The 56431-nt window shown below is 65.4% G+C and carries 51 protein-coding genes and 1 tRNA gene (2 of these 52 only partly in view); 23 read left to right on the top strand and 29 right to left on the bottom strand.

Translation table 11 applies throughout. The features are described 5' to 3' along the window. A protein-coding gene (locus C2R25_RS07300; protein ID WP_103728510.1) for an outer membrane protein assembly factor BamD crosses the window boundary here: on the bottom strand, window positions 1-546 show its 5' portion. 249 nt of this gene lie to the left of the window's left edge; the window shows 546 of its 795 coding nt (coding positions 1-546); the start codon lies at window positions 544-546; its stop codon lies beyond the left edge, outside the window. A gap of 204 nt (window positions 547-750) precedes the next feature. On the opposite strand from C2R25_RS07300, the gene C2R25_RS07295 reads away from it, so the two are divergent. After that, window positions 751-2523: a cation:proton antiporter gene (locus tag C2R25_RS07295; protein ID WP_103728509.1), complete on the top strand. Its 1773-nt coding sequence runs from the start codon at window positions 751-753 to the stop codon at window positions 2521-2523. Window positions 2524-2532: 9 nt separating this feature from the next. On the opposite strand, the gene C2R25_RS07290 is transcribed toward C2R25_RS07295, so the two are convergent. Next, complete coding sequence (locus C2R25_RS07290; protein WP_103728508.1) at window positions 2533-3009, bottom strand: Lrp/AsnC family transcriptional regulator; 477 nt, start codon at window positions 3007-3009, stop codon at window positions 2533-2535. Window positions 3010-3104: 95 nt separating this feature from the next. On the opposite strand from C2R25_RS07290, the gene C2R25_RS07285 reads away from it, so the two are divergent. Continuing rightward, entirely contained in the window at window positions 3105-4067 is a 963-nt protein-coding gene (locus C2R25_RS07285) for a DMT family transporter (protein WP_103728507.1), read from the top strand. A 25-nt stretch (window positions 4068-4092) separates the two neighbouring features. Here the strand turns inward: C2R25_RS07285 and alaS are convergent, their stop codons facing one another. The 6 genes from alaS to dapA all read right to left on the bottom strand — a co-directional run bounded on the left by alaS (window position 4093) and on the right by dapA (window position 12750). Further along, window positions 4093-6741: an alanine--tRNA ligase gene (alaS, locus tag C2R25_RS07280; RefSeq protein WP_103728637.1), complete on the bottom strand. Its 2649-nt coding sequence runs from the start codon at window positions 6739-6741 to the stop codon at window positions 4093-4095. A gap of 208 nt (window positions 6742-6949) precedes the next feature. Further along, the gene (recA, locus tag C2R25_RS07275; protein WP_103728506.1) at window positions 6950-8023 is read right to left on the bottom strand and encodes a recombinase RecA; all 1074 of its coding nucleotides are present in this window, start codon (window positions 8021-8023) and stop codon (window positions 6950-6952) included. A 111-nt stretch (window positions 8024-8134) separates the two neighbouring features. After that, a complete protein-coding gene (locus C2R25_RS07270; protein ID WP_103728505.1) occupies window positions 8135-10555 on the bottom strand; it encodes an ATP-binding protein in 2421 nt (806 codons plus the stop codon). Further along, a complete protein-coding gene (locus C2R25_RS07265) occupies window positions 10552-11139 on the bottom strand; it encodes a DUF2062 domain-containing protein (RefSeq protein ID WP_103728504.1) in 588 nt (195 codons plus the stop codon). Before C2R25_RS07265 ends, C2R25_RS07270 begins: the two co-directional genes overlap by 4 nt. A gap of 7 nt (window positions 11140-11146) precedes the next feature. Beyond that, window positions 11147-11629 (bottom strand): SsrA-binding protein SmpB, encoded by a 483-nt coding sequence (gene smpB, locus C2R25_RS07260; RefSeq protein ID WP_103728503.1) that lies wholly within the window; start codon window positions 11627-11629, stop codon window positions 11147-11149. 239 nt (window positions 11630-11868) lie between these two features. Continuing rightward, a complete protein-coding gene (gene dapA / locus C2R25_RS07255) occupies window positions 11869-12750 on the bottom strand; it encodes a 4-hydroxy-tetrahydrodipicolinate synthase (RefSeq protein ID WP_103728502.1) in 882 nt (293 codons plus the stop codon). Between the two features lie 101 nt (window positions 12751-12851). Between dapA and C2R25_RS07250 the strand changes: the two genes are divergently transcribed. The 4 genes from C2R25_RS07250 (at window position 12852) to C2R25_RS07235 (ending at window position 16681) form a co-directional block, all read left to right on the top strand. Further along, window positions 12852-14831 carry a lytic transglycosylase domain-containing protein gene (locus C2R25_RS07250; RefSeq protein ID WP_103728501.1) on the top strand — a complete coding sequence of 660 codons (1980 nt, stop codon included), beginning with the start codon at window positions 12852-12854 and terminating at the stop codon, window positions 14829-14831. Between the two features lie 64 nt (window positions 14832-14895). After that, complete coding sequence (greB, locus tag C2R25_RS07245; protein WP_103728500.1) at window positions 14896-15375, top strand: transcription elongation factor GreB; 480 nt, start codon at window positions 14896-14898, stop codon at window positions 15373-15375. Next, window positions 15372-16148, top strand: a complete 777-nt coding sequence (locus C2R25_RS07240; RefSeq protein ID WP_233203802.1) for a TSUP family transporter — start codon at window positions 15372-15374, stop codon at window positions 16146-16148. The genes greB and C2R25_RS07240 overlap by 4 nt, the downstream gene beginning before the upstream one ends. 62 nt (window positions 16149-16210) lie before the next feature. Next, window positions 16211-16681 carry a hypothetical protein gene (locus C2R25_RS07235; RefSeq protein ID WP_233203801.1) on the top strand — a complete coding sequence of 157 codons (471 nt, stop codon included), beginning with the start codon at window positions 16211-16213 and terminating at the stop codon, window positions 16679-16681. 58 nt (window positions 16682-16739) lie between these two features. Here C2R25_RS07235 and C2R25_RS07230 read toward each other — a convergent pair whose 3' ends face one another. After that, window positions 16740-17411, bottom strand: a complete 672-nt coding sequence (locus C2R25_RS07230) for an outer membrane protein (protein ID WP_103728497.1) — start codon at window positions 17409-17411, stop codon at window positions 16740-16742. A 295-nt stretch (window positions 17412-17706) separates the two neighbouring features. On the opposite strand from C2R25_RS07230, the gene rlmN reads away from it, so the two are divergent. Then, complete coding sequence (rlmN, locus tag C2R25_RS07225; RefSeq protein WP_103728636.1) at window positions 17707-19044, top strand: 23S rRNA (adenine(2503)-C(2))-methyltransferase RlmN; 1338 nt, start codon at window positions 17707-17709, stop codon at window positions 19042-19044. Window positions 19045-19167: 123 nt separating this feature from the next. Here rlmN and C2R25_RS07220 read toward each other — a convergent pair whose 3' ends face one another. The 4 genes from C2R25_RS07220 to C2R25_RS07205 all read right to left on the bottom strand — a co-directional run bounded on the left by C2R25_RS07220 (window position 19168) and on the right by C2R25_RS07205 (window position 25262). After that, the gene (locus tag C2R25_RS07220; protein ID WP_103728496.1) at window positions 19168-21660 is read right to left on the bottom strand and encodes a PAS domain-containing sensor histidine kinase; all 2493 of its coding nucleotides are present in this window, start codon (window positions 21658-21660) and stop codon (window positions 19168-19170) included. Between the two features lie 175 nt (window positions 21661-21835). Next, a complete protein-coding gene (locus C2R25_RS07215; RefSeq protein WP_103728495.1) occupies window positions 21836-23092 on the bottom strand; it encodes a DUF3526 domain-containing protein in 1257 nt (418 codons plus the stop codon). After that, a complete protein-coding gene (locus C2R25_RS07210) occupies window positions 23089-24528 on the bottom strand; it encodes a DUF3526 domain-containing protein (protein ID WP_103728494.1) in 1440 nt (479 codons plus the stop codon). Before C2R25_RS07210 ends, C2R25_RS07215 begins: the two co-directional genes overlap by 4 nt. Beyond that, window positions 24525-25262: an ABC transporter ATP-binding protein gene (locus C2R25_RS07205; RefSeq protein ID WP_103728493.1), complete on the bottom strand. Its 738-nt coding sequence runs from the start codon at window positions 25260-25262 to the stop codon at window positions 24525-24527. Before C2R25_RS07205 ends, C2R25_RS07210 begins: the two co-directional genes overlap by 4 nt. A 172-nt stretch (window positions 25263-25434) precedes the next feature. Between C2R25_RS07205 and C2R25_RS07200 the strand changes: the two genes are divergently transcribed. After that, the gene (locus C2R25_RS07200; RefSeq protein ID WP_103728492.1) at window positions 25435-27594 is read left to right on the top strand and encodes a TonB-dependent siderophore receptor; all 2160 of its coding nucleotides are present in this window, start codon (window positions 25435-25437) and stop codon (window positions 27592-27594) included. A gap of 18 nt (window positions 27595-27612) precedes the next feature. After that, the gene (locus C2R25_RS07195; RefSeq protein ID WP_103728491.1) at window positions 27613-29406 is read left to right on the top strand and encodes a M14 family metallopeptidase; all 1794 of its coding nucleotides are present in this window, start codon (window positions 27613-27615) and stop codon (window positions 29404-29406) included. 147 nt (window positions 29407-29553) lie between these two features. Here C2R25_RS07195 and C2R25_RS07190 read toward each other — a convergent pair whose 3' ends face one another. The 3 genes from C2R25_RS07190 to C2R25_RS07180 all read right to left on the bottom strand — a co-directional run bounded on the left by C2R25_RS07190 (window position 29554) and on the right by C2R25_RS07180 (window position 32097). Then, complete coding sequence (locus tag C2R25_RS07190) at window positions 29554-30363, bottom strand: LysR family transcriptional regulator (RefSeq protein WP_103728490.1); 810 nt, start codon at window positions 30361-30363, stop codon at window positions 29554-29556. 49 nt (window positions 30364-30412) lie between these two features. Then, the gene (gene apaG / locus C2R25_RS07185) at window positions 30413-30811 is read right to left on the bottom strand and encodes a Co2+/Mg2+ efflux protein ApaG (protein WP_103728489.1); all 399 of its coding nucleotides are present in this window, start codon (window positions 30809-30811) and stop codon (window positions 30413-30415) included. Between the two features lie 77 nt (window positions 30812-30888). Next, window positions 30889-32097, bottom strand: a complete 1209-nt coding sequence (locus C2R25_RS07180) for a PLP-dependent aspartate aminotransferase family protein (protein WP_103728488.1) — start codon at window positions 32095-32097, stop codon at window positions 30889-30891. Between the two features lie 84 nt (window positions 32098-32181). On the opposite strand from C2R25_RS07180, the gene C2R25_RS07175 reads away from it, so the two are divergent. Beyond that, window positions 32182-33462 carry a phospholipid carrier-dependent glycosyltransferase gene (locus tag C2R25_RS07175; protein ID WP_103728487.1) on the top strand — a complete coding sequence of 427 codons (1281 nt, stop codon included), beginning with the start codon at window positions 32182-32184 and terminating at the stop codon, window positions 33460-33462. A gap of 19 nt (window positions 33463-33481) precedes the next feature. On the opposite strand, the gene C2R25_RS07170 is transcribed toward C2R25_RS07175, so the two are convergent. The 7 genes from C2R25_RS07170 to C2R25_RS07140 all read right to left on the bottom strand — a co-directional run bounded on the left by C2R25_RS07170 (window position 33482) and on the right by C2R25_RS07140 (window position 38854). Continuing rightward, complete coding sequence (locus C2R25_RS07170; RefSeq protein WP_255400449.1) at window positions 33482-33973, bottom strand: DUF2238 domain-containing protein; 492 nt, start codon at window positions 33971-33973, stop codon at window positions 33482-33484. 116 nt (window positions 33974-34089) lie between these two features. After that, window positions 34090-35286 (bottom strand): glycosyltransferase family 2 protein, encoded by a 1197-nt coding sequence (locus C2R25_RS07165; protein WP_103728485.1) that lies wholly within the window; start codon window positions 35284-35286, stop codon window positions 34090-34092. A 58-nt stretch (window positions 35287-35344) separates the two neighbouring features. Next, window positions 35345-36388, bottom strand: coding sequence for a 3-isopropylmalate dehydrogenase (leuB, locus tag C2R25_RS07160; protein ID WP_103728484.1), 1044 nt, complete (start codon window positions 36386-36388; stop codon window positions 35345-35347). Window positions 36389-36399: 11 nt separating this feature from the next. Beyond that, on the bottom strand, window positions 36400-37005 hold the full coding sequence (locus C2R25_RS07155; protein WP_103728483.1) for a DNA repair protein RecO: 606 nt from the start codon (window positions 37003-37005) through the stop codon (window positions 36400-36402). Between the two features lie 94 nt (window positions 37006-37099). After that, a complete protein-coding gene (locus C2R25_RS07150; RefSeq protein ID WP_103728482.1) occupies window positions 37100-37354 on the bottom strand; it encodes an accessory factor UbiK family protein in 255 nt (84 codons plus the stop codon). 54 nt (window positions 37355-37408) lie between these two features. After that, window positions 37409-37963, bottom strand: a complete 555-nt coding sequence (locus C2R25_RS07145) for a TspO/MBR family protein (RefSeq protein WP_103728481.1) — start codon at window positions 37961-37963, stop codon at window positions 37409-37411. 102 nt (window positions 37964-38065) lie between these two features. Next, the gene (locus C2R25_RS07140) at window positions 38066-38854 is read right to left on the bottom strand and encodes a TlyA family RNA methyltransferase (RefSeq protein ID WP_103728635.1); all 789 of its coding nucleotides are present in this window, start codon (window positions 38852-38854) and stop codon (window positions 38066-38068) included. 49 nt (window positions 38855-38903) lie between these two features. Here C2R25_RS07140 and C2R25_RS07135 point away from each other — a divergent pair, with 49 nt between their 5' ends. The 4 genes from C2R25_RS07135 to C2R25_RS07120 all read left to right on the top strand — a co-directional run bounded on the left by C2R25_RS07135 (window position 38904) and on the right by C2R25_RS07120 (window position 42370). After that, a complete protein-coding gene (locus C2R25_RS07135) occupies window positions 38904-39485 on the top strand; it encodes a hypothetical protein (RefSeq protein WP_103728480.1) in 582 nt (193 codons plus the stop codon). A gap of 583 nt (window positions 39486-40068) precedes the next feature. After that, window positions 40069-41169, top strand: coding sequence for a branched-chain amino acid aminotransferase (locus C2R25_RS07130; RefSeq protein ID WP_103728479.1), 1101 nt, complete (start codon window positions 40069-40071; stop codon window positions 41167-41169). 182 nt (window positions 41170-41351) lie between these two features. Continuing rightward, on the top strand, window positions 41352-42197 hold the full coding sequence (gene yghU / locus C2R25_RS07125) for a glutathione-dependent disulfide-bond oxidoreductase (protein ID WP_103728478.1): 846 nt from the start codon (window positions 41352-41354) through the stop codon (window positions 42195-42197). A gap of 98 nt (window positions 42198-42295) precedes the next feature. Continuing rightward, window positions 42296-42370: transfer RNA gene (locus C2R25_RS07120), tRNA-Gln, on the top strand. Window positions 42371-42463: 93 nt separating this feature from the next. Here C2R25_RS07120 and C2R25_RS07115 read toward each other — a convergent pair. Both C2R25_RS07115 and C2R25_RS07110 read right to left on the bottom strand, forming a co-directional pair. Then, a complete protein-coding gene (locus tag C2R25_RS07115; RefSeq protein ID WP_103728477.1) occupies window positions 42464-43483 on the bottom strand; it encodes a Gfo/Idh/MocA family protein in 1020 nt (339 codons plus the stop codon). A 13-nt stretch (window positions 43484-43496) separates the two neighbouring features. Beyond that, entirely contained in the window at window positions 43497-44456 is a 960-nt protein-coding gene (locus C2R25_RS07110; protein ID WP_199183774.1) for a zinc-binding dehydrogenase, read from the bottom strand. A 69-nt stretch (window positions 44457-44525) separates the two neighbouring features. On the opposite strand from C2R25_RS07110, the gene C2R25_RS07105 reads away from it, so the two are divergent. After that, entirely contained in the window at window positions 44526-45032 is a 507-nt protein-coding gene (locus tag C2R25_RS07105; protein ID WP_233203799.1) for a DUF1003 domain-containing protein, read from the top strand. A gap of 20 nt (window positions 45033-45052) precedes the next feature. Here the strand turns inward: C2R25_RS07105 and C2R25_RS07100 are convergent, their stop codons facing one another. Genes C2R25_RS07100 through C2R25_RS07090 form a run of 3 tightly spaced genes read right to left on the bottom strand, consistent with a single transcriptional unit; the run spans window position 45053 to window position 47987 of the window. Next, the gene (locus C2R25_RS07100) at window positions 45053-46165 is read right to left on the bottom strand and encodes an inositol-3-phosphate synthase (protein WP_103728475.1); all 1113 of its coding nucleotides are present in this window, start codon (window positions 46163-46165) and stop codon (window positions 45053-45055) included. Then, entirely contained in the window at window positions 46165-47175 is a 1011-nt protein-coding gene (locus tag C2R25_RS07095; protein WP_103728474.1) for a glycosyl hydrolase, read from the bottom strand. The genes C2R25_RS07100 and C2R25_RS07095 overlap by 1 nt, the downstream gene beginning before the upstream one ends. Further along, window positions 47172-47987: a TIGR04290 family methyltransferase gene (locus C2R25_RS07090; RefSeq protein WP_103728473.1), complete on the bottom strand. Its 816-nt coding sequence runs from the start codon at window positions 47985-47987 to the stop codon at window positions 47172-47174. The genes C2R25_RS07095 and C2R25_RS07090 overlap by 4 nt, the downstream gene beginning before the upstream one ends. A 222-nt stretch (window positions 47988-48209) precedes the next feature. Here C2R25_RS07090 and C2R25_RS07085 point away from each other — a divergent pair, with 222 nt between their 5' ends. Together C2R25_RS07085 and C2R25_RS07080 are read left to right on the top strand one after the other, a co-directional pair. After that, window positions 48210-49106: a hypothetical protein gene (locus C2R25_RS07085; protein ID WP_103728472.1), complete on the top strand. Its 897-nt coding sequence runs from the start codon at window positions 48210-48212 to the stop codon at window positions 49104-49106. After that, window positions 49103-49546, top strand: coding sequence for a DUF6165 family protein (locus tag C2R25_RS07080; RefSeq protein ID WP_233203798.1), 444 nt, complete (start codon window positions 49103-49105; stop codon window positions 49544-49546). The genes C2R25_RS07085 and C2R25_RS07080 overlap by 4 nt, the downstream gene beginning before the upstream one ends. Here the strand turns inward: C2R25_RS07080 and C2R25_RS07075 are convergent. After that, complete coding sequence (locus C2R25_RS07075) at window positions 49518-50105, bottom strand: histidine phosphatase family protein (RefSeq protein WP_103728471.1); 588 nt, start codon at window positions 50103-50105, stop codon at window positions 49518-49520. The genes C2R25_RS07080 and C2R25_RS07075 overlap by 29 nt on opposite strands. Before the next feature lie 184 nt (window positions 50106-50289). Between C2R25_RS07075 and C2R25_RS07070 the strand changes: the two genes are divergently transcribed. The 6 genes in view from C2R25_RS07070 to C2R25_RS21290 are tightly spaced (each overlapping or abutting the next) and all read left to right on the top strand, a layout consistent with a single transcriptional unit that may run on beyond the window. Then, window positions 50290-51405: an NAD-dependent epimerase/dehydratase family protein gene (locus C2R25_RS07070; RefSeq protein WP_103728470.1), complete on the top strand. Its 1116-nt coding sequence runs from the start codon at window positions 50290-50292 to the stop codon at window positions 51403-51405. Then, window positions 51402-52487 carry an SDR family NAD(P)-dependent oxidoreductase gene (locus C2R25_RS07065; protein ID WP_103728469.1) on the top strand — a complete coding sequence of 362 codons (1086 nt, stop codon included), beginning with the start codon at window positions 51402-51404 and terminating at the stop codon, window positions 52485-52487. Before C2R25_RS07070 ends, C2R25_RS07065 begins: the two co-directional genes overlap by 4 nt. Next, window positions 52484-53602, top strand: a complete 1119-nt coding sequence (locus tag C2R25_RS07060; RefSeq protein ID WP_103728468.1) for a glycosyltransferase family 4 protein — start codon at window positions 52484-52486, stop codon at window positions 53600-53602. Before C2R25_RS07065 ends, C2R25_RS07060 begins: the two co-directional genes overlap by 4 nt. Further along, window positions 53599-54720, top strand: a complete 1122-nt coding sequence (locus tag C2R25_RS07055; RefSeq protein ID WP_103728467.1) for a glycosyltransferase — start codon at window positions 53599-53601, stop codon at window positions 54718-54720. The genes C2R25_RS07060 and C2R25_RS07055 overlap by 4 nt, the downstream gene beginning before the upstream one ends. After that, the gene (locus tag C2R25_RS07050) at window positions 54717-55802 is read left to right on the top strand and encodes a glycosyltransferase (protein WP_103728466.1); all 1086 of its coding nucleotides are present in this window, start codon (window positions 54717-54719) and stop codon (window positions 55800-55802) included. The genes C2R25_RS07055 and C2R25_RS07050 overlap by 4 nt, the downstream gene beginning before the upstream one ends. After that, a protein-coding gene (locus C2R25_RS21290; RefSeq protein ID WP_369825695.1) for a bifunctional glycosyltransferase/UDP-glucuronate decarboxylase crosses the window boundary here: on the top strand, window positions 55799-56431 show its start. 1467 nt of this gene lie beyond the right edge of the window; 633 of the gene's 2100 nt are visible here — the first part of the coding sequence; its start codon is at window positions 55799-55801; its stop codon lies off the right edge, out of view. Before C2R25_RS07050 ends, C2R25_RS21290 begins: the two co-directional genes overlap by 4 nt.

The following is a 56431-nucleotide window of genomic DNA, read 5'->3' as shown; positions in this document are numbered from 1 at the left end:
ACGACCAATGGTCATCTCCTTGCCCGCGAGGTGATCGTTCACAAGGTCGATCTTGAGCTGTGCGTCGCGCGCATACGTCGTGCCGGGGTAGCGACGCATCACGTCGGTGAGCGCCTGCTTGGCCTGCTCCGTCGCCTTCTGATCGCGGGTCACGTCGCTGATCTGTTCATAGTAGCAGATCGCGATGAGATAATATGCGTAGGGCGCATCCTTGTTGCCGGGATGGATCGACAGGAAGCGCTGCGCGGATTGGATAGCCTTGTTGTAGTCGCGTGCGGCGTAATAGCTGAACGCGCTCATCAGCTGGGCGCGGCGCGCCCACGGCGAATAGGGATGCTGACGCTCGACTTCGTCGAACAGCGCTGCCGCCTGTCGCGTGCGACCCGTGTTGAGGCGCTCCTGCGCAGCCGCGTAAAGCGTATCCACGTCACGTGCCACGTAAGCGGTGTCGCGGCTTTTGGCGCGTCCGCCGCATCCGGCAGTGAGAACGATCGCCCCTGCGGCGGCGATGAGAAAGGCGGTCTTGAGCGACGAGCGTGCGGTCATGGGACGGGTCTATAGCCAGCGCTTTGCTGAACGCCAAGTGAAGTTGCGCAGACCGGGAACAGCGAGCAGGGAAATGTCCCGAGTCTGTTCGTCCCTCCGACCCCGCTTCGCCCTCGGCGGGAAGGCGGCAGTCGAGGCGGGCAGATCAAAAAACCGGGAAACTTGCCGTTTCCTAGAAGGCGACGCTGCCCTAGTCTGCCAAGAATGTCCGGCAGCCACGACCTCTATTCTCCCGTCATGTCCGACGCCCTGGTGATCCTGGGTGCAGCGGGCATCGTCATCCCGGTTTTCAATCGTTTCCGCATCACGCCGGTCATCGGCTTCATCCTGGTGGGGCTTCTGGTGGGGCCGTTCGGCCTCGGTCGCCTGGTATTCGACCACCCCGGGCTTCACTACATCACCATCACCGATCCCGAAGGTCTGGAAATCTTCGCCGAGTTCGGCATCATCCTGCTTCTGTTTTCCATCGGCCTGGAACTGTCCTTCGCGCGCCTGTGGGACATGCGCCGGATGGTGTTCGGCCTCGGGTCGCTTGAACTCGTGGTCATTTCTGCGTCCCTGACCTTTATCCTTGCGGCGATCGGGCAGAGCTTTTCCGGTGCCCTGGCTCTGGGCCTTGCCCTTGCCCTCTCCTCGACCGCGCTGGTCCTCAAGATCACGGAGGCGACGACATCGGTTGGCAAGGCTGCGCTGGCCATGCTCCTGCTGGAGGACATCGCCCTCGTTCCGATCATCTTCCTTCTGGGCGCCCTCGGGCCGAGTGCGGGGGGCGGCGTGAACGCTCTGCTCGACACCCTGCTGTGGGGCACGATTGTCATCGTCGGCCTTCTGTTCTTCGGCCGCTATCTCCTGCCGCCGCTGTTCGCGCAGGCGGCCCGGACCAAGAGCCCTGAGCTTTTCCTAGCCGCGAGTCTGCTGGTCGTGATCGTCGCGTCTCTGGCAACGGCCGCAGCCGGACTTTCGCCGATCGTCGGCGCCCTTGTCGCGGGCCTGCTGATCGCTGAGACCGAGTATCACTCAGAGGTCGAACAGATTACCGAGCCCTTCAAGGGCCTTGCTCTCGGCGTGTTCCTCATCACCATCGGCATGAGCATCGACCTTGCCGTGGTGTGGGAGAATCTCGCCTCGATCGTCATCGCCACCGTGGCCGTGATCCTGCTCAAGGCTTTCGTCACCGGCGTCATGCTGCGCGTCATGGGGGCCCGTCGCGGCACCGCGATGGAGGCCGGCATTCTCATGTCGAGCCCATCGGAGACCACGCTGATCGTGCTCACGGCGGCCGCGACTGCGCAGCTGATCCAGCCGGGGACCGCGCAGTTCTGGCAGATCGTGACAGCGTTGGGCCTGATGGTGACCCCTCTGCTCGCCATGCTCGGCAAGGTCATGGCAAAGCGGGTCGACCGCGCCGAAACGCCTCACCGGCCGCCCGAAGACCAGACAAAGCCGCCCACGCTGATCGTGGGGTTTGGCCGCGTGGGTCATCTGGTGGCCGATATGCTGACGCGTCACGGCCGCCCCTATCTCGCGATCGACAGCGACGCCGATCTTGTCGCGCAGGGAAGACGGCTCGGTTACTCGGTGGCGTTCGGGAACGCTGGACGTGGAGACGCGCTCCTGCGCCTGGGAGCAGCCGATTCGGCAGCGGTCATCCTTACAATGGACGAGCCGGTTACCGCCCAGCGCATCGTGCGCAAATTGCGCATGCAGTTTCCGGACCTGCCGATCCTCGCCCGCGCCCGCGACGCCGACCACGCCGCGCAGCTCTACCGCGCAGGGGCGAGCTATGCGGTGCCGGAGACACTGGAAAGCTCACTCCAGCTGTCCGAAGCCGCGCTGGTTGAAACCGGCGTGGCCATGGGACCGGTCATCGCCTCCATTCACGAGAAGAGGGACGAGTTCCGCCAGATGATTATGGAGGAGGGTGGCCTGGCCGAGAAGCCGTCGCTGAAGACCGGGCAACTGCGCCAGTCCGCCTAAGTCCGCCCTTCACGGAACGAGCAGCTCGGCCCCGCTCTTCACGCGATCGAGCGCCACCAGTGTACGGAAGCTCGCGACCCATTCGTGGTCCGAGAACAGGCGGCGCGTCAGGGCTTCGTACGCCCGCATGTCCGCCGTGACGATGATCAGTACGAAGCTGGTGCCGCCGGTCGTATAGTAGCATTGCTGTACCTCCGGCGTCCCTCGGAACAGCGTCTTGGCGCGATCGATGCTGGCCGTGCGCTCATCGCGAAGGAAGACTTCCACAACCGCCGTCACGCCCAGCGACAGCGCCTCCGGATCCACGATCGCCACGTTGGCAGCAATGACACCGGATTTTTCCATCGCCGCGATACGGCGCTGCACCGCAGCGGCCGAAAGATTGACAGCTTCTGCGATCGTGCGCTGCGGCGTCTTGTTGTCGCGCTGCAGGATACGCAGAATGGCACGGTCGAAGGCATCGATATCGTCAGGTTTGCGCGGCATAACCGAGTGATTGTTGCAATCAGGGGGTAAATCAAGAGCGCAAAACCCGATCACATCCGTGTAATCGCTCGGTGTCCTTCCGGTGGAAAGCAGACATGGCCACTTCTGTCGAACATATTGGCGCCTCATCCTCCGCCGGTGCGACCGTTCGCGGCGTGCTGGCGGGAGCCGGCGCGGGGGCCTTGTGGGGGCTGGTCTTCCTTGCTCCCGAACTCGCGGCGGGGTTCGGGCCGCTGCAGCTCTCGATCGGGCGCTACCTGTGCTATGGTGCGGCGTCCGTTGCACTGATCGCGCCCCGGCTGCGCGCCGTCCTTGCAGCGCTGAAGCGGCGGGAATGGCTCAGTCTCGCCTGGCTCGCGCTCACCGGGAACATCGTCTACTACATCTTCCTTGCCGCCGCGGTGCAATCGGGAGGTGCCGCGCTCACCTCGCTGGTGATGGGCTTCCTTCCCGTGCTCGTCACCGTGATCGGCAGCCGAGACCACGGCGCCGTTCCACTCACCCGTTTGCTGCCTTCGCTTCTGCTCTGCGTGGCGGGCGGCGTCTGTATCGGGTGGCAGGCTCTCGCAGCGCCCTCGTCCGCCGCCACGGCGGATCGCCTTCTCGGCCTTGGTTACGCCGTCTGCGCGCTTGCATCGTGGACCACGTTCGCCGTCGCCAACGTGCGCTGCCTCTCCCGAACGCGGCTCTCCGTGCATGAGTGGAACCTGCTTACCGGTCTCCTCACCGGCGGCCTTGCCATGCTGCTCGTGCCTATATCGGTCTTCATGGATGACTGGAGCCGGCCGGCGGCCGAATGGCTGGTGCTGGCCGGCACCTCGACCGGCGTTGCCCTGCTGGCCTCCATCCTTGGCAACGCCTTGTGGAACCGAGCGAGCCGGCTGCTGCCCCTCACGCTGGTCGGGCAGATGATCCTGTTCGAAACGCTGTTCGCGCTGCTTTATGCCTTCGCTTGGGAAGGTCGCCTTCCGGCGGCGCTTGAGGTTGGCGCCTTCGGGCTGATTACGGCCGGGGTCGTCAGCTGCCTTTCAGCGCACCGACGCCCCTCGCTCGTCTGACGCGGGCTGCCTTTGCGGCGCCGCGTCAGCCGGCCAGCAACGCCTTCACCGATGCCAGAGCGTCAGCCGCCTTGCTGCCGTCCGGCCCGCCGCCCTGGGCCATGTCGGCGCGGCCGCCACCGCCCTTGCCGCCGAGCGTCTCGACCCCCTTGCGCACGAGATCGACAGCGCTGACCCGAGCGGTGAGATCGTCCGTGACGGCGGCGGCAACGCTCGCCTTGCCGTCGTTCACGGCGATGGCAACGGCCACGCCCGAGCCGAGCCGCTGCTTCGCCTGATCCAGCAGCCCACGCAGCTCCTTGGGATCCAGCCCCTGCAGGACCTGCCCTGAGAACTTGATACCGTTGACCTCTTCGTCAGCCGCCTCGGCCTGAGCCGAACCGCCACCGAGGGCCAGCGCCTTCTTGGCATCCGCCAATTCGCGTTCCAGCTTTCGGCGCTCGTCCAGCAAGGCGGCGACTCGTGCTTCCACCTCTTCAGGCGTCGTCCGCAGCAGGCCCGCCGCGTTCTTCAATGCGTTTTCGCGGCCAATGAGCCACTGCCGGGCCCCTTCGCCCGTCATCGCCTCGATACGCCGTACCCCTGAGGAGACCGCGCTCTCTGAAACGATGCGAAACAGGCCGATGTCACCCGTGGCGCGCACATGGGTGCCGCCGCAAAGCTCTACCGAGTATGTACGCTCACTCGAGCTGCGCCCCATGGAGAGCACACGAACCTCATCCCCATACTTCTCGCCGAAAAGAGCCATGGCACCCGCCGCGATCGCGTCGTCCGGGGTCATGAGCCGCGTAAGCACCTGCTCGTTCGCGCGGATTTCGGCGTTCACTTCCGCCTCGATCGCGGAGATGTCGTCTTCCGTCAGCGCCTTGGGATGTGAAAAGTCGAAGCGCAGGCGATCGGCGGCAACGAGCGAACCCTTCTGCGTCACATGGCCGCCAAGGCGGTTTCGCAGCGCCGCATGGAGCAGGTGCGTGGCCGAGTGGTTCGCGCGAACCGCATCGCGGCGCTCCACGTCGACGGCCAGATGAACTGCATCACCGACCTGGATGGTGCCCGATTCGACGATGCCGCTCATCGCATGAAGGCGCCCGAGCGGCTTTGAAGTATCCACGACCGCGATCCTGAGACCGTTGGCACCCAGGATCTCGCCCCGGTCGCCTTCCTGTCCACCGGATTCCCCATAGAAGGGCGTCTGGTTGGTCAGCACGACGACCTGTTCGCCCGCTTCGGCTGCCGCCACTTCCCTGCCGTCTTTCACAAGGGCCACCACCTGGCCTTCGCCGGTCGTGGACGTGTAGCCGGTGAACTCGCTCGCGCCTTCGCGCTCCGCGATGTCGAACCAGACTTCGCTGTCCGCGGCCTGGCCAGAGCCCTTCCACGCCGCGCGCGCGGCGGCCTTCTGCTGCGCCATGGCGGCGTCGAACCCGGCCTTGTCAACGCCGATCCCGCGCGAACGCAGCGCATCCTCGGTCAGGTCATAGGGAAAACCGTAGGTGTCATAGAGCTTGAAGGCCGTTTCACCCGGCAGCTCACCACCCTCGTTCATGTCGGCCGTCGCCTCGTCGAGCAGGCGCAGGCCGTTGGAAAGAGTGCGGCGGAATTGCACCTCCTCGCGCTCCAGCGTCTCCTCGATCAGCGGCTGCGCACGACCGAGTTCGGGATAGGCCTGGCCCATTTCGGCCACCAGTGCCGGCACCAGGCGATGCATCAGCGGATCCTTCGCGCCCAGCAGATGGGCGTGGCGCATGGCCCGGCGCATGATGCGACGAAGCACATAGCCGCGGCCTTCGTTCGAAGGCAGCACGCCGTCCGCCAGCAGGAAACTGGTGGAACGCAGGTGGTCGGCGATGACACGGTGGCTGGCCCGGCTCTCGCCTTGCGCGGCGACGCCGGTCAGGCTTTCGGACGCTGAAATCAGAGCCTTGAAAGTATCAATGTCGTAGTTGTCGTGCACGCCCTGCATGACGGCCGAAATGCGCTCGAGCCCCATGCCGGTGTCGATGGAGGGCTTGGGAAGATTGCCGACAATCTCCCCGGCCGCCTGCTCGAACTGCATGAACACGAGGTTCCAGATCTCGATGAAGCGGTCGCCGTCTTCCTCGGGCGAGCCGGGAGGGCCGCCCCAGATGTGATCTCCGTGATCGAAGAAGATCTCGGAGCACGGGCCACAAGGGCCTTCGTCACCCATGGCCCAGAAGTTGTCCTTGGTGGCGATCCGGATAATCTTGCTCTCCGGCAACCCCGCGATCTTCTTCCACAGATCGAACGCTTCATCGTCGGTGTGATAGACGGTGACGAGCAGCTTTTCGGCAGGAAGACCCCACTCCTTCGTGAGCAGAGTCCAGGCGTGTGTGATCGCCTGTTCCTTGAAATAGTCGCCGAATGAGAAGTTGCCCAGCATTTCAAAGAACGTGTGATGCCGCGCCGTGTACCCGACATTGTCCAAGTCGTTGTGCTTGCCGCCGGCACGTACGCACTTCTGCGAGGAGGTGGCGCGGGGAACCGCGCGGGTTTCCAGCCCTGTGAACACGTTCTTGAAGGGGACCATACCGGCGTTCACGAACATCAGCGTCGGATCGTTGTAAGGAACGAGCGGCGCGGACTGGACGGCCTCGTGACCATTGCTGGCGAAATAGTCGAGGAAGGACCGGCGGATTTCGTTGGTCGTGTGCATGTTCGGGCCGATAAGCCACCCGCGCGAGGTGGGCAAGCGCAAGTCTACGGTCAGACTGTTCGAAAATCGCGATGACACGTCCGGCCCGTGCTGCGTGGCACCTCCGTATGGTTCCACGCAGCACCCCAGCGGACTGCCCGGACGGCATATACAACAACGCCCCGGCATTTCTGCCGAGGCGTTGTCGTTTTCATATTTCCGCCCTTGATCAGGCGTCGTCTTCTTCCGAAGGCCCGACCATCATTTCTTCGGCCAGCCCGTCCGTCTTTGCCCGGATGGCCTTTTCGAGACGCTCGCACACGTCCGGATTGGACTTCAGGTAGGTCTTGGCATTTTCGCGACCTTGGCCAATGCGGATCGAGTCATAGCTGAACCAGGCGCCAGACTTCTCCACGATCCCGGCCTTGACGCCCAGGTCGAGGATTTCGCCGATCTTGGAGACACCTTCGCCATACATGATGTCGAATTCGACCTGCTTGAAAGGCGGAGCGACCTTGTTCTTGACGATCTTCACGCGTGTCGCGTTACCGACGACTTCATCCCGATCCTTGATCGCGCCAGTGCGACGGATGTCGAGACGGACGGAGGCATAGAACTTGAGCGCATTGCCACCCGTGGTCGTTTCCGGGTTGCCGTACATGACACCGATCTTCATGCGCAGCTGGTTGATGAAGATCACCATGCAGCGCGACCGGCTGATCGAACCTGTCAGCTTGCGAAGCGACTGGCTCATCAGCCGGGCCTGAAGGCCCACGTGGCTGTCGCCCATCTCGCCTTCGATTTCGGCCCGCGGCACGAGAGCGGCAACGGAGTCCACCACCAGCACGTCGATCGCGTTGGAGCGTACAAGAGTGTCGGTAATTTCCAGCGCCTGTTCACCGGTATCCGGCTGCGACACGATCAGTTCGTCGATGTTGACGCCGAGCTTCTTGGCGTAAACAGGATCCAGCGCGTGCTCCGCGTCAATGAACGCGGCGGTGCCGCCCGTCTTCTGCGCTTCGGCGATGCAGTGGAGCGCCAGCGTGGTCTTGCCCGAGCTTTCCGGCCCATAGATCTCGATTACGCGGCCACGCGGCAGGCCGCCAACGCCCAGCGCGATATCAAGGCCGAGCGAGCCAGTCGAGATTGCTTCGACCTGCATGGTTTCCTTCGAGCCCAGCTTCATCGCAGAGCCCTTGCCGAACGCCCGGTCAATCTGCGCGAGCGCTGCTTCGAGCGCTTTTTGACGGTCCATCGAGTCCTTGTCCTTGCCTTCCTGGATCAGCTTGAGCTGAGCAGCCATGTCACTTCCCTCTCTGCTACCGGCATGACCGGAAAGGTCAACGTCACGAGCTGCTATGTACTCGCTTCGTTCCGCGAGAACAAGAGGGGAACTTCGCGAAATTTCCGTTTTTTAATCGCCAGCCGTCTGCGCCAGAACTTCCCCGACTTTTTCGGAGAGCTGCTGCACCGAGAACGGTTTCGGCATGAACCAGGCGTTCGCGATGCCAATCTGCTTGCGAAGCTGCTCCTCCGCGTAGCCGGACATGAAAAGGACCGGAAGATCCGGCGCAAAGCGGCGTATCTCGCGCGCCATGGCGGGACCGTCCAGGCTGGGCATAACCACGTCCGAGACGACAAGATCAAACTGGCCGCCCTCCTCGACGAGTTCCAGCCCCTCCTCGCCATCGCGCGCGCAGGTGACCTGATAGCCCTGCCGGGTCAGTGCCCGCTCCGCTACGATACGAACGGGATCTTCATCTTCCACCAACAGGATCGAACCGCCGCCGGCCCATTTCCTTGTCGGCGGCTGCGGGGCGCTGGACGCCACCTCCGCGTCGCTGCCAGGGCCGCCGTGATGCACCGGCAGGTAGACGGTAAAGCGGGTTCCCCTGCCCTGTTCGCTTTCCGCGAAGATGAAGCCGCCGGACTGCTTTACGATGCCGTAGACAGTCGAAAGCCCCAGGCCCGTCCCCTTTCCCTGCTCCTTGGTGGTAAAGAACGGCTCGAATATCTTGCCCACGATCTCCGGCGGGATACCGCCGCCCGTATCCTCCACGATCAGCGCGGTATATTCCCCCGCCGGGACGATTTCCGAACGCATGGCCCGCACATCGGTAGTGGTGACCCTGCGGGTTGCGAGCGTAAGCCGTCCGGAACCGTCGCCGCGGCTCTGCATGGCATCGCGCGCGTTCACGCACAGGTTCACGATCACCTGCTCGAGCTGGGTCGGGTCCGCCCGGACCGGCCCGAGATCGCGATCATGCGTCACCGAAAGCTGGATCTTTTCACCGATGAGGCGGCGGAGCATCTGCGAGACCTCCGCCACCACGTCGGGCAACTGCAGGACTTCGGGCCGTAATGTCTGCTGGCGCGAAAACGCGAGCAACTGGCGGGTAAGCGATGCGGCGCGGTTCGAATTCGCGCGGATCTGCTGGATATCGTCGTAATCCGAATCGCCGGGCGTATGCCGCATCAACATGAGATCGCACGTCCCGAGGATCGCGGTCAGCACGTTGTTGAAGTCATGGGCAACGCCGCCTGCAAGCTGGCCCACCGCTTGCATCTTCGTTGCCTGGGCGACCTGCCGCTTCAGCCGCATCTCCTCCGACGTGTCGGTGAGGCCAAGAAGCACCGCCGCCTCCCCCAGGCCCCGAACGCCCGCGAGGCTGAGCGAGACGGGATCGTCCGCCTGCGTCGCAAGGCGGATGGCGAGATCTCCGGCTGCAGCAGGGCCCTGTGCAAAGCGCCGGATCGCCTCCGACAGCGCCCGCTTGTCTTCCTTGACCACGAGATCGGTCGGATAGGTGGGCGGTGCCTGCCCCTCCTGACCGGCGGCCCGCATGAATGCGGGATTAGCGAACAGCAGCCGGCCGTCCCGATCCGCCATGGCAAGGCCGAGCGGCAGCTGGCTCAGCAGCGCTTCAAGATGAGGGGCCGAACCCGTGCCGCCGCCGCCGGAGCCGATGCCGTGCGCCGCTTCGACAACAAGCATGAGCGAGGGGGTCGTGTTCGCGTCCGCTTCTTCGGCATTGTCCGGATCCACTACGGGTACGTGGTAGAGGACCAGCGCGCTGCCGCGACCGCCGTCGCGCGCCCAGCCGATCCTTTCGCCCTCCTCCTGGCTCAGCAGGTCGACAAAATCAGCTCCGGTCATGTCCGCCGCCGGATCGCCTGAAGCGCGCATGGCGAAGCCAGCGCTGGCGGTCCTGATCGTGCCGTCAGGATCGACAAGGGCAGCCGCTATACCTGCCTTCGAAAGCGCGCGGCCCAGCTTGCCGTCCAGATGGCTGACGAGTTCCTCCACAGGGTTGCTGACATCATCCGGCGTCAGCCGCCAGATCAGGAAATCGTCACCCCGACCGATCCGCCGGACATCGGCTCGCCAATGCACGCCATCCTCGTTCACGATCTCGGCAGTCCCGTGGCCGTCGCGCCATGCCCGGCGCGTGGTATCCGCCAGCCGTTCGAGCGAGGCGGGAACGACCGGCAGGCTCGGCGGCACGCTCCCGGAGCCAAACCAGCTCTCGAAGGCCGAGTTGGCGCACGTCAGGCGCCCGGCGCGATCGGTCACCACGATCGCCATGTCCGGGCGCTCTATTCCCGCGACGGTGACCGACCAGTCCGGCTGTGCGAACTCGACCTCCGGCTGCGGCGCCCTGCGGCGCGACAGAACCCAGGCGATGACGCCGAACACGGCGACGGAGGCGAGGAACATCCCCATGAGAACGGCATCGCCCGAGGCGATCCACACAAGCAGAGCACTGAGCACCAGCGCTCCAGCCACCACCACGACGTCCGCCCGGACGCCGCCATTCTCGCCCTCTGCCTTCATGCAGAGGTTTCCGTCTGGGCATCTCCCACGACGCGAGGCGGACGGTCACGCCGCGCCCGGTGCTTGTGGCCTATCCACCAGCGCCAGAACCAGAGTGCAAGGAAGTAGCTGACGAAAGCAGCGATAATCGACTGGATGAACAGACCGATGACGACAGCGGGAGCCGTGTCGGACAGCAGCCAGCCCCACCACTGCTCGAGCCCTGCGCCTTCCCTGACCATGGTGGTCACGGTCGCTATGTCGGCATGGTAGCCAAAGCTGTTTCCGATCGCCACGCCAAGGGGCAGGATGATCAGCAAGGTCGTGAAGGGATTGCTGATGAAGGTCACGGCCGCGGCAAGCGGGATGTTACCCCGGAACGGAACGCATAGAAGCGCCGCACCGATGATCTGCACACCGGGAATCAGGGCGAAGATGCCGATGAACATGCCCACGGCCATGCCGCGCGGCACCGATCTTCGGGTAAAGCGGAACAGTTCCTGCCGCTTGGCGAACGGCGCCGTGAGCCGGTTGCCCTCCATCTGCGCGTGCGTAGGCATCTGCCGGTGCAGCCACGCCGAGAGACGGTGGATGAAGGCGATCATTCGCCGCTTACCCGTGATCGCGCATGATGCGCGCCTGATCGCGCTTCCAGTCGCGGTCCTTGATCGTCTGGCGCTTGTCGGCAGCGTTCTTGCCCTTCGCCAGCGCGAGTTCCACCTTGGCCCGACCGCGACTGTTGAAGTAAATCGACAGGGGCACCAGCGTCATGCCCTTGCGCTCCACCGCGCCCTGCAGCCGGGAAATCTCCCGCTCGTGCAGCAGAAGCTTGCGGGGGCGCTTGGGGGTATGGTTGAACCGGTTGCCGTGGCTGAACTCCGGCACGTTGGCGTTGACCAGCCAGCATTCGCCGCCGCGAATTTCCGCGAACGATTCGACGATCGAGCCTTCCCCCGAGCGGAGAGACTTCACCTCGGTGCCGGTAAGCGCGATACCCGCCTCGAACTTGTCCTCAATGTGGTAGTCAAACCGGGCCTTGCGGTTCTCGGCGACTGTCTTGACCTTGTCGAATACGGAGTTCTGAGGGCGTGCCATATCAGCCGCATGTAGGGGCAGGCGCGACAAAAGAAAACGCCCCTTCGACAAGCCATAGCAACCAAAACCGTCGAGACGTCACCAAGCCGCGCCGCGCCGCGTCATGAGGGCTGAACGCAGCCGCGTGCATGCCCCCTCGGACCGGGCGCACTCGTGGAAGTCCACGCGCTCACCGCCGTTGCCGCCCTTCTGCAGCGAGTCCGCAAGCGCGAGGACGCCCCGGCCGTCCGAACGGCGCCTTAAAGCAGGCCGGCGTGAACCAGCGCTTCGTCGACGGCGGACCGCGCCTTTTCGCTGCAGGGCACCAGCGGCAGGCGAAGTTCGTTTTCGATCCAGTCATGGACTTGCGCCAGCGCGTACTTGCACGGGCCCGGCGAGCTGTCCTCGAACATAGCGTAGTGGAGCGGGTAGAGGCGATCGTTCAGCTCGCGTGCCTTCTCCAGATCGTTGGCGGCGCAGGCTGCCTGGAACTGGGCGCACAGTGCGGGCGCGACGTTCGCGGTCACCGAAATGCAGCCGACTCCGCCCGCCGCGTTGAACGGCAGCGCCAGTTCATCGTCCCCGCAGAGCTGCACGAAGTCCTTGCCGATTCCCATGCGGTGGTCGGTCACGCGCGACAGGTCGCCGCTGGCGTCCTTGATGCCGATGAACCGCCCCGGATAGCGGCGCGCCAGTTCGCAGACGGTTTCCGGCAGGAGGTCCGTCACCGTCCGGCCCGGGACGTTGTACAGCACGATCGGCAGGTCATTGTTCTCGGCCAGGTAGCTGAAGTGCGCGATCAGCCCCTCCTGGCTCGGGCGGTTGTAGTAGGGCGCGACCAGCAACGCCGCCGCCGCACCGCACTTCTTCGAAAAGTTCATGTGCAGCAGCGCGTTCATCGTGTCGTTGCTGCCGCAGCCCGCGATGATCGGGACGCGGCCGGCCGCCTGCTCGATGCACACTTCGATCACGCGGTGGTGCTCGGCGTTGGAGAGCGTCGAGTTCTCGCCCGTCGTGCCGCAGGGGACGAGCGCCGCAGAGCCCGATTCGATCTGCCATTCGACAAGGCGCCGGAAAGCCTGCTCATCGAACGCTCCGTCGCGAAACGGTGTGACAAGCGCGGGAATCGAGCCGGAGAACATGGACTTTACCTCTTAACGATGGTCAATGATCGTCCGGCAAGGGAACAAACCCCGCCTGCCGAGCGTCACGTTCAGCGCCTGATAAGGAGCCTCTTCCGAAAATGTCCAGCATGTTGCGCACCCCCCACCTGCTGCTGAGCATTTCTTTCGTCCTCTTCGCCTCGCCTGCCCTTGCGCAGTCCAGTATGCCGGACGGGCGGGAATGGGACGCCGCACGCGCTGCGGCCATGCAGTCGCACGACATGACCGTGCACCAGTCGATCGACCGCTGGAAGCAGCTTTCGAGCAACGATCGCCTTGGCTTCTCCGCCTACACGGGGTTTCTTCTCAGTTATCCCGGCTACCCCCAGCAGGACAGGCTCAGGGGCTATGCGGAAAAGGCGCTGCTGACGGAAAATCCCGCGCCGCAGACCATCGTGGGCTTCTTCGACCGCTTCGCGCCGCTCGGCAGCCAGGCCGCCGGGCGATACGCCGTGGCGCTGTCAAGCCTGCGGCGCGCGGACGCGGCCACCAACGCCGTCGCCGCCTGGCGCAAGGGCAGCCTCATCGCCTCGGACGAGGCGGCGCTACTGGGTCTCTATCGGAACCAGTTCACCCCGGCCGACCATGATGCCCGGATGGACGTGCTCCTCTGGCAGGGGGAGACCGCACAGGCCGAACGCCAGATTTCCTTCGTGTCTTCGGCTCGTCGGCCCGAGTTCATGGAACGGCTCACCTTGCTGCAGGGTTCGCCTCCGGGTACGCTGGGCCTGAGCCTGCCTCCTGCGATCGCGTCTGATCCCGGTTATGTGTACAACCGCGCGGTGCAGGCCCGGCGCTCGGGCAATGCGCCAGGCGCGATCACGCTCCTCGCAAATCGCCCGGCCCTCGCCCGCCCCGTACCCGAACCGCAGCTCTGGGTGCGGGAACTGCTCACCGCCGCCAGAGGCGCGGACGCGGCGAGCGCGGTGAAGATCGCCGCCTCTATCGACGACGCCTTCGCGCCCGGCACCGATGTCAGTCGCCAGCCTTACAGGGTGCGTGACGATTACACGTCCCTGGTTTGGCTCGGCGGCACCAAAGCCCTCTGGAGCCTGCGCAATCCACGGCAGGCGGCGCCCCTGTTCTACCGATACGGCGCGGCCGCCCAGACGCCGGGAACGCGCTCAAAGGGCTTCTACTGGGCGGGCCGGGCGCTGGCGATGGCGGGCGACACCGCCGGAGCGAACCGCTACTTCGAGATGGCCGCGCAGTATCCGCAGTACTTCTACGGGCAGCTTTCGCTTGAGCGGCTGGGGCGACCGATTCCGAACCTCGACACCCGCCCCACCGCCACTCCCACCACGGCGCAGCGCACGGCGTTCGCCTCGCTGCCGATCACACGGGCGGTGCGCGACGTCGCCCGTGACGCCGACTGGCGCACCGGCATCCAGTTCTACCGGGAGATCGCGGATCAGGCGCAGACGGCGGAAGACCATGTCCTCGTCGCCGACCTCGCCCGTCAGATCGGCCGCCGCGACCTGGCCGTCATCATGGGGCAGAGCGCCCATGCGGGAGGGTTCGACCAGTTCGGCAAGATTTCATTCCCGCTGGTGCCGACGCCGCCGGGCACGGACTGGACGATGGTCCATGCCATAGCGCGTCAGGAGAGCCAGTTCGCGCAGAACGCGCTCAGCCACGCCGGAGCGCGAGGGCTCATGCAGCTTATGCCCGGCACCGCCCGCGAGCAGGCGGGCAAGATGGGGCTGGCGTATGATGAGGGCTCGCTAATCAGCGATCCCAACTACAACATCCTGCTCGGCGACGGGTATTTCCGGCGGGTGAAGGATTACTTCGGCGGTGCCGTGCCGCTGGCTGTCGCCGCCTACAATGCCGGCCCGGGCAACGTGAACAAGTGGCTTCGCGCCAACGGGGATCCGCGTACCGGCGCTGTGGACTGGATCGACTGGATGGAACAGATCCCCATCTACGAGACCAAGAACTACGTCCAGCGCGTGCTGGAGAATGCGGTGGTCTACGAAACCATCTATCCCGAAAAAGCGGACTACAGAGGGGCAAACAAGCTGACGCGGTTGATGCCGGGGAAGCGCACCCCCGGCTGAGGCCTGCGCATAAGCGGCGAGGAGACGCTTGGCCCTTCGCCGCCGATTGCCTAGAGAGAGCGGCATGAAACCAGCCGGTCCTCCGATCACCCCTGCAGGCATGGCCAGCCTGCGCGCCCGTTACGATCATCTGCTCGGCAAGGAGCGGCCGGAGATCGTGGAGATCGTCTCCTGGGCCGCCGGCAACGGGGACCGATCGGAAAACGGCGACTATCTCTACGGTCGCAAGCGCATGCGCGAGATCGATCGCGAACTGGCTTTCCTCGCCCGGCGGATGAAAGCCTTGCGCGTCGTGGAACCGGCTGAACAGACCGATCGCAGCAAGGTGTTCTTCGGCGCAACGGTCGAGCTGGCCGATGAAGAGGACGAACGCCTCGTCATCACCCTTGTCGGCGACGACGAACAGGATGCTTCCACCGGACGCATCGGCTGGAGCGCGCCTCTCGCCCGGGCTCTTCGCGGTGCCGCCGTGGGCGACCTGCGGACGGTTCGCCTGCCCTCCGGTGAGAGGGAATGGGAGATCATGGCGGTCAGCTACCCGTGATCGAACTTTCCCTCGATGCCGTCGCCTTCCTTGTGGGCGTAGCCTTCCTTGCCGGTAACATAGACGCCATGGCCGGCGGCGGTGGGCTGCTGACGATCCCTGCCCTGATGGCTGCGGGGATCCCGCCTGTCTCCGCCCTTGCAACCAACAAGCTGCAAAGCACGATCGGCACCTCCTCGGCGTTCCTCACCTTCCACCGCGCGGGCCACGTGGACCTGAAGGGCTATGCCATCCCGGCGGCAGGTGCTTTCATCGGCTCCGTGGCGGGCGCGACCGCCGTGCAGTTCCTGAACCCGGCTGTCCTGTCCGCCTTCGTGCCGGTCCTGCTGGTGGCGATGGGGCTGTATTTTCTCCTTTCCCCGCCGATGAGCGACGTGGACCGCCACGCCCGGCTCGGGCGCATCGGCCTGACGCTGGTGACGACCGGGATAGGCTTCTATGATGGCTTCTTCGGCCCCGGCACCGGCTCGTTCTTCACCACGACGCTCGTGGCACTGGGAGGGCTGGGGCTGGTGCGCGCCATTGCCAACACGAAGTTCCTGAACCTGTCCACCAACATCGCCGGCCTGCTCGCCCTGATCGCCGGCGGCAAGGTCCTCTGGCTGCTGGGCGGCGCCATGGCCGTGGCCAACGTGGCGGGCAACATGACCGGCGCCCGGCTGGCGATCCGGTACGGCGGCAAAGGCGTTCGTCCGCTGCTGGTCATCATGTCGCTGGCGCTGACGATCAAGCTCCTGTCCGATCCGAACAACCCCGTCTGGTCCCTGTTCTAGACGCGCCCCGCAGCCTATACCCGCGCGCGATGCTACGTTCCGCCGTGTACTTGGCCCTGTCGATGGCCCTTCTCGCCCTCGGCGCGCCCCCGGCGCACGCCCGCGAAAGTCTTGGCCTTTACGGAGACTGGGGCGCGTTCCGGGACCCCCTTGTCCCACGCTGCTACGCCATCGCCCTGGCGCAGCCGAACCTGAAGAAGCGTGATTACCAGCCTTATGCCGCCATCGGCACCTGGCCCCGGCGCGGTGCCCGCAGCCAAGTCCACTTTCGCCTGTCGCGCCAGATGGCGGAAAACGCCAGGATCTACCTGCGTATCGGCCGCCAGCGCCTTCAGCTTACGGGTGGCGGCGGCGATGCCTGGGCACTTAACGCAGCCGACAACGCGACTATCGTGGCGGCCATGCGGGCATCATCCATCATGTCCGTCTCGACGCGAGATGCGCGCGGGCGCTCATTCACGGATCGATGGTCGCTGCCCGGTGCCGCTTCGGCGATGGATGCCGCCCTTATAGGCTGCGCCAAGCTGCGCTGAATGCAAGAAGGGCGGAGCCGAAGCCCCGCCCTCCCCTCGCCATGAGGCTGAAGTCGCGTCAGAAGCGCACGCCCACGCCAGCCATGACCTGGTGGCGGTCCAGGTCGAGATCGAAACGCTGGCCATCCGGGGAGTCGCCGGTGTAGTCGAGTTCGCCCTTCTCGTAGTTCGAGTAACGGTACTCGAGCTTTGCGAAGACGTTGTTGCTGATCGCCTGCTCCACGCCGGCGCCGATGCGCCAGCCATCCGCGTCGAGATCGCGATTGGTGTCCGTCGTACCGATGGCGTTGCGTACGTCGAACTTGGCGTTGGTGTAACCGCCCTTGGCATAGACCATCGTCTGCGGGCTCACGACGTAACCGACGCGGGCACCAACGTAGATGTCGCGGTTGGTCTTCACGTTGCCGACACCGAAACCTTCGAAGTCACCATCCTCGAAGCTGGTCTTCGCGGTCGACCAGGTCACTTCCGCCTCGGGGCCGATGACGAAGTTGTTCATGCGGAAGTCGTAACCCGCACCGACGCCATAGGCGAACCCATCGATCGACTGGTCGTTGTCCTCGTTGACGTCGTCATCGATGCTGCTTCCGGCTTTGCTGACGTCGTAACCTGCGAGAGCTTCGACGTGGAAGCCCGTGAAGGGCTCTGCCGGGCCGACGTTCTGCGCCATGGCCGGAGCGGCCACGGCCATCGCGGTGCCAGCAGCCAGGCAAACAAGGATCTTCTTCATGCAAGGTACTCCAATGAATCCGTCCCGTGAGGCAGTTGCATTTCTGCCCGTCGGGTAACCAGCCAGCGGATCGTTCCGCCTGGACTGGTCAAAAGCTTTTGAATGGCTTGGAGTTTCCTGAACCTCACACAACAAGATGACTGAGGCTTTTTCGCAACACTGCGGGACGGGGTGAGATGTGGGCGCGGTGCGCGGGAGGAACCGGGCCGCGACAGATGTGTTCGCGCGCGCCGCAGGTGCGGGCTCGTCACAGATCTTTCGTTTCGGCTCCGGATGCACTATATGCGCGCCGATCATGTCAGAAACGAACCTCTCCCCTGCCGGGGCGGACGCGGCTTCGACCGCTGCCGGCCTCATGCCGATCCCGGGCCATGTCGACCCGATGACCGTGCCGCGCCCGACGCTGGTCGAAGGCGTGACGCCGCGCGAAGATGGACGGACAGACCTCGTCGGCTTGCCACGGAAACGCATTGCCGAGTTGTTCGAGGGAGCGGGACTGGACGCGAAGGCGGCAAAGCTGCGCGCCAAGCAGGTCTTTCACTGGCTCTATCACCGCGGCGTGACCGAGTTCGACGCGATGACCGACATCGCCAAGACCATGCGCCCCTGGCTGGCGGAGCGCTTCGTCATCGGCCGCCCGACGATCGTGGAAGCGCAGCACTCCAGCGACGGCACGCGAAAGTGGCTGCTGCGCACCGCAGACGGCCATGATTTCGAGATGGTGTTCATCCCCGACGCCGACCGCGGAACCCTGTGCGTTTCGTCGCAGGTGGGCTGCACACTCAACTGCCGCTTCTGCCACACCGGCACCATGCGCCTGGTGCGGAACCTGACCGTGGGCGAGATCGTCGGGCAGGTCATGCTGGCGCGCGACGCACTGGGAGAATGGCCGAAGAACGCCGAGGACATCCGCCTCGCGACGATGGCCGGTCTCGACGACGACGAGGACGAAGGGTCCTACTCGGCCGATGGCCGCCTGCTCACCAACATCGTGATGATGGGCATGGGCGAGCCGCTCTACAACTTCGACAACGTGCGTGACGCGCTCGGGATCGTCATGGACGGCGATGGCCTCGCTTTGTCCAAGCGCCGCATCACGCTTTCCACCTCGGGGGTGATCCCGCAGATGGAGCGCTGCGGCCAGGAAATCGGCGTGAACCTTGCGGTTTCGCTCCACGCGGTGACCAAGGATGTGCGCGACGAGATCGTCCCGATCAACAAGAAGTACGGCATCGAAGATCTGCTGCAGGCCTGTGCCGACTACCCCGGCGCATCGAACGCCCGGCGTATCACCTTCGAATACGTGATGCTGAAGGACAAGAACGACAGCGACGAGGATGCGCGCGAACTCGTTCGCCTGCTGCGCAAGTACAAGCTGCCCGCCAAGGTCAACCTGATCCCGTTCAACCCTTGGCCGGGCGCCCCTTACGAATGCTCGACGCCGGACCGCATCCGCGCTTTCTCGAACATCGTCTTTGAGGGGGGCATCTCCGCCCCCGTCCGGACCCCGCGCGGCCGGGACATCGACGCGGCCTGCGGCCAGCTCAAGACGGCGGCGGAAAAGAAGAGCCGTGCCGAGCTGGACCGGCTTTACGCCGAAAAGGACGCGGCGCTGGCGGCCGAAGCGCAGTAAACGGATCCCGTCGCCCTGCACTCATGCGGGGCGGCGGGCTTGTGCCGCAAGGGCCGTTCCCGGCAATAACCCTCGGTCTTGTCGGCGCTGGCGGGCCGGCATTGGCCGCCGGAACGCTTCTGGTCAGGTCTCCAGAACCGACCTGATCTTCGTGGCCAGCTGTTCGATGGTGAACGGCTTTCCGATCAGTTCCACCCCGGGATCAATCACGCCGTTATGCACGACGGCGTCGCGGGTATACCCCGAGGTGTAGAGTATCTTGAGGTCCGGCCGCCGGCGGAGCGCTTCCTCGGCGAGCTTGCGACCGTTCATGTCGGGCATGACGATATCGGTGAAGAGCAGCGTGATTTCGGGATGGGAATCGACCAGCCTGAGAGCCGCGACCGCGCCTTCGGCTTCCAGCACGTGATAGCCCAGCTCATTCAGCGCATCGACGCTGAACCGGCGCACGGCCGCCTCGTCCTCTACAACCAGGATCACCTCCTGTTCCTCCCCCATGGGGAGAAGGCGGGCCGTGATCCCCTCAGCCGCGACATCCTCACCGATGAAGCGCGGAAGATAGATCTTCACGGTCGTGCCCACTCCAGGTTCGGAGTAGATCTTGACGTGACCGCCGGACTGCTTGACGAATCCGTAGACCTGGCTCAGCCCAAGCCCCGTCCCCCTGCCGACCTCCTTGGTCGTGAAGAAGGGGTCGAAGGCCTTGGCAATCACGTCTGCCGGCATGCCGGACCCGGTGTCGGACACCGCTATCAGCACATACTGACCGGCCGGAACCCCGAAGTTGGCGGCCGAATACCGATCGTCGAAAAAGGCGTTCTGGCTCTCAATCGTCAGTCGCCCACCCTCCGGCATTGCGTCTCGCGCGTTGACAGCCAGGTTGAGGACCACGTTCTCCAGCTGATTGCGGTCCGCATGCGTGCGCCACAGACCTGCGGCGAGCACGGTTTCGAGGCGAATATCCGTTCCCAGTGAGTGCGCCAGAAGCTCCGACATGCCGGGAACCAGCGTATTGATGTCGAGCACTTCGGGGTTGAGCGGCTGCTGGCGGGAAAAGGCGAGGAGCCGCTGGGTCAGCGAAGTGGCGCGGCTGGCGCCTTCGAGAGCGGCATCGACATACCGCCTGGCCCGCGCATCGTCTGCTCCCAGGCGCCGGTTCAGCAGATCCAGCGACCCGACGATGACGGCCAGCATGTTGTTGAAGTCATGCGCGATGCCGCCTGTCAGCTGGCCCACGGCTTCCATCTTCTGCGATTGGCGCAAAACCTCCTCGACCTGCTCACGCTCCGCGATGGCCTGGGCCACCCGCCGCTCGAGATGATGGTTGAGCTCCAGCAACTGCGCTTCGGAGCGCTTGCGCTCCGTCACGTCGATGGCGGTTCCGATGACTCTGAGGCACTGGCCGTCCTCGCTGAAAATTCCCCTCCCCTTGGCGGCCACCCAGCGGACCACACCGTCTTCCTTGCCGACGGTACGGTATTCGACATCGTACACGGCTCGGCGTTCGGGGTCGGCTGCAGCCGCGTAGCCCTGCAAGGTGGCTTCCAGATCATCGGCATGGATGCCGCTGTAGTAGTCGGCCATGGTCACCGGCACCTCGGGCGATATCCCGAACATTGCCTTGACGATCGGCGGCCAGATCAGGGCATCGTGGATCACATCGACGTCCCAGAAGCCGATCTCGGCCGCTTCCGTCGCCAGGCGCAGCCTCTCCTCGTTCATCGTGAGTTCGGCACGCGCGCGCTGACGCTCGGTCAGGTCCAGCATGGCGCCGATCATGCGTATGGCGTTGCCGGTGGCGTCGCGAATTATATGACCGCGGTCAAGGATGGTCGCGTATTGGCCACTGGCCCGGGCAAAGCGGTATTCATCCGACCAGTTGTCTGCACGACCGTCAATGGCCGCCTGGATGCTGTCGTGAACACGATCCCTGTCGGCAGGATGTATATGCTCGATCCACCATTCGCCCGTGGGCTCTACTCCGGAGAGCTTGTGGCCGTGCACCGTTTCAAGCGCTTCGTTCCAGGTCACATGATTGGTGGCGAAGTGCCAGTCCCAGATGGCGTCGTTGGTAGCCCGGCTGACCAGATGGTAACGCTCTTCGATCGCCGCCAGCGCGTTCTCCGCTTCCGTTCGCTGCTGGACCTCCTTGCGCAGGGTTGTCTGCGCCGTTGTTTCCGTCACGGTGTCGAGCATGCCGACCACCTCGCCGCCCTCATCCCGTATCGGGCTGTAGCAGAAGGTGAAGTAGGTTTGCTCCAGATAACCACGCCGGTCGATGATGAGCGGGAAATCCTCGATGTAGGTCGCCTTACCCGCGAACGCGTCCTCCACAATGGGCGAGATAGAGGCCCATGCCTCGCTCCACACGTCGCTGAAGGAACGCCCTAGAGCCTCCGGCTTCTCACCGAGGATTTCCAGGAATGCGTCGTTGGGAATTGTAATGAGCGACGGCCCCCAGACGATGCATTGGGGAAAACGGGAGGCGAGGATCAGATTGGCAGCCGTTTTCAGCGCCGCCGGCCAGTTTTCAGGATCCCCGATGGGGTTTCCTGTCCAGTCGAACCGCCGAATTGCCTCGGCCTGTACCCCGCCACCTTCCAGAAAACTCATCATGGTGCCTTGATAGCGAGATTGTCGGCGCTGACCAGCCAGCCCTTCCCCGCTGTCACATCCCTAACACTGTTTTGCCGCCACGCCTGAGTCAAAAGCCGCTTGGATGTGCCGAAACGGGATTTTTCGGCGAGGCGTAGAGCCGGACGCCACGCGGCCCCCGTGCCTGCCCGATCCGTTACGGCGCCGCGTCGAAGCGTGGGGCCCGCTCGAAATCCGCCTTTCCAAACGGCCGATCGCGGAACAGGTATCCGTAGTAGAACTCCCGCAGGCGGCGATGGAAGTGGCGGATAGCGTCGCGATAGGCGAGTTGAGCGGTAAGGTCCGTCCGCGCCATGCGCGTCAACAGCGCCTGTACGCCGACCGAAGGCAGCACCCAGCCCAGGGTTCGAGCGGCCTCGTCCCGGGTTTCAAGACCGTGCCGATAGGCGCGCACCTGCTTGGCGACACTCTCGTCGCCCACCTGATGGAAGGCGAAGTACCACTTGTAATGGAAAGCCGTTTCCAGCGGCGGCGAATCGGCCCATTGCGGATGACCGGCGTAGAACCGGCGCATGGTCTCCGCTCGCGGGATATCCCATGCGCGATTGACCGCCTCCCGCTGGGCAAGGGCGATCTCCGCTCCCTGGTTGACCGGGATGGCGCGGTTTATGGCCACGTGCCCAAGCGTCGGCAGCACGAGCACGAGCACCAGCCAGAGCCCTGCCAGGGTCGCCGCGTTGGCGACGCTGCTCCAGCGTAGCCGGCCGACGAGCGCGCAGAGGCCAACCCAGAACAGCAGGTATGCAAGGACCAGCAGCAGGACGATGAGGATCGCGCCCGGCGAAACGCCCGACATCGCCGCGGCTAGCGCGAATGGCAAGCCGATCGCGGCCGACAGCAAGCCGAGGCGCAGCAAGCTGCGGCGTCTCCACAAGGCCGCGCCCCCATAGGGGAGTGCCGCCAGGGTTCGCCAGCGACCGGCCTCCCGTTCGCCCGAAACCAGATCGTGGCACAGGGCGATGACGAAGAGCGGGGCAAGGAACACCAGCACGAAGGCGAAATCGAACCTGCCGGGCAGAGCCAGCTCGGGGTTGAAGGTGTCGCCATCGTAGATCTGCGCTTCGAGCCCCAGCGCCCGGACGCGCAGGATGTAGGGAGAGACGTCCCGCATGCCCAGGGCCGCGAAGGCAAGCGGCGACGGCGCGTTCCAGGTCGGGTGGAAGCTGTAGTAGGCGGCGCTGCCCGCGTCCTTCTCCCTGTCGACCCAGGCTGCGATGGCGCCGATGTCTTCGGCCTGCGCGGCCGGGATGGCAGCGATGGCAGCATGCTGGCGCGACACTTCGGCCATGCCTGCCCCCAGGGCCGCAACGGTCAGCACCGCCAGCAGGGCGAGCGCGATCATGGCGAGGCGCTGGCGCAGCAGCAGCCGGGCTTCATGCCTCCAGAGTGTCATTGGCGCTCTCCCAGGCGGCGGGTGGCGATGGCGAGAGAGGCCCCCGCGAAAACGAGCCAGCCGAGGATGACGGCAAGTCCCGGAAGCGAGCGGGCGGCGAGCGTCGCGCCGTCGGGTGCGCGATAAGCGAAGTCCGGCATTTCCTCCCAGTTTCCGGCGGCGACTCGCTTGCGGCGGTCAGCGCCTGCATCGCGGGCGGTATCGTCGGCATACGTGACGCCATCGGCCTGCAGGCGATTGAGCCGCTGGACGAGATCATAGCGGTAGGCTTCTGCCTGTTCGAGGAAGCCGCGATGAGCCGCGAAATCCGTTCCCGCCGCCGCCATCGAGAGGGAGCGCAAGGCGATGGCCGGGCTGATCACTCCCACCGCACTGACGATCCCGTTCTGAGCCCCCTGCGCCGCGTAACTTTCGCCGCTGTAGCGGTCGAACAGCGCGGAGGTGACTTTCTCACCCTCCACGGCGAGCAGACCCTTGTAGTTGACCGGCAGGTCTTCCACCCGCGTGACGCCGTAGCGCTGCAACACCGAGCGCTTGAAGGCAGCGAAGTGCGGATCATCCGGGTTGTGGGAATCGCCCATCTCTCGCAAGTCGCGTGCGATGGCCACTTCGGTCTGGAGCCGGTTCTGCAGGGGCACCGCAGCACTGGCGATATCGGTTGCGACGCGCGGCAGAAGGACGACGCTCACCGCCCAGATCGCCACAAGCGCGAGCAGCGCGTCGCGGCTGCGCCCGACCAGTGTGGAGACGAGCACGATGACGGTGACCCACAGCAGCAGCCATGCGCCATATCCGAGGACGATCGCCACCGTTGGCAGGATCGCCGCGCCCGAGGTGGCCGCCAGCGCGGCCAGTCCCAGGATCGCGGGCAGTGCCACCAGCAAGGCGACAGCGCCGAGCGCGCGCAGCTTGCCGCGCACGATCGCACCGCGCGTCGCGCCCTGCATCATCAGCACACGCAGGGTGCCCCGCTCCGTTTCACGCGCGATAGCGCCATAGCCGAGGAAGATCAGCAGCAGCGGCGCCACGGCCTGCAGCACGAAGGCGGGGGTCAACTGCCCGAAGCGGACCAACAGCGAACTCTGGTTTACGTCGCCGAAATTGGCTGTGTTCTGCCGATGGCCTTCAAGGAACATCGAATTGCCGGTGAAAGCGTCGACACCGGGGTCGAACGCCGCGAGCGCGCTCAGAGGGCGGAAGATGAAGGTGCCGTAATGCACCACGCGGTGCGGATGCCGGTCTGGCTGCGCGTCGAAGGCCCGTTCGGCCTCGTGCTGCTGGCGCGCGCGCAGATCCTCGATCCCCTTCTGGTGCGCCCAGGAACTCGCCACCGCGACCAGGGTCAGCAGCACCAGCAGCAGGCAAGCGATCACGGCGACACGGTTGCGGCGCATCAGCCGCAACTCGTCGCGCGCTATGAGCGAGGTCGGATTCATGCCGCCAGCCTCTGCGTGGCGACCGCAAAGCGGGCGTGGAGCGCACGCACGTCAAAGCGATCGGGGCCATGCGCCACCACGTCCTCGACGATGCGCCCGCTCTCGAGGAAACAGATCCTATCGGCGATGTCGGCCGCGCTGAGCAGATCGTGCGTCACCATCAGAACCGCGGTGCCCCGTTCGCGCACGGAGAGGACAAGCGCGTTGAAATCGGCCGTGGCGCGCGGATCAAGGCCGGAGGTCGGCTCATCGAGCAGCAGCACCGGCACCTCGCGCAGCAGGGCCACGGCGATGGCGACCTTCTGGCGCATGCCCTTGGAAAAGGCACCCAGCCGCTGCCCCCAGGCGCGCTCCTGCAGGCCGGCGGCGGCGAAGGCCTCGACGATGGCCGCGCGATCCTGCTTTCCGCCGGAGAGGGCCAGCAGGTACTGCGCGTTCTCAACGGCCGTCAGATGTTCATAGAGCGCGACGTTTTCCGGCAGATAGGCGATCTGGCGGCGAGCCGCGTCGGGAGCTACGCCAGGATCGACGCCGCAGACCGAGACGGCGCCCGCGTGTGCCTTCACGAACCCCAGCAACGTCGAGAGCGTAGTGGATTTCCCCGCCCCGTTGCCGCCCAGCAGAGCCGTTACGCTGCCCTCAGGCGCAGAAAGGGAAAGGCCATCCAGGACGCGGTGGTCGCCGTAGGTCACGGCAAGGTTCTCAATCAGGATCGGCGGCGCCGTTTCAACCATGATGTTTCCCGAATATTGCTGATATTTTCAGGGCTTCTGCAGATTGCCCACCTCCTGCCGCATTAGTTGTGATGATGCAACATATCATTGACGAGCCACCGCTGTCCTGACAAAAGCCGCCTCGAACGAGGAGGCACAGCGCACCCCGTCATACATTCGTCGTGGGGATCTCATGCGTCATTTTGCCAAGGACCGCCGGCTGCTGGCCGGAACTCTGCCGTTCGCCATTGTGCTGGCGCCTGTAGGTCAGGCGTTTGCAGAGGAGGCAGAACGTGATGGCGAGGAACGCAACGCCGCCATCACGGTCACCGGAGTGCGCCAGGCCTACCGCGGCAACTTCGCGGTTTCGGAGATCCCTCAGTCGATCGCCGAGATCGATGCCGAGACGCTCGAGCAGAACACCATCCAGCGGCTGACTGACGCGCTCGACCTCAACGCATCGGTGGTGCGGCAGAACACGCTCGGCGGGCTGTGGGACTCCTTCGCAATCCGGGGCTTTGCAGGGGACGAGAACATGCCCAGCGGCTATCTCGTCAATGGCTTCAACGGCGGACGCGGGTTTGGCGGGCAGCGCGACGTGGCCGGGATCGAGCGGGTCGAAGTGCTGAAGGGTCCCGCTGCCGCGCTGGTCGGACGGGGCGAACCGGGCGGCACGATCAACCTCATCACCAAGCAGGCCGAACTGGGTCGCACCTTCGGTACGGCTGCCGTACAGTACGGCAGCTGGGACCGGGTGCGCGGCGAGGCTGACGTCAACGTCGCGGTGACAGGCGAGCTCACCCTACGGCTGATCGGCTATGCCGAGGACGGCAACACCTTCCGCGATCACATCCAGCAGTCGCGCTGGGGCTTCCTGCCTTCGGTCGGGCTCGCGCTCGGGCCCGACACGCGCCTGACGTATGACTTCGAGAAGACGCGCGTGGCCGTGCCTTTCGATCGCGGCATCGTCGTGCTGAACGGCAATTTCGATACTGTGCCGCGCTCGCGCTTTCTTGGCGAGCCGGGCGATGGCGACACCGTAGCCCGCGCCGAAGGACACCAGCTGCGCCTGCAGCACGAGTTCAGCGATCGCTGGAGCCTGCTCGTCGGCGGCAGCATCCGCGACACGCTGCTCACCGGCTCCTCCTCCGATGCAGAGACGGTGCCCTCGCGCCAGGCGCTCTATACCGACGGCCGTTCGCTCTCCCGCCAGCGCCGGTCGCGTCGCTACGATGCGAACCACAAGGTCGTGCGCGCCGAGCTTGCCGGAGAGTTCGCAACCGGATCCCTGCGCCACCGCGTGCTGATCGGTGCCGATCACGACGAGTTCACGTACGACAACTACTTCACACGCTACCGTCCGCCGACGCTGATTTCGAACCCGACCGAACAGCAGGGCAATGTCATCGACATTCTCGATCCCGTCTACGGCCGCTTTCCCCTGCCGGCCACCTCCGTCACGACCGACCGCACTGACCGCCAGCGTGCGACCGGCGCCTACGTGCAGGACCAGATCGAGATCACCGACCGGCTGCAGGTCCGCATCGGAGGCCGCTACGACCGGGTCACGCTGGAGACCGACAACCGGCTGACCGGAGTGGACAGCCGCCGCACCCGGAGCCGCTTCAGCCCGCAGGCCGGTATCGTCTACAGGCTGAGCGATCCGCTGACCGTCTACGCCGCCTATGGGCAGGGCTTCCGCGCCAACGTGGGCACTGACGTGAACGGGGTGATCTTCGACCCTGAGACAAGCGAATCGATCGAGGCGGGGCTGAAGCTTACCCTGCTTGGCGGTGCGCTCAACGGAACGCTTTCGGTGTTCCAGCTCACCAAGGCGAACGTTCTGGCGACCGACGCCAACAACCCCGGCTACTCGCTCGCCATCGGCAAGGCGCGGAGCCGCGGCGTCGAATTCGATCTAAACGGCCGCCTTCCCGGCGGCCTGGACGTGCTGCTAAGCTACGCCTACGTCGATGCGGAAGCGCGTTCGAGCATGCTTGATCCGAACTATTCCTTCCAGATCAGCCCCGGCGATCCGCTGATCAACATCCCCCGGCACAACCTCAACATGCAGGTCGCCAAGACGTTCGCCGTCGGCAAGCGGGAGGCGCAGCTCGGCGCAGGCATGCACTACGTCGCGAAGCGGTCGGGCGAGACGGGCACCGATTTCATGCTGCCCTCGCACACACTGTTCCGCCTGTTCGGCAGGGTCGAGGTGATGGAGCATATCGACCTGTTCGCCTCTGTGACCAACCTCTTCGACGAACACTGGTACGCCAACAGCTACTCACCGCTGTGGGTGCAGCCCGGCACGCCGCGCACCGGCACCGTGGGCCTGCGCGCCCGGTTCTGACCGCAGGAGAACACATCGATGCTGAAGTTCGCCACGATCGCCACCACTCTTGCCATGACCACAGCGGCGGTCGCGGCGGAGCCGGTGCCACCGACCGTGCTGCCGCCGGCGCTGGCGTGGTCGGGTGCGAGTGAAAAGCTCGTTGCTCCTGCGGGCGATCCATGGATCACCCCCGCCGAAGCCGCCGGGTTCCGCACGACGCCGCGCTTTGACGAGATGCGCAGCTGGCTGGAGCACCTCGACAAGGCCTCGCCGCTGATCAGCGTAGCGAGCTTCGGCAAGACCGGCGAGGGTCGCGATCTGCTGATGGTGCGTGCCAGCAAGGGCAGTGCCGGCAAGCCTGTCGTCCTCGTGCAGGCGGGCATTCACTCGGGCGAGATCGACGGCAAGGACGCGGGCCTCATGCTGCTGCGCGACATCGCCATGCGCGGAAAGCAGGACCTGCTCGACAGGGTTGATCTTGTTTTCGTGCCGATCCTCAACATCGACGGGCACGAGCGGGCAAGCCCCTGGAACTTCCTCCACGTGCGCGGGCCAGACGCCAAAGGCACTGAGGGCAACGCGCGCGACATCAATCTCAACCGTGACTACTCGAAGCTCGACACGCCCGAAGTGCGCGCCATCGTCGCTCTGCTGCAGCGGCTGGATCCCGTGCTTTACATAGACTGCCACGTCAGCGGCGGCTTCGACATGCAGTACGACGTCACGTATACCTACGCTGGCTGGGGCAAGTACGCACGCCACCGTGCCACGGCGCTCTGGCTGGAGCAGCGCTTCGGCCCCACCGTGAAGGCGGCGTTGACCCGCGCCGGGCACGAGCCGATCATCTATCCCAGCCCGCTCGACACCCGCGATCCGCAGAAGGGCATTCGCTACAGCCCGGAGGGGCCGCGCTATTCGACCGGCTATGGCGACTTCATCGGCGTGCCCACCGTGCTGGTCGAGAACCACATGCTGAAGCCTTACTGCCAACGCGTGCTCGGAACCTACGTGCTGCTGGAAGCGGCTCTCGAGCTGGCGGCGCAGGACGCCGATCGGATAGCGGAGGCAAAGGCGATCGACCGCGCCGAGCGGCCCGTGCAACTGCTCACGCGGTGGACGCCTGCGAAGCAGCCGATCGGTTGGGTCGACAGGTTCAAGGGCGTTGCCTTCGACACGTACAGGTCCCCTGCCACCGGACGGATGGAGCAGCGGTGGACCGGTAAGCGGATAACCTTCCGCATGCCGATCATCGGGCAGGATCCTGTCGAATCGGTTCGCCTGCCCGTGGCGTGGCTGGTTCCCGCCGCCCAGAGGGAAGTCATCGAGAAGTTGCGCCTTCACGGCATCGGTTTCGAAGCCCTGGCTAGCGACCGAACCCTGCCGGTGGACACGGTGCATCTCCAGGACGTGAAGCTGGCGAAAGCGCATGATGGGCGCATTCCCGTCGAAGCGCGCTTCACGCACGAACAGGCTGAAACGATGGTCCGGGCAGGCACTGTGCGGGTTCCGGCCGATCAGCCGCTGGGGCTGCTTGCGGCCGCTCTGCTGGAGCCTGAAAGCCAGGACAGCTTCCTCGCCTGGGGGCTTTTCCCCGAAGTGCTCTCACCCCCCGCCGGAACCGAGGACTTCGTCATGGCGCCGATCCTTGATGCACTGCTACAATCCAATCCGCAGGTTCGCCTTACCTTTGAGAGCAAGCTTGCAGCCGACGCCGCCTTCGCGAGCGATCCCGAAGCACGGATGGCGTGGCTGGCCGAGCGCCTGCCGCATCGCGACCCGTTCAGCCACGTCTACCCTGTCCTGCGGGAATTGCCGCAGGCTGGCGGATGAGTTCCTGCTGCGCCCGGGACGAGCGCCGTGCCACGTCCGGAATCCGCCTTGGCGGCGGAGATGAGCGCCGCGCGTTCAGCTGCAACGTGAGTCCCAGCTTCGCCAGGACTGAGCGGCCGACGGCTGTGCCGCCGCAGTACCGTCGGCTCACTGCCCTCCGGCGGTGAGCGCTGCCACGAGTTCCTTGACTTTCTTCTGCCGCCACTGCGGCACAGGCGCCACCAGCCAGTATCCGCGCCGGCAGGCGATGGGGCTCCCGATCATCTCCGCCCGGTCGTCGCCCGCAAGGCTTGCGGCGAGAAGTGCTGGAACGCGCGCGCGGCCCATGCCGGCAAGCGCCGCAGCAATCGCCTGCCCCGCATCCCCCACCATGACTTCGGCTTTTCCGTCGTCACCGCCCTGCTCCTCCTTGCCTGCCGGCTCCGGATCACCGGGCCAGCCGATCCAGTCGCCCCGGCCCACTTCGACCCACGCCGCAGCCCCCAGCGCGACCCCCTCCAGATCGCCAGGCCCATCGGTCCAGCGCACGGCAAGATCAAGGTTCGCTTCGGTGAAGTCCGTGCGTTCGCCATCGACGATGACGTAGCGCACCTGCGGGTTTTGAGCCCGGAACACGGCGAGGCGGGGGGCCAGCCACGCCGCGAAGAACTCCCGCGGGCAGGCGATGGTATAGACGTGGCTGGACTGGCCCGCCTGCATCGCCTGGACCGCATCCTCGAAGTGAAGAAAGCCGGTACGCAGCGCCGCGAGCCCGGAACCGGCCTCCTCGGTGAGTTCAAGGCCCTTGCTGGTGCGGCGGAACAGCACGACGCCGAGCAGGTCTTCGAGGGCGCGGATCTGCTGTCCGACCGCAGCGGGCGTCACAGCCAGTTCGTCAGCAGCCCGGGTGAACGAGAGATGCCGCGCGGCAGCATCGAATACGCGCAGCGCGTTGAGGGGCAGATGAGTGCGCTTCATGACGCTTCCCTATGCGCCGGCCGTTGCACAGGCAAGCGTCAGGGCGCGGTCAGCCCGCCGTGGCAGGGGCCGCCAGCGGGAAGAATGGTATCTGTGCGATGAACTCGGACCCGTCGGCCCGGCGGAAGGTGTAGTAGCCTTCCATCGATCCCTGTGGGGTGGAGAGCGGACATCCTGAAACGTAGTCATGGCTGCGGCCGGGTTCGAGCACCGGCTGTTCACCGACCACCCCGTCTCCCTCGACCACATCGACCTTGCCGTTGGCGTCGGTGATACGCCAGTGCCGGTTCATGAGCTGAACCGTACCGTCCGTGTCGTTCTCGATGCGGATATGGTAGACCCAGAACCACTTCCCTGCTTCGATGCGCGATTGCTCGGGCAGGAAGCTGACGGCCACCCGTACAGTGAGGCTGTCAGTGATGGCGGTGTGCTGGAAAAGTTCCTTCATGACACGGATAGCCTAACGACGGTTTCGTCAGGCTACAACCGTGCAGCAAGGGACAGGTTCCGGGTTCCGACCTTAACTCAGAGCCCTGCCTTGCTCAAGGCCTGGTCCATGTCCTCCATGAGGTCGCCGATGTCCTCAAGGCCGACGTTGATGCGCAACATGCCTTCGCCGATACCCATCGCCTCGCGCGCCTCGGCTCCCATGTTGTGGTGGGTGGTGGAGGCCGGGTGGCACATCAGCGAACGCGAGTCCCCGATGTTGTTCGAGATATCGATGAGCTGCAGCGCGTCGAGCAGGGCGTGGGCCTGCTCCCGCCCACCATCGAGAACGAAGGAGAAGATCGGCCCGCACGCGTCCATCTGCTTCATCGCCAGTTCCTGCGCCGGGTGGCTGTCCAGCCAGGGATGCAGAATCTTCGGCACGCGCTTCTCGATGAACTTGCCCAGCGCCAGAGCGTTCTCGCTCTGCTTCTTCGCGCGCAGGTCGAGCGTCTCCAGCCCCTTGAGCACGACCCACGCGTTGAACGGCGAAAGGTTCGGTCCGGTGTTGCGCTGGAAGGGCAACAGCTTGTCGTTGACGAATTCCTCCGAGCCACAGACTGCGCCGGCAAGGACCCGGCCCTGCCCGTCCATCAGCTTTGTCGCTGAATAGGCGACGACATCGATGCCGAACTCCATCGGCCGCTGCAGCGCCGGGGAACAGAAGGCGTTGTCAACCACGGTCGTGATTCCGTGGGCCTTGGCGATCTCTGCGATAGCCGCAAGATCGGCCACGTCCATCGTCGGGTTCGCCGGGGTTTCGAAGAAGAACACCTTGGTGTTCGGACGGATCGCCGCCTCCCACTGTGCGGTATCCGATGCATCGACCACCGTCACCTCCACGCCGAAACGGGGAAGCAGGTGATCGCCCAGCCAGCGGCACGAACCGAAAGCCGCGCGCGCGGTGACCATGTGGTCTCCCGCCGAGAGCTGGCACAGGAGCGCTGCGGTCATCGCCGCCATACCGGACGCTTGCGTGCGGCAGGCTTCGGCCCCTTCCAGAAGAGCGATGCGCTCCTCCAGCATGGCCACGGTCGGATTCTGCAGGCGCGAGTAGGTCATACCGTCCTGCTCACCCGCAAAACGGGCCGCGACGGTCGCCGCGTCATCATAGCTGTAGCCGGACGTCAGGAAGAGCGCCTCGCTGGTCTCACCCATTTCCGAGCGCCAAGTGCCTCCGCGGATCGCGCGGGTTGCGGGACGCCAGTTGCGGGTCTGGCTGCGGTCCTGTCCGGTCGTGCGTTTCATGGCCCATGCCTCTAGGAGCGCACGGTTGATAGCGCAAGCCGATGCGCTTGCCCTGCGGCTGCGAGCCGCTTATCCGCCGATCCGATGTCTCTCTTTCGTCAAGATCGCGATCCGCTCGGCTGGTGCCTGCTAGTCGTTGCGGCTTTCCAGGCGCTTGTTCTGTGGCGGCTCGGCACGCCGACGCGATACTACTTCGACGAGATCCACTACGTTCCCGCCGCGCTGAAGCTGCTGGAACTCATCCCGGCGAACCGGGAACATCCGCTGTTCGGCAAGGAGGTGATCGCCGCGCTCATTCACCTGCTCGGGGACCGGCCGCTGGCATGGAGGCTCGGACCGGCGCTGTTCGGCGGACTGGGTCTGCTCGCCTTCTCCCGCCTCGTCTGGCTTGTGTCGCTGCGGCGCCGCGCGACGATCCTGGCAACGATCCTGCTTGCCACCAACTTCATGTGGTTCGTTCAGAGCCGCATCGCCATGCTCGACATGATCTCGGCCGGCCTTTGCATGGTCGGGCTGTGGCAGTTTGCCGCCGCCTGGCGCGCGCGACGCACCGGCATCGCCCGCCTGCATCTGTTCGGCAGCGGACTGGCGCTCGGCCTGTCCCTCGGCGCCAAATGGAGCGGCGCACCGGCGCTTGCGGTCCCCGGCCTCGCCTTCCTTGTCATGCGCGTCGCGGAGACCGGCCCTGCCTTCATCGGCAAGCGCGGCGCGGGCCCGATCAAGGGTGTCAGCCTCGTCGAGGCGGTGCTCTGGCTCGGTCTGCTCCCGCTCGCCGTCTACTGGGCCACGTATATCCCGGCGATGTTCTACCCTCACCATGCCATCGCGCCGCTCGGCGTCGTCGAACAGCATGAGCTCATGGTGCGCCTGCAGGACAGCGTGAAGAAGCCGCACCCCTACAAGACCTACTGGTATCAGTGGGTCCTCAACCTCCGCGGCATCTGGTATCTGTTCGAGAACGTGGACGGCGCGCACCGTGGCATCGTCATGATCGGAAATCCGCTGGCGATGCTGGCGGGGCTGGCAGCGTTCTTCTGGGGGCTCTGGGCCGCCGCTTTCCGGCGCCGGCGCGACGTCCTGTTCTTCGCTGTCCTCTATGCGCTCTGCGTCGCGATGTGGATCTTCAACGGCAAGCCGGTGCAGTTCTACTATCACTACCTGCTGCCGGGCGCCTTCCTGATGGCGATCCTTGCGCTGGCGCTCGACGCGCTGTGGGACCGCCGCGATCGCTGGCGGCTCGTGCCGCGGGGAGTCTTCGGGTTGTCTCTGGCGCTGTTCGTGCTGTTCTACCCGATCATCTCCGGATGGCCGCTGCCGTTCAAGGATGCCTACAACTTCTGGATGTGGCTGCCCACCTGGCGCTGATGGGCCGTCGGTCGTGGTCTCAACGGCGGCGGAGGCGCAGAACCAGCGCTGCGAATAGCGCGCCCAGCGCTGCCAACGCCATGTCCTTCTGCGGATCCCACACGTCGCCCTGCTGTCCATTGTAAGCCAACGCATCCGGCCCCGCCATGAACACCGTCAGCAGCCACTCGAAAACTTCGTAGACTGCGCTGGCCGCCAAAACGAACTCGACCGCGATGTACGTCGCAAGGCCGCGTGAGAGCCCTTTGTGACGCGACAATCCTTCGGAGGCGGGATAAATCAGGCACGCGCCGAAGCTGAAATGGACCAGCCGGTCCCATGCGTTCCGCTCCAGCCCCAGCACCTCTGCGGGGGACGGCACGCCCAACGCGCGGGCCCAGTCCTCGTAAGGGACAAAGGAGTAGATGTAGCGCCCGCCGAGCGTGTGCAGCCACAGGAACACGCAGACGCAGAGCACCGCACCGGTCGGCATGGACCAGCGCCGCAGCGCGAGCCATAGCCCCGCGACCACCGCCAGCGTCGGCAGGTTCTGCAGCGGGGCGAGGCGGGGATACGGCGCGTCGACCAGGCTCAGCAGCGCCGCTGCGGCCGTGAAGCCAAGCAGCGCCGCCTGAGCACGCGGCAGGGTCAGTACTTGCCCCAGACGAACTTGGACGAGAGCGCGAAGTTGAAGACCGAGGCGAGCAACACGCCGGTCACAACGGCGAGCACATCATGCACGCCGATGGTCTTCAGCACCGCGGCAGAGCCGATGTTCGTGAGCAGGCCCAGCGAGCAGGTCAGCGCGAACTGCGCCCAGCCACGCATCAGCGGCCCGAAGCCGCGCAGGCGTTTGTCGGAGTACGTCAGTTCGTTGTTCAGTACGAAGTTGAACGTCATCGCGACGAGTGCGGCGATGGTGTTCGAGATGTTGAAGGTCGTGCTTTCCGACCAGTTGCCGTAGACGAAGCGCTCTCCGAAGACGATGTGGAGCATGATCCACAACACCGCCAGCTGCACCACAACGCCCATGGCACCCACGGTGCCGAACAGCGCGAAGCGGGTCGGGATGATCCGGCCCAGCCACTTGTCGTAAAGACCCACGAGGAATTCGAACACGACGGTCTGGTCCAACTTGCTTTCGCCTTCCGCGCGGGCGGCGAAGTTGAGGGGGAATTCCTTGACGCGCAGCGGCGTTTCCACCGTCGCCAGGATATCGAGCAGAATCTTGAAGCCCACGCCTGAAAGACGATGCGCGTCGGCTCGCAGGGTCCGCGCACGCAGCATGAAGAACCCGCTCATAGGGTCCGTCAGTTCAACGCCGGTCACCTTGTTGGCGATACGGTTGGCAAGACCGGAAGCCTTGACGCGGTCGGGGCGGCCCCAGGCGTCCGTGCTTGCACCTTCGGCAAAGCGGGACGCGTAAGCCAGGTCGTATTCGCCCGAAGTGATGGCCTGCAGCATCTGCGGAAGCAATTCGGGATCGTGCTGGTGATCGGCGTCCATCACCGCAACAACCGGCGCGGCGGTCGCGCACATGCCCTCGATCGCCGCGCTGGCAAGGCCGCGGCGGCCGATCCGCTGAATGCAGCGTACGCGGGGGTCGACCAACGACAGGCGGCGGGCTTCGTCCGCCGTACCGTCCGGGCTGTTGTCATCCACGTAGATGGCTTCCCACGCGACACCGGCCAACGCCTTGTCGAGTCGCGCGACCATCGTCGCGATGTTCTTGCGCTCGTTGTATGTCGGCAGAACCACCGCCAGCTCGAGCGGCTTCGCAGGCGGCGAAACGGCTTCAGCGGCGGCTTCGGCAGCCTGCGCGAGATCGGAACTCGAAATGTTCATTAGCCCTGTTTTTATGTCTGAATCGTCAAGAAACGATTATTGCGTACCGGCGCAACCTTTACAGGCGCGCGAGGACCGCGTCACCGATTTCCTTCGTGCCCGCTGATCCGCCAAGATCGCCGCCCTTGATGCCATCGGCGAGAGTCGCGGCGACAGCCGCTTCGATCCGCGCCGCCTGCTCCTCGAGGCCGAAGGAGTGGCGCAGCAGCATCGCCGCCGAAAGGATGGTGGCCATGGGGTTGGCGAGCGCCTTGCCGGCGATGTCCGGCGCCGAACCGTGGATCGGCTCATAGAGGCCGAACTTGCCTTCCGCCAGGCTTGCGGAAGCGAGCAGGCCGATGGAGCCCACGCACATGCTCGCCTGATCGCTGAGGATGTCACCGAAGAGATTGCCGGTGACGATCACGTCGAAGGCGCCGGGATTCTTCACCAGCTGCATCGCCGCGTTGTCGACGTACATGTGAGTCAGTTCGACGTCGGGGTATTCCTTCGACACCTCGATCATCACGTCGCGCCACAGCTGCGAGGTTTCGAGCACGTTGGCCTTATCGACGGAGCACAGGCGACCGGAACGGCCCTGCGCCGCCTTGAAACCGGCATGTGCGATGCGGCGCACTTCGTCCTCGGCGTAGGACATCATGTCCCAGCCCTGGCGGCGGCCGTCTTCCAGCGTGCGCGTGCCCTTCTCGCCGAAGTACACATCGCCGTTAAGCTCGCGCACGATGAGCAGGTCGATCTTGCCCGACACTTCCGGGCGCAAGGTCGACAGGTCCTCAAGGCCTTTGAACACCGTGGCGGGCCGCAGGTTTGCGAAGAGGCCGAGCTCCTTGCGCAGGCCGAGAACCGCCTGCTCCGGGCGGAGCGCGCGCTCCAGATGGTCGAGCGAAAAATCACCCACCGCGCCGAACAGGATCGCATCCGCCGAGCGCGCGATATCCAGCGTCGCTTCCGGCAGCGGGTGGCCGTGCCTGCGGTACGCGGCCCCGCCGACGTCGCCTTCGACGAGTTCCATCCCTTCGATTTCAAGCGCCTGGAGAACGCGCACAGCCTGTTCCGTGACCTCGGGACCGATTCCGTCTCCGGCAAAAACAGCAATGCGCATAGTCGTACCCCTCAGCTTCCGATCCGGCCCAGCCGCTCGCGCAGCAGGACGCGCGCCGCCATAACGTCTCTTCTGCGATCGGCAAGCGCGTAGCGCGCCAATTCGCGCCCCACACGATCGAACGCCTCGAGAAGAGCGCCCCAGTCTCCGTCAGGCGGACGGGCGACGCGGGCGCCGTAGCCGAGTTCGCGCAGCACGAGCACTTCGTACCGCAGCAGGCCCATCGCCCAGCCGCGCGCGGAAGGGGCGACGCAGACGGCCTGGAGCAGGCCTGACAAAGCCTCGAACAGCGCCGGAAAGGCCTGTCGCTCCGGCAGCACCGACGCGGCGAGCGCCGTGCTCCAGCTGATGGCCGCTGCCGGAAGAGGCTCGGCAAGCCAGGGCGCACGGCTCTGCAGAAGCTCCACGCGCGCAAAGGGAAGCTGCGTGTCCGACCTGGAGCGCAGCTCGGCATCAACGGTATTGCCCGGGATCAGGACAGGACGAAGCAGGCGTCCCCTGCCCCCCGCGACATAGGCGCCCACCAGCCCGTGCTCCGCCGTGAGAAGCCGGGCGACGACGGCAGCCTCTCCATGCGGCAGGGCGGCACAGACAATGGCGGGAGCGCGAAAGTGCATGGCGCCTGGTGTTAAGGCTCAGCGCCATGGAGCAAACGCGGGGAAAACATTCGCTCCTCAAGACGACGCGAGATCAGCGCCGGTCCAGAGCCGCTCAGAGCGGCGGAGTCAGCTTGGCTTCGAGCGCTTCGATACGAGCCCTCAGCGCTTCCGATTCGGCCCGCGCCGTCGCCGCCATTTCCTTGACGGCTTCGAACTCCTCGCGGCTGACGAAGTCCATATCGCCCATGAACTCCTTCACCCGCTCCCGCGCGCCTTCACGCGCTTCGCGGCCCATTCCGGCCAGTGTGCCGGCGGCGCTGTTCATCATCTTGACGAAGTCGGCGACAAAGGGGTTTTCGCTTTGCATGGACGCTAGATGGAGCGCCCGCGCCCGCTGTGCAAGAGGGTTGTGCACGCCGCCTCAGATCGTGAAACGCTCCACCGCGCCGGAACGCTGCACGCCGTCGAGGTCCGGATTCGCCTGAAGGAACCCGAAGTTGAGGTATGCGGCGAAGGCGAGCCACAGCACGTACGGCACCAGCAGGGCCCCGGCGAGGGGCCGCACACGGGAAAACAGCAGCGCCGTCAGGATCGCCAGCAGCAGCAGCACAGCGATCACGACAAGCGCGGCGCTCATCTGGTGTGCACCGAAAAAGACGGGCGACCAGGCAAGGTTCAACGCGAACTGCATGGCGAAGACCGTCACGGCGGGACCACGGCCGCGCGCGCCGCGTGCGGAAAGGATCATCGCCAGCGCCACTCCGAGCACGGCGTACAGCACGCTCCACACGATGCCGAACAGGGCCGGCGGCGGGAAGGCCGCAGGCTTCACCAGTTCATCGAACCACAGGTTGCCGGGGCCGCTTTGCGAAACGGCGCCGGACAGGAAGCCCAGGAGCATGACCGCCGGTACGCAGACGAGCGCCCAGCGCATGAAGCTGGCGCGCAACTGCCCCGGGGAGGCAAGAAGGTTCATGTCGGCAGGGTCATCTGCACTGGCGGCTCCCGAATCGCGGTAATCCAATTCCGGCGCGGGTTGTGAAGCCGTGCGGCCCCCGGTGCAATCGTCGCGCAGAGGTCATTGTCCGCGCTGTGCCGAAACGAGAAATTCGATGTTGCCCTCGGGCCCCTTGATCGGGCTCTCGACGATCCCCTGTATCGTCCAGCCTTCGCCCTCCAGCCATGCGCGCACCTCTTCGCAGACGCGGGCATGGAGCGCCGGGTCCCGCACCACGCCGCCCTTCCCGACCTCGCTGCGCCCCACCTCGAACTGGGGCTTGATGAGAGCCACGAGACGGCAACGCGGCGCCGCCAGCCGGAGCGGCACCTCCAGCACCTTCGCCAGCCCGATGAAGCTGGCATCGCACACCACCCAGTCACAGGCTGCGTCGATCTGCTGAGGTGTCAGGATGCGGGCGCTGGTCTGTTCCAGAACAGTGACGCGCGGATCGGTGCGGAGCTTCCATGCGAGCTGGTTGGTCCCGGAATCGACCGCAAAAACCCGCGCCGCCCCGTGCTTCAGCAGGACATCGGTGAACCCGCCCGTGGAGCTGCCGATGTCCATCGCCACCGCTCCATTTGGATCAAGCCCGAAATGCTCGATGGCGTGCGCAAGCTTGATCCCGCCGCGCGACACCCACGGGTGGTCCCGGCCGCGCACCTCGATCGGAGCGTCCGCCTTCACAGACTGGCCGGGCTTGGCGATCTTCGTCTCCCCTGAGAAAACCAGTCCGGCCAGCACAAGCGCCTGTGCCCGGGTACGGCTTTCCGCCAGCCCCCGGTCTACGAGCAACTGATCGACGCGCAGTTTCGCCGCCTTGGGCGACGGCGTGTTTTCGACGGAACGGGGCTTTGTTGGGTCGGTCATGGAAAGGTACGCACTTGAGATGAGGCGCGCCTCATTCCATACCATGCCCATGAAGGCAAATCCGCGCAGCCGCGCCAATTCGTTCGCAAAGGGCTTTCTCCCCCGCATCCTTGCCGCCAGCGCCGCATCGACGGGGCTTCTTGCCGGATGTGTCCCCCCACCGCCCTCCATGCCGACGCCCCCTCCGGCACAGGAACCGGCCGCGCCTGCGCCAGCGCAGCGCCCCGCGCCCTCCCGGCCGCAACTGGCGCCCAATACGGACTGGCGTGATGCTGCCCAGACGGCGGGACAATGGACTTATGCGGCCAATGGCACGGCATCGGGAGCCACCTTCGGCAGCGGGCAATTCGTCGTCCAATGCGATCCGGGACGCAGCACGATGACGCTTCTGCGGGCCGGCCCATCCGGCGCCGGTTCGGCAACACTCACCATCATGACCTCGACAGGCACAAGCACCCTCTCCGGCACTCGCTCTGGCCGCGGCATCGGTGCGACCGTCTCCCCGCGGGACCCCGTGCTTGACGCCATGGCGTTCAGCCGCGGCCGATTTGCCGTCGCCGCGCCCGGAGAGCCGACGCTTTACCTGCCGAGCTGGACAGAAATCTCGCGCGTGATCGAGGACTGCCGCTGAGACGGAGGCACCATTCAGAGGCGCTTCGACGGTGGAGGAAGGCATGCAGACGCCGGCCCGATACACCTGAGGCAGGCAGTTGGACAGCAGCCTCCAAGTTGTCGCAAGGCTGGGGATAACAGGCCGAAGCAAGGATCATGACGCCAAATATTTTCATTGCAAGTCTTGTTGTGCAACGCGAAATCACCCAAATATAGCAGCAAGACGACGGTCCCGGGATACGCGCCCGGGTCTTTCCGAAGTCCCAGTCGCTACATGCGGCGCACTATGGCTCAACAGCGCGAAAGGAGGTGATCCGATGTCTCATGGTTCAGCAGAGAGGTCGGCAATTTCCGTCGCGGAGCATTATTGTCGTTAAACGGACGATAAAGGCTTCGCTGGCGGCACTTCCCGGCCGCTGACCATGCGAAGGGCCGTACCGGACCGCCGGTGCGGCCCTTCTCATTTGGCGATGCTCCGATTTTGCCTCCCTCAGGCTTCGTGCTAAGACTGACACCTGAAGAAGCATAATTGCTTTTGGGTTGTGTTCCGTGAAATTTTAGTTCACCGGCGCAATCCTGTTGCAGACAGAGGAACACGTTCGATGGCGATTCTCGCCGATGCCGGCCTGACTTTCACGACTCTTGCCAATTCCGCCCTGACCAGCGACGAAGCGCGCGCCGCAGTGCTCGCCAATCCGGGTTTCGGCACGCATTTCACCGATCACATGGTGACCATCGATTGGACGGACGGCAAAGGCTGGCATGACGCTGTGATCGGCCCTCGTCAGCCGATCGCGCTCGATCCGGCGGCGGCGGTGCTCCACTACGCGCAGGAAATCTTCGAAGGCCTCAAGGCCTACAAGCAGGCTGACGGCGCCATCGCGCTGTTTCGCCCGGAAGCCAATGCCGCGCGCTTCAACCAGTCGGCCCGTCGTCTGGCGATGCCGGACCTGCCGGAAGCCGTGTTCGTGGAAGCCATCGAAAAGCTGGTCCAGCTTGATCGCGCCTGGATTCCCGAGGGCGAAGGCGCGTCGCTGTACCTGCGCCCGTTCATGATCGCAACGGAAGCCTTCCTGGGCGTTCGCCCGGCACGGCAGTACAAGTTCATCGTCATCGCCAGCCCGGCCGGCAACTATTTCAAGTCCGGCGCGCCCGCCGTTTCGATCTGGGTTTCCGACTATACGCGTGCGGCTCCGGGCGGCACCGGCGCCGCGAAGTGCGGCGGCAACTACGCCGCCAGCCTCGTGCCCCAGGCAGAGGCGATCGCGGCCGGCCATGACCAGGTCGTCTTTCTCGACGCCGCCGAGCACAAGTGGATCGAGGAACTCGGCGGCATGAACCTGTACTTTGTGTTCAACGACGGCACCCTTCTCACGCCCGAACTGACCGGCACCATCCTGCCGGGCATCACCCGCGACAGCCTGCTCCAGCTCGCCCGGGAAGAGGGACTGACCGTCAGCGAAGGCCGCTACAGCCTGGACGAATGGCGCGCGGATGCCGCCTCGGGCAAGCTGGTGGAAACCTTCGCCTGCGGTACCGCCGCGGTCGTCACTCCCGTCGGCAAGGTCAGCGGCCGCGATGGTGAGTTCACCATCGGAAGCGGCGGCCCGGGCCAGCTCACTGGCAAGCTCAAGAACCGGCTCGTGTCCATCCAGCGCGGAGATGCGCCGGACACCCACGGCTGGATCCGCAAGATCGCGTGACCCCAACAGGAACCGCCCTGCCCGGCCACCCTGCCGGGCGGGGTAGCCTGTCCTGCGCCTCCGCGCGCAGCTTGGTCAAACGCGCGGGATGAGCGCCCTTGTGCACGCAGGCGATCTTGTCGTGCCCGTGAGGCAGGCTTACCTGTGGGGGCGTATTTTCACCTCCCAAGGAGTTCCCCCACATGGCCGATCTCACTTACACTCCTCCCAAGGTCTGGACCTGGGACCAGCCGAACGGCGGCGAGTTTGCGAGCATCAACCGCCCGACCGCCGGAGCCCGCTTCGAGCGTGAGCTGCCGCGTGGAGAGCATCCTTTGCAGCTCTATTCCCTGGGCACTCCCAACGGCCAGAAAGTCACGATCCTGCTGGAGGAGTTGCTCGCCGCAGGGCACCCGGCCGAATACGACGCCTGGCTGATCTCGATCGCGGACAGCGACCAGTTCTCCTCAGGCTTCGTGGCGGTAAACCCCAATTCCAAGATCCCCGCCCTGCTCGACCTGTCCGGACCCGAGCCTGTCCGCGTGTTCGAATCCGGCTCGATCCTGTTCCACCTTGCCGAGAAGTTCGGCGCCTTCCTCCCCGGTTCCGGCCCGGCGCGGACCGAGTGCATGAACTGGCTGATGTGGCAGATGGGCACCGCGCCGCTTCTGGGCGGCGGCTTCGGGCACTTCTACGCCTACGCACCCGAGAAGTACCAATACCCCATCGACCGCTACGCGATGGAAGCCAAGCGCATCTTCGATGTCGCCGACAAGCGCCTTGCCGAGACGCGCTACCTTGCCGGTGACGAATACACGATCGCCGACATCGCCGCCTACGGCTGGTTCGGCGGCTTTGTCCGCGGCGACGCCTATGGCGATGCGCAGACCTTCCTCGACGTACCGAGCTACACGAACCTGATGCGCTGGGGCCAGGAACTGGGCGACCGCGAAGCCGTCCGCCGCGGCCGGATCGTCAACCGGAAGGGCGAAGGCCTTTTAGCTGAACGCCACAGCGCCGCGGATATTGACGCGGTATTGGCTGGTTGAAAGATGAGCCGGAGCTGACGAAACCCCTTTTCAGCGCCGGAACAAACCGCTAAGCGCGCCTCTCTCACGAGAGGCCGCTTCAGCCGCGGCCGATCCGCTGGGGCGTCGCCAAGTGGTAAGGCACCGGTTTTTGGTACCGGCATTCGCAGGTTCGAATCCTGCCGCCCCAGCCAGTTTCTTCTTTAAGCTTCGAAAGCACGCGGACCTGATGGCTCCGCCTCCGCCTGCGAGATCCCGGGTTCGGGAACGCGCAGTGGCGGCACAGTTTATCGGCCGTAGATGCGGTCCAGAACCTCTGCGCTGCGGAGGAAATGCACGGCCTTTTCGTCAAATCGGGGGGAGCGGGCCAGTTGCTTGGCCCAGACGGCGGCGGAGCGGGCGCCCCATTCGTCCGGCGGGTCGGACAGACGCGTGGCCGAGGTGCCGTCAAAGCGATCGGCGGTGAAGTCGTAGAAGGAGCCCTCCACGTTGCGCAGGGCCGCGCCGCCCTTCGTGCCGTAGAAGGCCGCCTCGATCACGGCGTCACGCCCGGCATTCAGGCGCCAGGAACAGGCCAGCCGCACCTGCGCGCTGCCGGCCTTGAACTGCGCGGTGGCGTAATCCTCCACGGCTCCGGGCTCCAACGGGCGTCCGCCGCTGGTGAGCCGGGCATCCACTGCGGACACTTCCGGGAAGCCCATCGTCCAGAGCGCAAGGTCGACCAGATGGACGCCGAGGTCCACCACGCATCCCCCGCCGGACTGGGCCGGATCGTAGAACCACGGCTTGTCCGGCCCGTAGGCGTTGTGGAAGGTCAGGTCGATCCCGAAGATATCGCCCAGTTCGCCTGTGCGGACGAGGTCGGCAATGTGTCGCATGGCTTCGGTATGGCGGTAGGAGAGGTCTACTCCCAAAAGGCGGTCGGCGGCCTTTGCCGCAGCGATCACCGCCTCCACTTCCGACGCCGTTCGGCCGAGCGGCTTTTGGCAGAACACCGCCTTCCCAGCTTCAAGCGCTCGAATCGCCTGCTCCGCATGAAGTGCGCTTGGCGTGGCGATGACGATCGCATCGACATCGCTGTCGAGCATAGCCTCCAGCGTCGCGACCTGCTGCGCCGCAGGTGCGACGGAGGAAGCCTCACGGGCACAGTCAGCGCTCGGGTCGCAGATCGCGGCGGCTTCGACGGCCCCGGTCGCCAGCATGGCTTCCATGCGATGACGCCCGATCCAGCCGGTGCCCAGGAACCCGATGCGCGGCTTCACGGCTTGCTCCAGAACCTCCGGCAGGTTCTCATCCAGATCGATCATCCTCGTTCCCCTCTCAGCCGAACGTCACCAGCGCCTTGACGAAGTTGCCCGGCTTGTCGCGCGTGGCGTCCAGCGCCTCGCTCAGACGCTCAAGCGGATAGCGGTGCGTATAAAGCGCAGTCGGATCGAGACGACCACCGGCCACGGCGTCCACCGCCTCACGCAGCCCTTGCATCTGCACGCGTGGGTCACGCTCATGCGCGTTGATGACATCGATGCCCTTCCAGTTCCACATCTGCATGGAGACCTGCCGCGGGCCGTCCTGATGGTATCCGGCGACCACAAGGCGGCCGCCGAAACCCACCAGTTCCCCTGCGAGGTCGAGGGGCCATTGCTTGCCCACGCATTCGATTACGCGTTCGCACATGGCTTCGCCGGTCAGCGCCTTCACGTCTTCGATGATCCTCCAGTGATCATCCATCACGATGACCTCGGCGGCGCCGTAGCCTTTGGCAAGCTCGAGCGATTCGCGACGCCGCGAGATCGCGATGACGCGCGCGCCGGCGTCCGTCGCCAGCTTGGTCAGCACCGCGCCAAGGAAGCCGATCCCGATGATCGCCACGGTCTGACCGGGCTGGATGTCACTACGCCGGAAGATGTTGAAGGCGCAGCCCAGCGGTTCCCCGGGGAATGGCTGGCTGTCCAGAGCTGCGGGTAGCCGGATCGCCATCCCCGCTGAAGCGATGTCGTATTCCGCGAAGGCGCGGTACGACAGCGCGGCCACGCGATCGCCGGGCGAAAAAGCGTCGACACCCTCGCCCACCGCATCCACCATGCCCCAGGCTTCGTGGCCCAGACCGCCGGCTTCGCCCGGGTAGCTCATCCACTCCTGCCCTGCCCAAGGCTCGAGGTTCGAGGCGCAGACACCGCACCCCTCTACCCGGATGCGGATCTCGCCGGGCGCCGGTTCGGGCTTTTCCACTTGCGTTATCGCGATGCGGCCCGGGGCTTCCAGCACGGCTGCGCGCATCATGCGTTGACTTCCTGCAACTGTTCACACTCCAACTGTGTTTTCGGAAGCATGAAGGCTCCCGATCGCGAAATGGCCGCAGCCCTGCGTGAAAATATTGCCAACCTCACCGCGCGCCAGCAGGCCGAGGCGGAGAAGGCGCCGCTGAGTGACCGCATCGCCGACCGCATCACCGCTTTCACCGGCTCCATGGTCTTCGTCGCGCTGCATCTGCTGATCTTCGGCAGCTGGATAGTGATCAATCTGGGCTGGTTGCCGATCGTCCGGCCGTTTGACCCAAGCTTCGTGGTGCTGGCGATGGTCGCCTCGGTGGAAGCGATCTTCCTGTCCACGTTCGTGCTGATCAGCCAGAACCGCATGGCGGCCATGGCGGATCGCCGGGCGGACCTCGACCTGCACGTCAACCTGCTGACCGAGCACGAGCTTACCAAGCTGGCCAGCATCGTCAGCCGCATCGCGGAGCGGCTCGGCGTCGACGTGACTGACCCCCAGTTCGAGGAGATCCACAAGGACGTCGAGCCGACGCAGGTGCTCGACGCGCTGGACGAGCGCCGGCGCGAGCAGACTCTGAAGCGCTGAAGCGCGCCGCTCGTGAGGCGTCATGCGGCCGGCTGTGCGATGAAGGCTTCGAAAGCTGCATGCGCTTCGTCGTCCGGCATCTGGACCGGCGGATGCTTGCAGAACCAGGCGGCGGCGGGCAGTACCGGCCCGGCCAGGCCGCGCTGCCGGGCCAGCTTGGCGCAGCGGATCATATCGATCGCGACGCCGGCGCTGTTCGGGCTGTCCTCTACCGACAGCCGCAGTTCCAGGTTCATCGGTACGCCGCCGAAGAGCTGCCCCTCCATGCGCAGGAAGCAGACCTTGTTGTCGTTTTGCCAGGCAACGTAATCGCTGGGACCGACGTGAATGTTCTCATCCTCCAGACGGACCTGCGCGACCGACTGCACGGCTTCTGTCTTCGATTCCTTCTTGGAGGCAAGCCGGGTTCGGTTCAGCATGTTGAGGAAGTCTGTGTTGCCGCCCGTGTTCAGCTGGTACGTGCGGTCCAGCTTCACGCCGCGCTTGCGGAAGAGGTCCGTCAGAACCCGGTGGACGATGGTGGCACCGAGCTGGGCCTTGATGTCGTCCCCGATGATCGGCACCCCGGCCGCCTCGAAGCGCCGCGCCCACTCCGGATTGCTGGCGATGAATACGGGGATGTTGTTGACGAACGCAACGCCCGCCTCAAGCGCACATTCCGCGTAGAACTCGCTGGCCTGCTGCGAGCCGACCGGGAGGTAATTCATGAGAACGTCGACCTGTGCCTCGCGCAGGACGGCGATGACGTCCTCCTTGCTCGGCTCCTCCTCACGCGCGACCCTGAAGGTACGCTCCTCGGGATAGTCGGCCATGTGGTCGGCCACCCCGTCCAGCACGCGGCCCATGCGCACGACGGCGCCGGTGTCCTCGATGGTCGGGCAGAATACCGCCGTGCAGTTCGGCTTGGCGAACACCGCGCGCGCGACGTCCTGGCCGACCTTGCGCTCGTCAACGTCCCAGGCCGCGACGACGTGGATATCGCTCGGGCTGTAGCCGCCGAGGTCGTAGTGCGAAAGCCCGACGAGGTCGTTGGCTCCGGACCGATAATGCTCGATGCCCTGGACGAGGGAACTCGCGCAATTGCCGATGCCGACAATAGCGACGTTAATGCCGTGGCGGTCAGGCGAAAGCATCAGGCAATGCTCCGTTCGGCGCTGAGACGTTCGTCCCGGTCAAAGTTGAGAGGTGACAGCTCCGGCGCGGAAAGGTCGAGCCCATGGGGCACCGGCGGGGCGGCGATCTCCAGGCTCTTTCCAGCCGGAGCGTAGCGGTCGATCATCCAGGCGCAGAAATCCGCGAACGCCTGCGGATCGCGCGCGGGACTGGTATGGTGCGGCGCAAGCCCCAGGTGCTGCGGGGTGAAGCAGAAGGTCACGGTGACGTCGAAGTCCGCAAGCGCTTCCATCTGGCGGTCGAACCAGTCGACCGCGTTGGGGCGGAAGCTGTCAGCCCACGAAAGGCCGGTGCGGATCCGCTTCGTGCCGAGCCGCTTCATCCAGCTGACGGCTTCGTCGAGGCGAGGGTCCTCGAAATGGAACCATTGCATCAGCCCGATTTCGGCGGCGTGCTGGGCGTAAGTCTCAAGGGCGGGCTTCGGCGTACCATCCTCCCGGATCAGGCCAAGGTAGAAGTGGCGGTAGTAAGACGAGCCCTCTGCCTCCCGGTGCCGCGTTTCCGCGCCCCAGCTCATCGGCAGGTCGAACAGCGAATACCAGAAGACGCGGGGTGCAACCCCCTTCAGCAGTTGAGCGGTACGGTCCAGCCCGAAGACCTGCACTTCCTCGGCGCCGAAGGAGCTGACGCCCACTTCTGTCACCCAGACCGGCTTATCCGTGACAGCCTTGATCTCGGCGATCTTGGCCGGCCAGTCAGCGAGCGGCCACAGGTTCCAGTCCAGCGGGAAACCATGCACCGCCACGACATCGACCGCGTCGAGCGCTCCATGCCGCTCAACCAGCCGCAGCCAGTGCGGATCGATGGGGGACATGCCGCCAAGAACACGCGTCACGGAAGGATTCACCTCGCGGATCGCCTGCCCCGCCGCGACGACGTGTTCCGAGAACAGTTTCCAATCGGGGTCCAGCCCCGGATCCCAGTGAGACTTGTTGTTCGGCTCGTTCCAGATCATTGCCGCTTCGATCAACGGTCTTCTCCTCGGGCTGGGTAAACTGCGGCTGGACCGTAGCCGGCGAAAGGCACTTGGGCAGTGCGGCAAAGATAGACGTCGGGCTGGGGATGGGCGACGATGCTGAAGCCCGCCGCGCGAAGCATCGCCTGACTGCAGGCGGCATTGGGCGCCCACCAGTTCGTCCAGTCATGGGCGAACTCGTGCTCGATGAAGTGCATCTTGGGATAGCCGGGATCATCGAAGTACGCGGGAGGCTGGGTCGTGCCGGGCATGAAGAACGGATGATCGCGCGGAACCTCCAGCACCTCGTCCGAGCCCTGCTGCAACGTCTGGAACAGCATCATGTCACCCGCCACGTGCTCACGGATGAGATCGAGGGCCAGCAGCGGGTGGCGCAGGTGGTACAGGACGCCCATGAAGATCACGAGGTCGAACCGTTCGCCCAGGGTGGCCACGTCGTAGACCGACAGGTTGCGGAACTCGATTCCCTTGAAACCCAGCGCCTCGCTGGCAAGGCGGGCCTGCGCCAGGTACCGGTCATCGCTGTCGATACCCACCACCCGCGCGGCGCCCCGGCGCTTCATCTCGACCGAGTAGAACCCGGCGTTGCACCCGATGTCGAGCACCGTCTTGCCGGTGAGGTCCTCTGGCAGGACGTGCGCGAACGTCTCGAACTTGAAGCTGGGATAGTCACCGAGGAAATGCTCCGGCGCCGTCGTCGTCCCTCCGCCGAGATCGATGTTGTGAAACCATGGGCCCAGTTCCGCGATGCGGGAACGCAGCTCCGTCGAGTCGTGCGGTCGAAGAGATGCGGCGGCTGGGCGCAATGGAAACCCTCCAGATGGACGTGCATGAAACAGGGATTTCACGCGCGAAGAAAGATGCTGTCAACTCGCCAGCCAACGATGATCGTACCAACCTGTTCCCCTGCATCTACAAAGATTGGAAAATACTAACCCTTGTTAAATGCAGGTACTAACCTGAGTTTGATCTTCATCGTAGTTGGTGGCTCAAGGGATACACTTTGCTGTTCGTGCATTTGCCCCCTCATGCCCGACCTCATGCCCGATTGGACCCAAGCCATGCGTGCAGAGCGTTACGACGCCGCCTGGGCCATCGCCGATGCCGTGCTCAGATCGCGCGATCCGCAGACCCGCGACGATCCGACGCGCCCCTACCACGAGAGGTGGGTCTGGGACGGCGAGCCTGTCGACGGGCGCGACGTGCTCGTCCGCTGCTATCACGGGCTTGGCGATACACTTCAGTTCGCACGTTTCCTGACGCCTCTGGCGCAGCGCGCCGCGTCCGTGACGCTGGAGACGCAAGGGCGGCTGGTTCCGCTGCTGCGGCAGATCCCCGGCTTGTCGCGCATCGTGAGCATGGATCCTGCCTCGCCCCTGCCCCGGCGCGACTGCGATATCGAGATCACCGAACTCGACCTCGCCTTGCGCCTGCCGCCCTCAGCCGCTTCTGCACCCTATCTCACGACAACGCGGGCTATCCTGCCTGAAGGAACAGTCGCGCTCTGCCACGGGGCGGGAGAGTGGGATCCATCGCGCAGCATTCCGCCCGAGCTTCTCGCGCCGCTCTGCGGGGCCGCGCCGTGCATCACCCTCATGCCGGAAGAAACGACGCTGGACGTGCTGAACCCGCGGGGCTGCCCGCTGGACATCATGACCACGGCCTCCCTGATCGCGGGATCGTCCCTCATCGTGACGGTCGACACGATGGTTGCGCATCTGGCGGGCGCGCTCGGCGTGCCGACATGGCTCATGCTGAAGACAGAGCCGGACTGGCGCTGGGCGCCGGACCGCAAGACCAGCGCCTGGTATCCGAACACCCGCCTCTACGTGCAGTCCCGGCCGGGGGACTGGCCGTCCGTAGCGGAGCAAATCCTTCGCGATCTTGACGCTCGAAACCGTCGCAATGGAAAGGTGACGCAGTGATACATGCACCTTCTATCCCCGTGTCCTGGGGCGAATTGCTGGACAAGCTGTCCATTCTCGAGATCAAGCGCTCGAAGCTTCCGCCCGGCAGCGGCCTGGCGAACGTGGAACGGGAATACGCGCTCCTGAAAGATGCCGCCGCTCCCGTTCTGGAGAATGGCCGTGTGGCCACGCTTCTGGATCGGCTGCGTCGGGTAAACCAGATGCTGTGGGAGGTGGAGGATGCCATCCGCCAGCAGGAGGCCGATGCCCGTTTCGGCCCGCGTTTCGTGGCCCTCGCCCGCTCGGTCTACCAGACCAACGACACGCGCGCGGCCATCAAGCGGCAGATCAACCTCCTACTCGATTCCGAGCTGGTGGAGGAAAAGAGCTACGCCGCCACGCTGGCGCCGCTGTCGGTCGAACCGATCCTTACGGCCCGGCCCGCCGGTTTAGCGTGACCAGCCGCACGGCGCCTCCCTCGATTGAAAGCGTGGTGAGCGATGCGGGGTCGCAGTCGATCATGAAGATGCGATCAGTTGCGAGGCCGAGGACGTGCGCCACGACCGCGCGGATCACGTCGCAATGCGTGACGCAGAGCGCCGGCTCGTCCCGGGCTGCCAGGGAGAAGATGAAGCGGCAGGCGCGCTCCGTCACGTCCTTCATCGTTTCGCCGCCGGGACAGCGACAGGTCGCGCGTTCGGCATTCCAGCGCCCCCACGCCACGTCGCCCTCAAGTTCGCCGAAGGTGCGGCCGGTGAAGGCGCCGAAGTCGATCTCGTCGAGTTCAGGCGCGGGGAGAATAGCCAGCTCCTTACGCATAGCGACAGCTTCGGCCGTCTGCATGGTACGCCTTCGCGGGCTGCTGTGGATGGAAGCCAGCTGCGTACCCGCCAGTAGGCCGGCGAGTTCCTGCGCTTCGCGGGTTCCCGCCACGCTCAGCGCAATGTCGGAACGGCCGCTCAGAACGCGTCCGACTTCATCATGGTGTCCGTGGCGAGCCAAGTGAATCAAGGGCATGTTGAGCAGACCTAAACATGGATCAATAGGCCATCAAGGATGATTTCCGCATCGCAACTACAAGCAAAGTAATGATCCAGGTTAAGATGGAAATATTTCGGAACAAGATGAAGAAGAAGATGTTGACCCCCGCGACGGCCTGATCGGCCAATACATTTTCCTGACGACAAGCGGGGGTCAAGGCATGGCGGAAAACGTACTCATCACCGGCGGCGCGGGCTTTATCGGGCGGTTCGTCACCGAAGAACTGCTGCGCCGCGGCAACACGGTGCGGATCCTGGACTGCCTGCTGGACCAGGTTCATGGCGGCAAGGGTCGCCCTGAAGCGCTTTCCCCGGACGCCGAACTGATCGTCGCGGATATCCGCGATGGCGATGCGGTCGCGCAGGCCCTCAAGGGGGTGGACAGCGTCATTCATCTTGCCGCCGAAGTGGGCGTCGGGCAGTCCATGTACGAAGTGGAACGCTACACCTCCACCAACGATGTCGGCACCGCCGTTCTGTTCGAGCGGCTGATAGACAATCCGGTGCGCCGCGTCGTCACCGCCTCCTCCATGAGCATCTATGGCGAAGGCCTCTACCACGACGAGGACGGAAATCTGGTGCAGGACGCGGAGCGCGGGCTGCTGCGCGACGGGCAGAAGATCTGGGATCCGACCGATGGCCAGGGCCGTCCGCTGACCCCCGTCGCCACGCCCGAGTGGAAACGGCCGAGCCTTGCTTCGATCTATGCGCTCAACAAGTACGTGCAGGAGCGCACCACGCACATCATGGGCGCACCCTACGGCATCGAGAGCGTCTGCCTTCGCCTGTTCAACGTCTACGGGCCGGGCCAGGCGCTCTCCAATCCCTACACCGGCGTCCTCGCGATCTTCGCGTCGCGTCTGCTGAACGGCCAGCAGCCGATGATATTCGAGGATGGCGAGCAGCGCCGCGACTTCGTGCACGTCAGCGATGTCGCCCGCGCCTTCGCGGACGCCCTGGTGCTGCCGCAGGCCACCGGCCAGACCTTCAACATCGGCTCCGGCAGGGACCGCTCCGTGACCGAAGTGGCGCAGGCGCTCGCGCGGGCCATGGGCAAGAACGACATCGAACCCGAGATTGTCGGCAAGGCGCGGACCGGCGACATCCGCCACTGCTTCTGCGACACCAGCCTTGCGGCGGACAAGCTTGGCTTCGCCGCAAGGCAGGATTTCGAGGAAGGCCTCGCCGAGCTCGCCGAGTGGGTCCACCAGCAGACCGCCGAAGACCGCGTGCAGCAGGCCCGCGCGGAGCTCGAGGCGCGGGGGCTCGTCGCATGACGACGACCGACCGTCCGATCCTCGTCACCGGCGGCGCGGGCTTCATCGGCTGCAACCTTGCGGACAGACTGGCTCGCGAAGGGCACCGCGTCATCATCTATGATGCGCTTGCCCGTGCCGGGGTGGAGCGCAATCTGGCATGGCTGCGCGACCGCCATGGCGACCGGATCGAACCAATGATTGCCGACATCCGCGACGCGGCGCGCCTTGCCGAGGCCGCGGACGGTACGCAGGCGATCTTCCACATGGCGGCGCAGGTCGCCGTCACGACCAGCCTGACCGACCCGCGCGAAGACTTCGACATCAACCTGGGGGGGACCTTCAACGTCCTCGAGGCCGCGCGCCGCCAGACCATTCCGGTGGTGTTCGCATCGACGAACAAGGTTTACGGCGACCTCGCCGACCTTGCGTTCACCGCGACCGAGCAGGGCCACCTTCCCGCCGACGAAGGCGTCCGCAACCACGGCATCGGGGAGGACCGTCCGCTCGACTTCCACACGCCTTACGGCTGTTCCAAGGGCGGCGCAGACCAGTACGTGCTCGACTATGCGCGCAGCTACGGCGTTCCCTCCGCAGTCCTGCGCATGAGCTGCATCTACGGCGAGCGCCAGATGGGCACCGAAGATCAGGGCTGGGTGGCGCACTTCCTCATCCGCGCCCTGGAAGGCGAGCCGATCACACTCTACGGTGACGGTCATCAGGTGCGCGACATTCTCCACGTGGACGACGCCGTTGCCGCTTATCTCGCCGCCTGGCAGCGCATCGATACGGTCGCCGGGCGCGCCTTCAATCTCGGCGGCGGCACGGCCAACGCGGTCAGCCTTCGCACGCTGCTGGCGCACATCGGCGCGCTGCTCGGCAGCGAGGTGCCGCTCCGGTTCGAGGACTGGCGCGCCGGCGACCAGCGCTACTTCGTGGCAGACCGTCGCGCCGTCGACGCTGCGTTGGATCTTTCCACTCCACTGCCCTGGCGCGAAGGTGTCGAGCGGCTGGCGCGCTGGCTGGCGGCAGAGCGGGGACTGAACAGCACTCTCCCCGAAGAGCGGCTCGCGGCGGCACCGAACCGGGTGGCAGCGCTGTGAGCGGGGCCGGCCTGCGCGCCCTCATCACGGTCGATGCGGTCGGGGGAGTGTGGCAATACGGGCTGGACCTGGCGAGCGGCCTTGCGGCGCGTGGTGTGGAACCCGTGCTTGCCGTGATGGGCCCGAAGCCCGACGCCGCCCAACGCGAAGAAGCGCACAGGATCGATGGTGTCACCATCGTCGAGACAGGTCTTCCGCTCGATTGGCTGAGCGACAGCGCCGATCCGATCCTCGCCGCCGGTCGCGCGCTCGCAGAGTTCGCCGGTGACATCGCGGCGGACATCGTCCAACTCAACATGCCCACGCTTGCGGCCGCCCCGCCCCCTCGGGTTCCGGTCGTCGCCGTCACCCATGGCTGCGTCGCGACCTGGTGGGAAGCGGCAAAGCCCGGCGAGGCGTTGGGCACGGACTACCACTGGCACCGCGATCTCATGGCGCAGGGCCTGAGAGCGGCCGATCGCGTGGTTGCCCCTTCCGCCAGCTACGCCCGCACCATCGCCCGCTACTACGCGCTCGATCAGGCGCCGGTCGTCGTCCACAACGGACGCACGCCCATCGCCGCGCCGACAGAAGGTCCCTTCCCGGACCGTGCGCTCACCGTCGGGCGGCTGTGGGACAGCGTCAAGTGCGCCGGGATGCTGGACCGGGTGGCGGCCCGCATCCACGTCCCCTTCAGCGCAGCCGGCAACCCGGTGGGGCCGCACGGCGAGCGGGTCGAGCTTCACCACCTCAACCTGCTCGGCCAGCTCGACGCGGTGCAGCTTGGCCGCGAACTGGCTGCGCGGCCCATCTTCGTCTCGGCAGCGTCGTTCGAGCCCTTCGGCCTCGCCGTGCTGGAAGCGGCGCAGGCGGGATGCCCGCTCGTCTTGTCCGACATCGACACGTTCCGCGAGCTCTGGGACGGGGCTGCCTGCTTCGTCCCGGCAGGGGACGAAATCGCCCTGGAGCGCGCCATCACCGGGCTGGTGGAGGACGAGGCCCTGCGGCTCCGTCTGAGCGAGGCGGCCCGCAAGCGCGCAACGCAGTACGCGCCCCGGAAGATGGCGGACTCCATGCTCGCGATCTATCGCGAAGCGCTGGCGTCCAGTCCCCCCGCCGGGAGGGTCGCGGCATGAAGATCGTCTACTTCACGCACTCCCTCGCCTCCTGCTGGAATCACGGGAATGCGCATTTCCTGCGAGGTGTGCTCAGCGAACTTCTCGCCCGCGGGCACGAGGTCGAGGTCCGCGAACCGGCGAACTCCTGGAGCCTCGCGAACCTTCTTGCCGATCACGGCGAAGAGGGCCTTGAACCCTATCGTACCGCCTATCCGGAACTCTCTTCCCGCGTTTACGATGCCGCCGATCCGGTGGAGCCGATGCTGGAGGGTGCGGACCTCGTCATCGTGCACGAGTGGAACGATCACGATCTGGTCGCCCGCATAGGGCGCATCCGGGCGGGCGGCGCCAGCTTCTCCCTCCTGTTCCACGACACCCATCACCGGGCTGTGAGCGAACCGGAAGCGATGCGGGCCTATGATCTGTCCGGCTACGACGGTGTCCTTGCGTTCGGCGAGGCGTTGAGCGAAGTCTACCGTGGCTGGGGATGGCAGGGTCGCGTCTGGACCTGGCACGAAGCGGCCGATACGCGCCGCTTTCACCCGCCGATGCAACCCGCCGAGGGCCGCGAAGGCCTTGTCTGGATAGGCAACTGGGGCGACGGCGAACGAACGGAGGAACTGGAGCGGTTCCTGTTCCGCCCCGCGCAGGAGGCGCGGCTTGCTCTCGACATATACGGCGTGCGTTATCCCGAGGAGGCCCGGGCGACACTGACCCGTTACAGGGTAAACTATCACGGGTGGGCCGCCAACGCGCGGGCACCGGCCATCTTCGCCAATCACATGGCAACGGTGCATGTCCCGCGCCGCTACTACGCCACCATCCTGCCCGGCATACCGACGATCCGCGTCTTCGAAGCACTCGCCTGCGGCATACCGCTGGTCTCGGCGCCCTGGGACGATGCCGAAGGCCTGTTCCGCCCCGGCAGGGACTATCTTGTCGCGCGCAACGGCCAGGAGATGACGCACCATCTCACCGCCCTTCGCGATGACGCGGATCTTCGCGGGGCGCTTGTGCAGAGCGGGATGGAGACGATCCTTGCCCGCCACACCTGTGCGCACCGCGTTGACGAACTGCTCTCGATCGTGAGCCACCTGCGGGCACCGCAAACCACCTCTGTCAGGGATTTCGCATGAAAATCGCCTTCTATGGATCGAGCCTGCTGTCCTCCTACTGGAACGGCGCGGCGACGTACTATCGCGGCATTCTCAAGGCACTGGCCGGGCACGGATACGACATCACCTTCTATGAGCCCGACGCTTTCGATCGCCAGCAGCACCGCGACATAGAACCGCCTGAATGGGCCCGCTCGGTAGTCTATCCGGCCACCGAGGAAGGCCTGCGCTCCGTCCTCGCGGAGGCCGGCGGCGCGGACATCGTGGTCAAGGCCAACGGCGTGGGCGTGTTCGACCGCGAGCTGCTCGAAGGCATCGTCGCGCAAAGCCGCCCGGAAGCGCTACGCATCTTCTGGGACGTGGATGCCGCCGCCACCCTCGACGAGATGCGGAGCGATGCCTCGCACCCGGTGCTTAAGGCGCTGCCCTCGCTCGACATGGTGCTGACCTATGGCGGCGGCCCGCCGGTGGTCGACGCCTACAAAGCGTTCGGAGCCCAGCGTTGCGAGCCCGTCTACAATGCGCTTGATCCGGAGACGCACCACCCCGCCCCTCGCGATCCACGCTTCGAGGCTGACCTCGGCCTGCTGGCCAACCGCCTGCCGGACCGTGAGAGTCGCATTGAGGAGTTCTTCCTGCGTCCGGCCGCCGCGCTGCCTGACCGGCAGTTCCTGCTGGGCGGCAACGGCTGGCATGACAAGGGCGTGACGCCCAACGTACGCGCCATCGGCCATGTTGGGACGGGCGATCACAACGCCTTCAACTGCACCCCGCGCGCGGTGCTCAACGTTGCGCGCGACTCCATGGCAAATGTCGGCTTCTCCCCGGCGACCCGCGTGTTCGAAGCGGCGGGCGCCGCTGCCTGCCTGATCACAGACGCGTGGGAGGGGATCGAGATGTTCCTGCGACCGAACGAGGAAATCCTCGTCGCCCGCGACGGCAAGGACGTGGCCGAGATCCTGGCCGCTCTCTCGCCCGAGCGCGCAAAAGCCATCGGAGAGGCGGCGCTTGACCGCGTGCTGGCCGAGCACACCTACGCCCTGCGTGCCGAACAGGTCCACGGTATCTTCCAGCAGCACCAGCGCACCCCGGAGGCCGCATGAAACTCGTCGTTCTCGGCCTCAGCCTCGGTTCCTCCTGGGGTAACGGCCACGCCACCACCTTCCGGGCCCTTTTGGCCGCCTTCGCGGCGCGCGGGCATGAGGTCCTTTTCCTCGAGCGGGAGGTTCCCTGGTATTCCGGCGACAACCGTGATCTTGTCGATCCCGACTTCTGCCGCCTCGAGTACTATCGCGATCTGGACGACCTGCGCCGCTATGGCAGCGAGATCGCGGCGGCCGACGCGGTCATCGTGGGCTCGTATGTCCCCGAGGGCGTGGAGGTCTCCCGCTACGTCCAGGCTATGGCGGAGGGCGTCAGGGCCTTCTACGACATCGACACACCGGTGACGCTCGCCAAGCTGCTTAAGGGTGACTTCGAATACCTGTCCCCCGAAGTGATCCCCGGGTTCGATGTCTACCTCTCGTTTACCGGGGGGCCGACTCTTCGCCGGATCGAACAGGACTATGGCTCGCCCGCAGCACGGGCCCTCTACTGCTCCGTCGATCCCGCCGCCTATCGTCCGCTCGTCACGCCGCCGCTTTGGGATCTCACCTACCTCGGCACGTACAGCCCTGATCGCCAGCCTACGCTTGACCGCCTGCTGCTGGAGCCCGCTCGCCGCCGACCCGAT

The sequence above is a fragment of the Novosphingobium sp. HII-3 genome, from assembly GCF_002916655.1.
Lineage (GTDB): Bacteria > Pseudomonadota > Alphaproteobacteria > Sphingomonadales > Sphingomonadaceae > Novosphingobium > Novosphingobium panipatense.
Note: the sequence above shows the minus strand (reverse complement) of the source record. Positions and strands in the feature narration are given on the sequence as shown.

Coding starts and splice junctions, on each gene's coding strand:
- C2R25_RS07295 (WP_103728509.1), top strand. CDS start 751: ATGTCCGGCAGCCACGACCTCTATTCTCCCGTCATGTCCGACGCCCTG.
- C2R25_RS07290 (WP_103728508.1), bottom strand. CDS start 3,009: ATGCCGCGCAAACCTGACGATATCGATGCCTTCGACCGTGCCATTCTG.
- C2R25_RS07285 (WP_103728507.1), top strand. CDS start 3,105: ATGGCCACTTCTGTCGAACATATTGGCGCCTCATCCTCCGCCGGTGCG.
- alaS (WP_103728637.1), bottom strand. CDS start 6,741: ATGCACACGACCAACGAAATCCGCCGGTCCTTCCTCGACTATTTCGCC.
- recA (WP_103728506.1), bottom strand. CDS start 8,023: ATGGCTGCTCAGCTCAAGCTGATCCAGGAAGGCAAGGACAAGGACTCG.
- C2R25_RS07270 (WP_103728505.1), bottom strand. CDS start 10,555: ATGAAGGCAGAGGGCGAGAATGGCGGCGTCCGGGCGGACGTCGTGGTG.
- C2R25_RS07265 (WP_103728504.1), bottom strand. CDS start 11,139: ATGATCGCCTTCATCCACCGTCTCTCGGCGTGGCTGCACCGGCAGATG.
- smpB (WP_103728503.1), bottom strand. CDS start 11,629: ATGGCACGCCCTCAGAACTCCGTATTCGACAAGGTCAAGACAGTCGCC.
- dapA (WP_103728502.1), bottom strand. CDS start 12,750: ATGTTCTCCGGCTCGATTCCCGCGCTTGTCACACCGTTTCGCGACGGA.
- C2R25_RS07250 (WP_103728501.1), top strand. CDS start 12,852: ATGTCCAGCATGTTGCGCACCCCCCACCTGCTGCTGAGCATTTCTTTC.
- greB (WP_103728500.1), top strand. CDS start 14,896: ATGAAACCAGCCGGTCCTCCGATCACCCCTGCAGGCATGGCCAGCCTG.
- C2R25_RS07235 (WP_233203801.1), top strand. CDS start 16,211: ATGGCCCTTCTCGCCCTCGGCGCGCCCCCGGCGCACGCCCGCGAAAGT.
- C2R25_RS07230 (WP_103728497.1), bottom strand. CDS start 17,411: ATGAAGAAGATCCTTGTTTGCCTGGCTGCTGGCACCGCGATGGCCGTG.
- rlmN (WP_103728636.1), top strand. CDS start 17,707: ATGTCAGAAACGAACCTCTCCCCTGCCGGGGCGGACGCGGCTTCGACC.
- C2R25_RS07220 (WP_103728496.1), bottom strand. CDS start 21,660: ATGATGAGTTTTCTGGAAGGTGGCGGGGTACAGGCCGAGGCAATTCGG.
- C2R25_RS07215 (WP_103728495.1), bottom strand. CDS start 23,092: ATGACACTCTGGAGGCATGAAGCCCGGCTGCTGCTGCGCCAGCGCCTC.
- C2R25_RS07210 (WP_103728494.1), bottom strand. CDS start 24,528: ATGAATCCGACCTCGCTCATAGCGCGCGACGAGTTGCGGCTGATGCGC.
- C2R25_RS07205 (WP_103728493.1), bottom strand. CDS start 25,262: ATGGTTGAAACGGCGCCGCCGATCCTGATTGAGAACCTTGCCGTGACC.
- C2R25_RS07200 (WP_103728492.1), top strand. CDS start 25,435: ATGCGTCATTTTGCCAAGGACCGCCGGCTGCTGGCCGGAACTCTGCCG.
- C2R25_RS07195 (WP_103728491.1), top strand. CDS start 27,613: ATGCTGAAGTTCGCCACGATCGCCACCACTCTTGCCATGACCACAGCG.
- C2R25_RS07190 (WP_103728490.1), bottom strand. CDS start 30,363: ATGAAGCGCACTCATCTGCCCCTCAACGCGCTGCGCGTATTCGATGCT.
- apaG (WP_103728489.1), bottom strand. CDS start 30,811: ATGAAGGAACTTTTCCAGCACACCGCCATCACTGACAGCCTCACTGTA.
- C2R25_RS07180 (WP_103728488.1), bottom strand. CDS start 32,097: ATGAAACGCACGACCGGACAGGACCGCAGCCAGACCCGCAACTGGCGT.
- C2R25_RS07175 (WP_103728487.1), top strand. CDS start 32,182: ATGTCTCTCTTTCGTCAAGATCGCGATCCGCTCGGCTGGTGCCTGCTA.
- C2R25_RS07165 (WP_103728485.1), bottom strand. CDS start 35,286: ATGAACATTTCGAGTTCCGATCTCGCGCAGGCTGCCGAAGCCGCCGCT.
- leuB (WP_103728484.1), bottom strand. CDS start 36,388: ATGCGCATTGCTGTTTTTGCCGGAGACGGAATCGGTCCCGAGGTCACG.
- C2R25_RS07155 (WP_103728483.1), bottom strand. CDS start 37,005: ATGCACTTTCGCGCTCCCGCCATTGTCTGTGCCGCCCTGCCGCATGGA.
- C2R25_RS07150 (WP_103728482.1), bottom strand. CDS start 37,354: ATGCAAAGCGAAAACCCCTTTGTCGCCGACTTCGTCAAGATGATGAAC.
- C2R25_RS07145 (WP_103728481.1), bottom strand. CDS start 37,963: ATGAACCTTCTTGCCTCCCCGGGGCAGTTGCGCGCCAGCTTCATGCGC.
- C2R25_RS07140 (WP_103728635.1), bottom strand. CDS start 38,854: ATGACCGACCCAACAAAGCCCCGTTCCGTCGAAAACACGCCGTCGCCC.
- C2R25_RS07135 (WP_103728480.1), top strand. CDS start 38,904: ATGAAGGCAAATCCGCGCAGCCGCGCCAATTCGTTCGCAAAGGGCTTT.
- C2R25_RS07130 (WP_103728479.1), top strand. CDS start 40,069: ATGGCGATTCTCGCCGATGCCGGCCTGACTTTCACGACTCTTGCCAAT.
- yghU (WP_103728478.1), top strand. CDS start 41,352: ATGGCCGATCTCACTTACACTCCTCCCAAGGTCTGGACCTGGGACCAG.
- C2R25_RS07115 (WP_103728477.1), bottom strand. CDS start 43,483: ATGATCGATCTGGATGAGAACCTGCCGGAGGTTCTGGAGCAAGCCGTG.
- C2R25_RS07110 (WP_199183774.1), bottom strand. CDS start 44,456: ATGATGCGCGCAGCCGTGCTGGAAGCCCCGGGCCGCATCGCGATAACG.
- C2R25_RS07105 (WP_233203799.1), top strand. CDS start 44,526: ATGGCCGCAGCCCTGCGTGAAAATATTGCCAACCTCACCGCGCGCCAG.
- C2R25_RS07100 (WP_103728475.1), bottom strand. CDS start 46,165: ATGCTTTCGCCTGACCGCCACGGCATTAACGTCGCTATTGTCGGCATC.
- C2R25_RS07085 (WP_103728472.1), top strand. CDS start 48,210: ATGCCCGACCTCATGCCCGATTGGACCCAAGCCATGCGTGCAGAGCGT.
- C2R25_RS07075 (WP_103728471.1), bottom strand. CDS start 50,105: ATGCCCTTGATTCACTTGGCTCGCCACGGACACCATGATGAAGTCGGA.
- C2R25_RS07070 (WP_103728470.1), top strand. CDS start 50,290: ATGGCGGAAAACGTACTCATCACCGGCGGCGCGGGCTTTATCGGGCGG.
- C2R25_RS07065 (WP_103728469.1), top strand. CDS start 51,402: ATGACGACGACCGACCGTCCGATCCTCGTCACCGGCGGCGCGGGCTTC.
- C2R25_RS07055 (WP_103728467.1), top strand. CDS start 53,599: ATGAAGATCGTCTACTTCACGCACTCCCTCGCCTCCTGCTGGAATCAC.
- C2R25_RS07050 (WP_103728466.1), top strand. CDS start 54,717: ATGAAAATCGCCTTCTATGGATCGAGCCTGCTGTCCTCCTACTGGAAC.